Source organism: Pseudomonadota bacterium (assembly GCA_026388275.1).
GTDB lineage: Bacteria > Desulfobacterota > Syntrophorhabdia > Syntrophorhabdales > Syntrophorhabdaceae > JAPLKB01.
In genome coordinates this window covers 1-57671 of record JAPLKB010000026.1, presented here as the reverse complement: position 1 = coordinate 57671, position 57671 = coordinate 1, and the positions used below count along the sequence as shown (strand labels likewise).

Annotated in this window: 39 protein-coding genes and 1 tRNA gene (1 of these 40 running past the window's edge); 20 read left to right on the top strand and 20 right to left on the bottom strand. The window is 44.6% G+C overall.

Annotated features, from left to right (window positions below; translation table 11 throughout):
- The 4 genes from nadA to typA all read left to right on the top strand — a co-directional run.
- A protein-coding gene (nadA, locus tag NT010_07320; GenBank protein ID MCX5805861.1) for a quinolinate synthase NadA crosses the window boundary here: on the top strand, nucleotides 1-55 show its final stretch. The gene continues 986 nt to the left of window position 1, outside the view; only the last 55 of its 1041 coding nucleotides appear in the window; the start codon falls outside the window, past its left edge; the stop codon is at nucleotides 53-55.
- Nucleotide 56: 1 nt separating this feature from the next.
- Entirely contained in the window at nucleotides 57-1625 is a 1569-nt protein-coding gene (gene nadB, locus NT010_07315) for an L-aspartate oxidase (GenBank protein MCX5805860.1), read from the top strand.
- 301 nt (nucleotides 1626-1926) lie between these two features.
- On the top strand, nucleotides 1927-2994 hold the full coding sequence (locus NT010_07310; protein MCX5805859.1) for a trypsin-like serine protease: 1068 nt from the start codon (nucleotides 1927-1929) through the stop codon (nucleotides 2992-2994).
- Between the two features lie 194 nt (nucleotides 2995-3188).
- On the top strand, nucleotides 3189-5006 hold the full coding sequence (gene typA / locus NT010_07305) for a translational GTPase TypA (GenBank protein ID MCX5805858.1): 1818 nt from the start codon (nucleotides 3189-3191) through the stop codon (nucleotides 5004-5006).
- 24 nt (nucleotides 5007-5030) lie between these two features.
- Here the strand turns inward: typA and NT010_07300 are convergent, their stop codons facing one another.
- The 4 genes from NT010_07300 to NT010_07285 are packed head-to-tail and all read right to left on the bottom strand — an operon-like array spanning nucleotide 5031 to nucleotide 8885.
- Nucleotides 5031-5879, bottom strand: a complete 849-nt coding sequence (locus NT010_07300) for a class I SAM-dependent methyltransferase (GenBank protein MCX5805857.1) — start codon at nucleotides 5877-5879, stop codon at nucleotides 5031-5033.
- 15 nt (nucleotides 5880-5894) lie between these two features.
- The gene (locus NT010_07295) at nucleotides 5895-6266 is read right to left on the bottom strand and encodes an SET domain-containing protein (GenBank protein MCX5805856.1); all 372 of its coding nucleotides are present in this window, start codon (nucleotides 6264-6266) and stop codon (nucleotides 5895-5897) included.
- A gap of 21 nt (nucleotides 6267-6287) precedes the next feature.
- On the bottom strand, nucleotides 6288-6734 hold the full coding sequence (locus NT010_07290) for an SET domain-containing protein-lysine N-methyltransferase (GenBank protein ID MCX5805855.1): 447 nt from the start codon (nucleotides 6732-6734) through the stop codon (nucleotides 6288-6290).
- A gap of 21 nt (nucleotides 6735-6755) precedes the next feature.
- Entirely contained in the window at nucleotides 6756-8885 is a 2130-nt protein-coding gene (locus NT010_07285) for an ABC transporter transmembrane domain-containing protein (protein ID MCX5805854.1), read from the bottom strand.
- A gap of 497 nt (nucleotides 8886-9382) precedes the next feature.
- Here NT010_07285 and NT010_07280 point away from each other — a divergent pair, with 497 nt between their 5' ends.
- Genes NT010_07280 through NT010_07265 form a run of 4 tightly spaced genes read left to right on the top strand, consistent with a single transcriptional unit; the run spans nucleotide 9383 to nucleotide 15800 of the window.
- Nucleotides 9383-9937 (top strand): TetR/AcrR family transcriptional regulator, encoded by a 555-nt coding sequence (locus tag NT010_07280; GenBank protein ID MCX5805853.1) that lies wholly within the window; start codon nucleotides 9383-9385, stop codon nucleotides 9935-9937.
- Between the two features lie 38 nt (nucleotides 9938-9975).
- Nucleotides 9976-11175, top strand: a complete 1200-nt coding sequence (locus tag NT010_07275) for an efflux RND transporter periplasmic adaptor subunit (GenBank protein MCX5805852.1) — start codon at nucleotides 9976-9978, stop codon at nucleotides 11173-11175.
- Nucleotides 11176-11188: 13 nt separating this feature from the next.
- Entirely contained in the window at nucleotides 11189-14371 is a 3183-nt protein-coding gene (locus NT010_07270) for an efflux RND transporter permease subunit (protein ID MCX5805851.1), read from the top strand.
- Between the two features lies 1 nt (nucleotide 14372).
- Nucleotides 14373-15800, top strand: coding sequence for an efflux transporter outer membrane subunit (locus NT010_07265; GenBank protein MCX5805850.1), 1428 nt, complete (start codon nucleotides 14373-14375; stop codon nucleotides 15798-15800).
- A 137-nt stretch (nucleotides 15801-15937) separates the two neighbouring features.
- Here NT010_07265 and NT010_07260 read toward each other — a convergent pair whose 3' ends face one another.
- Nucleotides 15938-17161 carry a Tm-1-like ATP-binding domain-containing protein gene (locus NT010_07260; protein ID MCX5805849.1) on the bottom strand — a complete coding sequence of 408 codons (1224 nt, stop codon included), beginning with the start codon at nucleotides 17159-17161 and terminating at the stop codon, nucleotides 15938-15940.
- Nucleotides 17162-17428: 267 nt separating this feature from the next.
- Nucleotides 17429-18364: a PfkB family carbohydrate kinase gene (locus NT010_07255; GenBank protein ID MCX5805848.1), complete on the bottom strand. Its 936-nt coding sequence runs from the start codon at nucleotides 18362-18364 to the stop codon at nucleotides 17429-17431.
- A 91-nt stretch (nucleotides 18365-18455) separates the two neighbouring features.
- Between NT010_07255 and NT010_07250 the strand changes: the two genes are divergently transcribed.
- From NT010_07250 to NT010_07230, 5 genes are all read left to right on the top strand, one after another.
- Nucleotides 18456-19361, top strand: coding sequence for a LysR family transcriptional regulator (locus NT010_07250; GenBank protein MCX5805847.1), 906 nt, complete (start codon nucleotides 18456-18458; stop codon nucleotides 19359-19361).
- A gap of 829 nt (nucleotides 19362-20190) precedes the next feature.
- Nucleotides 20191-23190 (top strand): Eco57I restriction-modification methylase domain-containing protein, encoded by a 3000-nt coding sequence (locus NT010_07245; GenBank protein MCX5805846.1) that lies wholly within the window; start codon nucleotides 20191-20193, stop codon nucleotides 23188-23190.
- A gap of 78 nt (nucleotides 23191-23268) precedes the next feature.
- Complete coding sequence (locus tag NT010_07240; protein ID MCX5805845.1) at nucleotides 23269-23457, top strand: hypothetical protein; 189 nt, start codon at nucleotides 23269-23271, stop codon at nucleotides 23455-23457.
- Nucleotides 23442-23756: a type II toxin-antitoxin system RelE/ParE family toxin gene (locus NT010_07235; GenBank protein MCX5805844.1), complete on the top strand. Its 315-nt coding sequence runs from the start codon at nucleotides 23442-23444 to the stop codon at nucleotides 23754-23756. The genes NT010_07240 and NT010_07235 overlap by 16 nt, the downstream gene beginning before the upstream one ends.
- 454 nt (nucleotides 23757-24210) lie before the next feature.
- Nucleotides 24211-24714: an inorganic diphosphatase gene (locus NT010_07230; GenBank protein MCX5805843.1), complete on the top strand. Its 504-nt coding sequence runs from the start codon at nucleotides 24211-24213 to the stop codon at nucleotides 24712-24714.
- Nucleotides 24715-24850: 136 nt separating this feature from the next.
- Here NT010_07230 and NT010_07225 read toward each other — a convergent pair whose 3' ends face one another.
- The 7 genes from NT010_07225 to NT010_07195 all read right to left on the bottom strand — a co-directional run bounded on the left by NT010_07225 (nucleotide 24851) and on the right by NT010_07195 (nucleotide 35702).
- A complete protein-coding gene (locus NT010_07225) occupies nucleotides 24851-25264 on the bottom strand; it encodes a hypothetical protein (GenBank protein MCX5805842.1) in 414 nt (137 codons plus the stop codon).
- A gap of 22 nt (nucleotides 25265-25286) precedes the next feature.
- Nucleotides 25287-26438 (bottom strand): aminotransferase class I/II-fold pyridoxal phosphate-dependent enzyme, encoded by a 1152-nt coding sequence (locus tag NT010_07220; protein MCX5805841.1) that lies wholly within the window; start codon nucleotides 26436-26438, stop codon nucleotides 25287-25289.
- Nucleotides 26439-26524: 86 nt separating this feature from the next.
- A complete protein-coding gene (locus tag NT010_07215; GenBank protein MCX5805840.1) occupies nucleotides 26525-29047 on the bottom strand; it encodes a PAS domain S-box protein in 2523 nt (840 codons plus the stop codon).
- A gap of 231 nt (nucleotides 29048-29278) precedes the next feature.
- Complete coding sequence (locus tag NT010_07210; GenBank protein ID MCX5805839.1) at nucleotides 29279-31537, bottom strand: bifunctional dihydroorotate dehydrogenase B NAD binding subunit/NADPH-dependent glutamate synthase; 2259 nt, start codon at nucleotides 31535-31537, stop codon at nucleotides 29279-29281.
- A 29-nt stretch (nucleotides 31538-31566) separates the two neighbouring features.
- Entirely contained in the window at nucleotides 31567-33063 is a 1497-nt protein-coding gene (locus NT010_07205; protein ID MCX5805838.1) for a response regulator, read from the bottom strand.
- A gap of 102 nt (nucleotides 33064-33165) precedes the next feature.
- On the bottom strand, nucleotides 33166-33573 hold the full coding sequence (locus NT010_07200; GenBank protein ID MCX5805837.1) for a response regulator: 408 nt from the start codon (nucleotides 33571-33573) through the stop codon (nucleotides 33166-33168).
- A 71-nt stretch (nucleotides 33574-33644) separates the two neighbouring features.
- The gene (locus NT010_07195; GenBank protein MCX5805836.1) at nucleotides 33645-35702 is read right to left on the bottom strand and encodes an ATP-binding protein; all 2058 of its coding nucleotides are present in this window, start codon (nucleotides 35700-35702) and stop codon (nucleotides 33645-33647) included.
- Between the two features lie 195 nt (nucleotides 35703-35897).
- Between NT010_07195 and NT010_07190 the strand changes: the two genes are divergently transcribed.
- Complete coding sequence (locus NT010_07190; protein MCX5805835.1) at nucleotides 35898-36791, top strand: glycosyltransferase family 2 protein; 894 nt, start codon at nucleotides 35898-35900, stop codon at nucleotides 36789-36791.
- Between the two features lie 71 nt (nucleotides 36792-36862).
- Nucleotides 36863-36950: transfer RNA gene (locus NT010_07185), tRNA-Leu, on the top strand.
- A gap of 78 nt (nucleotides 36951-37028) precedes the next feature.
- On the opposite strand, the gene NT010_07180 is transcribed toward NT010_07185, so the two are convergent.
- Entirely contained in the window at nucleotides 37029-39377 is a 2349-nt protein-coding gene (locus NT010_07180; protein ID MCX5805834.1) for a PAS domain S-box protein, read from the bottom strand.
- Nucleotides 39378-39903: 526 nt separating this feature from the next.
- Here NT010_07180 and NT010_07175 point away from each other — a divergent pair.
- Nucleotides 39904-40833 carry a WYL domain-containing transcriptional regulator gene (locus NT010_07175; protein ID MCX5805833.1) on the top strand — a complete coding sequence of 310 codons (930 nt, stop codon included), beginning with the start codon at nucleotides 39904-39906 and terminating at the stop codon, nucleotides 40831-40833.
- Between the two features lie 112 nt (nucleotides 40834-40945).
- Here NT010_07175 and NT010_07170 read toward each other — a convergent pair whose 3' ends face one another.
- The 3 genes from NT010_07170 to ftsH all read right to left on the bottom strand — a co-directional run bounded on the left by NT010_07170 (nucleotide 40946) and on the right by ftsH (nucleotide 44933).
- On the bottom strand, nucleotides 40946-41359 hold the full coding sequence (locus NT010_07170) for a hypothetical protein (protein MCX5805832.1): 414 nt from the start codon (nucleotides 41357-41359) through the stop codon (nucleotides 40946-40948).
- Nucleotides 41360-41561: 202 nt separating this feature from the next.
- On the bottom strand, nucleotides 41562-42845 hold the full coding sequence (locus NT010_07165; protein MCX5805831.1) for a multidrug effflux MFS transporter: 1284 nt from the start codon (nucleotides 42843-42845) through the stop codon (nucleotides 41562-41564).
- 165 nt (nucleotides 42846-43010) lie between these two features.
- Nucleotides 43011-44933 carry an ATP-dependent zinc metalloprotease FtsH gene (ftsH, locus tag NT010_07160; protein ID MCX5805830.1) on the bottom strand — a complete coding sequence of 641 codons (1923 nt, stop codon included), beginning with the start codon at nucleotides 44931-44933 and terminating at the stop codon, nucleotides 43011-43013.
- A 470-nt stretch (nucleotides 44934-45403) separates the two neighbouring features.
- On the opposite strand from ftsH, the gene NT010_07155 reads away from it, so the two are divergent.
- From NT010_07155 to NT010_07140, 4 genes are all read left to right on the top strand, one after another.
- The gene (locus NT010_07155; GenBank protein ID MCX5805829.1) at nucleotides 45404-53977 is read left to right on the top strand and encodes a cyclic beta 1-2 glucan synthetase; all 8574 of its coding nucleotides are present in this window, start codon (nucleotides 45404-45406) and stop codon (nucleotides 53975-53977) included.
- Between the two features lie 73 nt (nucleotides 53978-54050).
- Complete coding sequence (locus NT010_07150) at nucleotides 54051-54254, top strand: hypothetical protein (protein ID MCX5805828.1); 204 nt, start codon at nucleotides 54051-54053, stop codon at nucleotides 54252-54254.
- Nucleotides 54255-54802: 548 nt separating this feature from the next.
- Nucleotides 54803-55453: a hypothetical protein gene (locus NT010_07145; protein ID MCX5805827.1), complete on the top strand. Its 651-nt coding sequence runs from the start codon at nucleotides 54803-54805 to the stop codon at nucleotides 55451-55453.
- A 63-nt stretch (nucleotides 55454-55516) separates the two neighbouring features.
- Nucleotides 55517-56059 (top strand): hypothetical protein, encoded by a 543-nt coding sequence (locus NT010_07140; protein ID MCX5805826.1) that lies wholly within the window; start codon nucleotides 55517-55519, stop codon nucleotides 56057-56059.
- 108 nt (nucleotides 56060-56167) lie between these two features.
- Here the strand turns inward: NT010_07140 and NT010_07135 are convergent, their stop codons facing one another.
- The 3 genes from NT010_07135 to NT010_07125 all read right to left on the bottom strand — a co-directional run.
- On the bottom strand, nucleotides 56168-56326 hold the full coding sequence (locus NT010_07135) for a hypothetical protein (protein MCX5805825.1): 159 nt from the start codon (nucleotides 56324-56326) through the stop codon (nucleotides 56168-56170).
- Nucleotides 56327-56502: 176 nt separating this feature from the next.
- A complete protein-coding gene (locus NT010_07130) occupies nucleotides 56503-57450 on the bottom strand; it encodes a ParB/RepB/Spo0J family partition protein (GenBank protein ID MCX5805824.1) in 948 nt (315 codons plus the stop codon).
- 30 nt (nucleotides 57451-57480) lie between these two features.
- Nucleotides 57481-57671 (bottom strand): hypothetical protein (locus tag NT010_07125; protein MCX5805823.1); only part of this gene is annotated, 191 nt, incomplete at its 5' end.

Here is a 57671-nt window from a genome sequence, read left to right as displayed (position 1 = left end):
ATCATACATTGAACTTGCCCGGACAGCCTTAAAAAGAATGCTGGAGATTGCCTGAAATGAACCGTGACAATATAAGTTACTGCGATGTTCTCATTATCGGCTCAGGTATAGCAGGTCTTTCTGCTGCTATTACTGCAGCCGAATCAGGGCTTGATGTAATTGTAGTTACAAAAGCGTCTGTTGAAGAATCGAATACATTTTATGCCCAGGGAGGTATTGTTTCTATGGGCAAGGATGATTCTCCTGAGTTCCTTATTAAAGACATTATGGAAGCCGGCGACGGAATCTCGAATCTTGATGCCGTGAAAATGATCGCCTGTGAAGGACCTGTGCTGGTACAAGAATTCCTGATCGATAAGATTGGTGTACCTTTTTCGCGTACTAAAAACACAGAATATGAATATGCCAGAGAAGCAAGTCATTCGAAACGCCGGATTCTCCACTGTATGGATTCCACAGGAAAAGCCATCGAGGAGAGCCTTGTAAAATATGCAATGAACACTAAAAACATCAGAATATTCGCCAGTTACACAGCTATAGACCTTATGACAATCCCGCACCATTCCACTAACCCTGTTGCTCTTTATCTCGAACCGCAGTGCATTGGGGCCTATGTACTGAATAATATGAGTGAAAATGTGGAAAGAATATTCTCTTCATATACGATATTGGCCACAGGAGGGCCTGGAGGGATATATCTCCATACCACCAACCCGCCCGGCGCAACAGGAGATGGATTTGCCATGGCGCACAGGACCGGCGCCAGAATGATCAATATGGAATACATACAGTTTCATCCCACAAGCCTTTTTCATAAGGATGCAGATGGTTTTCTCATTTCCGAAGCTGTAAGGGGTGAAGGTGCAAGATTGAAAACAAGAGACGGTGAAACCTTCATGGAGAATTATTCCCCGCTGGGCGATCTTGCACCAAGGGACGAGGTATCAAGGGCAATATACGAAGAAATGATAAAGAGGGGAGATGCCTATGTGTATCTCGATATTGCCTCTTATGCAAAGATTGACATAAAGAAGAGGTTCCCGGCTATTTATGAAAGATGCCTTTCGCTGGATATAGATATGCTTAAAGGACCTGTGCCCGTAGTTCCGGCAGCCCATTACGGCTGCGGCGGCATTCTGGTAAATAATGATGGAAAAACATCCTTAAAAAAACTTTACGCTGCAGGAGAAGTGACTGCAACAGGCATACATGGAGCAAACAGACTTGCCTCTACATCGCTGCTTGAAGGATTGGTCTGGGGAATAAGATCTGCCCGGCATATAACAAATAACTTTGACAATGCAAAACCTTACAAGGAATCGGAAATCCCGCCCTGGCGTTTTCCTGCGATAGAGGAAGAGGCTGACCCGGCGCTCATACAGCAGGATTGGCTGAGTATAAGGTCGACCATGTGGAATTATGTTGGTATCATACGTACTGTAAAAAGATTGGAAAGGGCTATAGAAGACCTTGGATACTTAAAAAACAGGATTGACGACTTCTACCGCAGGGCCCATCTTGAACCTATGGTAATAAACCTGAGGAACGGCATCAGGACCGCACTTATCGTAGCCGAAGCTGCCTTTACAAACCGCAGCAGCAGAGGCGCCCATTTTATAAAGTAGATATCACAGACTAATGTTTCGCAGTTCCTTGTGATATTTTCTGCTTATGATATCAAATTGTCCTTAATATTACGATGTCTGTCACAGGTGAATTATAACTGCAATCATGTAATCACCATGATTTAGAAATATTTGCCAATATCCTACACGATTTGTATTAAATATCCTACAGACAAAAAGCTAATATTGTTATACAAGATTATTCATATGGAATGATAGGATGTATATAAGTGTGGAGCGAAGTATTAAAATGCATCCCATTCATTCAGCCAGGATGTTGAGTAATAGGGAGGAAAGGCATATGATGAAAACCGGGTTTATTGTTATCAGGGTATTGGTTTTATTCTTGTTTGTTAGTTTTGTCCTGCCCGGATTTGTTTTGGCTGCAACAAATATACAGCTTGATACAGGATCTTTATCCCCCCTTCTTTCCACAGTTGAAAATCCCAATAACTACATAGTTAGCCCCGGGACCGGGCTTGATGGTGTAGCCAGACTATATGTGAGTTTTAATGGAAATCGCTATGGCGGTTCGGGAGTGCTTCTTGCAGGAGGGCAATATCTCCTTACTGCGGCACATATGGTGGATAACGGTACCAGCTTTGCCACTTCTTTTACCGCCGAATTCAAAGGCGGAACTGTAACCAGGACTGCTTCTCAATATTATTTACCGACAGGATGGACAACTACACGCAAATTTGATAATGGATATGATATTGCCATTGTCAAACTTACAGATTCTGTACCTGCAGCAAGTGTTACAGGCTATAACATATATAGCGGTAATGCCTTACACGAAAATATAAATCTGGCGGGCTACGGCATAGGTGGTACCGGTGCGCTTGGTACCAATTTTAACTCATACCCTTTTGGGCAATTAAGGACCGGACAGAATACTTATGAGGCTTATTGGAATATTATGGGCAGCTATGGACTTGTACCTGGATCCACATATGGATCAATATTTGCCTATGATTTCGACGATGGCAGCGATTATTATAACACTATTCAAAAAGGATTTGGCATTACAAGTACCACGGGCCTGAACATAAACGAGGTGCTTGCTACACCTGGAGATTCCGGAGGGCCAAGTTTTTTCAACGGCCAAATCGCCGGTATCCACTCTTTTTATGCCAGCTACGGTAAACCTTATGATCTTGACAGTAATCTGAATGCCACCTTCGGTGAGTTGGGAGGAGATACTAATGTTGCCTACTTTGCCAGTTGGATTAACCAGATCACTGCGACCCCTGTTCCGACCCCTGTTCCTGTTCCCGGTGCGATATGGCTTCTTACACCTGCGCTTGCCGGTATTTTTGGTGTGAAAAGAAGGATTGCAAAAGCAAAAGACATAGCGACCAGAGCTTAACATAAATCGAAAATATTCAAGACAAGGCTCTGTAATAGCAATTCATTAAGCGAATGCAGAACACCTTGCCTTTCTTTTAATCAGACCATAAAGTTCCGATAGGAAACTACTCTTGATTTATCACTGTTTTTGATGTATAATACAAATTCATTTCAAACCCGATCCGCTGTATCATCAGCACATTTAGAGGGAGTATGGAACAGAGCAGGATAAGAAATATTGCAATTATTGCACACGTTGACCACGGCAAGACTACACTTGTCGACCAACTATTCAGACAGAGCGGGCTTTTCCGGGACAACCAGGTAGTGGAAGAACGGCTTATGGACTCGATGGACCTTGAGCGAGAGAGGGGTATTACCATTGCTTCTAAAAACGGTTCTTTCCTCTATAAGGGACACCTTATCAATATTATAGATACCCCGGGTCATGCCGATTTCGGAGGTCAGGTAGAACGTGTACTGAAAATGGCGGACGGCGTTCTTCTGCTCGTAGATGCAGCCGAAGGACCTATGCCTCAGACCTATTTTGTGCTGAAAAAGGCACTTGCTTTAGATCTGCCCGTGATTGTGGTGGTGAATAAAGTTGACAAACCGGCAGCGCGTTGCGACTGGGTAGTGGACGAAGTCTTCGATTTGTTCGTAAAACTTGAAGCGCCGGACAATATCCTTGATTTCCCCGTCATTTTTACTTCAGCAAAAGATGGATTTGCTACACTCGACCATAATACAAAAAGCAAGACCATGATCCCGCTCTTTGACATGATCATCGACGCTATTCCGGCGCCTGTAGGTGACCCGGACGGTCCTCTTCAGATGCTTGTCAGCTCACTCAGCTACTCAACGTTCCTGGGAAGGCTTGCCATAGGTAAGATCACCTCAGGAACACTCCGCATCGACAAAGAGGTAGCAGTGGCGTCACCGTATGCATCCCCTTCTCCTGCCAGAATAAGAAAGATCTACTGTTTTAAAGGAACGCAGATGGTTGAGACAGAAGAAGCAGGCGTAGGTGAAATAGCGGCTGTAGCAGGCATGGAATCCATTGCTATCGGCGAAACCCTTACTGATCCGCTAAACCCTGTGCCTCTCGTTGGCATTGTGGTGGACCCGCCGACGGTATCAATGAGTTTTGTACCAAACGACTCACCGTTCTACGGAAAAGAAGGCAGATTTGTCACTTCCAGGCACTTAAGAGACAGGCTTTTTAAAGAAACCCTCTCCGATGTTGCCCTTGTTGTGGAAGAACTTGAAGATATACAGGGCTATAAGGTCTCAGGCAGGGGAGAACTTCATCTTTCCATCCTTATTGAAAAAATGAGGAGAGAAGGATACGAATTCCAGGTCACGAGGCCCCAGGTTATATTCAAAGAGCAAGACGGGAAGTTATTGGAGCCTTACGAAGAGTTAATGGTTGATGTGGATGAGAACTACATGGGCAGGGTAATCGAAAACCTTGGCGGCAGAAAGGGGATTATGCTTAGCATGCATCAGGAAAACGGAATGGCCAGACTAAGGTACAAAATACCCACCAGAGGGCTATTAGGGTTTCGTTCGGAATTCCTCACTGAAACGCGTGGTATGGGTGTGATGAACTATATCTTCCTCGGATTTGATGTCTATGCCGGAGAGATCAAAAATAGAACGAGAGGCGTACTCATTGCCATGGAACAATGCACAACTGTGGCATACGCACTTTTTAATCTGCAGGAAAGAGGGAGGCTCTTTCTTGGTCCGGGTGAAAAAGTCTATGCAGGCCAGATTATAGGAGAACATTCCAGAGAGGCAGACATTATAGTCAATCCTGCTAAAGGCAAGAAGCTTACCAATATGAGAGCTGCCGGCTCTGATGATGCCGTGGTGTTGACGCCTTATACAAATATGAGTCTTGAAGAGTGCATATCTTATATCAATGATGACGAACTTGTTGAGATAACGCCTGAATCAATAAGACTCCGCAAAATGATTCTTGACGGCCTTGAACGAAAAAGGGCCAAAACTGCAGCAGCCTGCTGACAGAATAATTAGGTTTAAATATTATCAGGGAGCTACAGCGGTTAGAAAAAAACGATGGGCCATCATGCCCAGATCCTGGTTGCGATCAGAACCTGTAGTGATAGTTCCGTTGCTTTTTATTGAAATAAAACCGGCTTGTTTCAGAAGATCGGTTATTTGACCATATGTATAAAGGCGCTCGGCATAGAACTGGTCGGCAATAACTCCTTTGCCCGCGTGTATGACAACTTCCCGGCATATCAGTCGGGTATTGTCTGAAGAAAGCGACCTCTCGCGGCAGACAAAATAATTCCGGTCTATCCATTCCCACGAACGCTGTGCATAGTTTGCCCTGAGCCACTCTCCGTCGGAAATATCCAAAAATAATTTTCCGTTTACACATAAAACGTCTTTTACAGACTCTAAAACTTTTAAATCATCTTCTTTACGTTCAAAATACCCATATGAGTTTCCTATGATAGAAACGCAGTCAAAAGATTTTTCAGGAAAACGTAACTTCCTGGTATCTCCTTTATGAAAAGCAATTGAAAATCCGGCTGAAGCAGCCCGTTTCCTGGCCAGTCGGATAAGGTACTGCGAAAGGTCAAGACCCGTTATATGAATGTATCCCCGCCTGGCAAGCTCAATACAGTGTCTTCCCTGGCCGCAGCACAGGTCCAAAAAACGGTTGTCAGGTTTAATGCCCGTCGCCTTAATTAAAATATTTACCTCAAGTTCCGTATTTTCCTTGTTTTCAACCACGTCACCGTCTGTCTTAAGATAAAGCGAATTAAATATCTTTTTCCACCAATCTGCAGGCAGATGCTTTTCAAGGTCTAATATTGGCCCACGGGTCCTGAGGTTCAAATTCTTATGAACAGTTTTCTTTGACAAACTAAGATGCCTCCGTCAATCAATAACCTCAAACCATAAAGGCTTTTTGTTATCGGGGTCCCGGTTATAATTTACGGTTATTTCCTCGCCTTCTTCAATATCCTTTAATGAAATAAATTCAATGGACATTTGGGGAAGATTGTTGATATACAAGGCATTGGGGTTATATGAATGATTATACAAAGAACCGAGACCTAAAGCGATTGCGGCATCTTCCATATCTTTGCCCCAACTGAAACAATAATTATATAAAACTGTTTTTTCAATGTACTCCCACTCCGCCGCTGGAATTACAATTATCGGACATTTCTCGATAATTTCTCCTTTGGCAAAATTTCTTCCAGCAAATATCCCCCGGCCTTTATTGCTTTTACCTGCATAAATCATTTCTCGGCTACCCAACCTTTGTCAGACCTTTTTATTGTTCGATGCTTTCACAATCATATAGCAATTAATAATCTCCTGGCATTTCCGGCTCCCGCACTGACACTTAAAAGACCATCTGTCATCCCAAAAAAAACATTCAGGGTCCTTTTCGAACTCTTCTAAAGTAATGGTATTATAGCTTATAGTTAATTCCTCGCCATCCTGGACCTTACAGGTAGTTACCACAGTAAGATCGTCTGTTATTATGCAGTTCGGCTCGCAGGAGTGATTGATATATCTCGCCGGGCCATAACAAATCAGCCACTTGTCTTTCCCTGTGAGCAAGACGTGGCAAATTTCATTTTCAGGCACATCTTTATACTCAACAACATCCCCCTCAAAGCGCGCCACTATAGTGCCTGGATCGAGATTATCTGCAGCTGTAAGACACTGCCCTAAGGAGTTTTTTGAGACCTTTGCAGGGTACAATTTTAATCCCTTTTTTTATCCTTAAAGATAACGGGCAATTTCCTTCTCCAAGGTTTCTTTTAAGTCAGGCGCTTTTTTAATAAGACTTAAAAATAAATCCCTTTGAAGTGCCAGTAATACAGAAGGCACAGTTGTTCGAACAGTTGCCGACCGGGGAATATTTTTGAGCAGGGCTATCTCTCCGAAATAATCGCCGTCCTCCAGGACATTAACCACCTGTTCCCTGTCTTCGGTAAGACTTTTTAGGACATGTACCCTGCCGCGGACAATTATATAAAATTTATCCCCATGATCTCCTTCCTGTACGACTACCCGATCCTTTGGATAATGTTCGGTAACAAAAAGGCCAGCGATCTCCTTTAGCAGTTCTTCACCAAGGTCTTTAAGAATTGGCAAAAGCCTTAACCTGTCTATCGTTACTTCGGCGATTTCACCATCACCGCTAAGAATAAAACCGCTTTGTTTTTGCCATAATCCACTATAGACACCTTTTTTTCGGAGCAATTCCTCGTGACTGCCTTGCTCCACTATCCGACCCCGATCAAGTACAAATATCCGGTTTGCATTGATGACCGATGAAAGGCGGTGGGTAACGGACAGGACAGTTCTCTCTCTGCCGACTTGACCAAGAGTGTTATTAATTGCGGCTTCAGAAGCCGGATCGAGAGCTGAAGTTGCTTCATCGAGAATCAGAATTTCGGGATTCCTTACAAGTGCCCGGGCAATTGCGACTCTCTGTCTCTGCCCGCCGGATAGCCTTCCTCCACGCTCACCTGCTTCTGTATCGTAGCCGCCAGGCATACTCATAATATAGTCATGAATTTCTGCTGCTTTTGCTGCCTCTTCAATGTCATGATCACTTGCCTCCTGCCTGCCCATTCTGATATTTTCCCGAATGGACATGTTAAAAAGAAAATTTTCCTGGAGGACTATGCCAATTTGGGAACGCAGGGAATCCTGGCTTACATCGCGCAGGTCAGTGCCGTCAAATGTGACTGACCCGCTATTAGGGTCATAGAACCTCATTACCAGATTAATTATTGTACTTTTACCGGAGCCGCTCGAACCAACAAAGGCAGCAGACCAACCTTTCGGAATGGTAATGCTCACATCCTTGAGGTTTAATTGTTCGCTTGTATAGCCGAAGGTAATGTTTTTCAGGGCGATTTCGCTGGAAAGGCGAGGGAGTTCGGAAGCCTCCGGCTTGTCGTCCACTCTTGGCTGCTCACTCAATATTTCCTCAATTCGTTGCAACCCTACGGAAGCTTGCATAATCTGAGGTATTACCCAGGTGATGCCATAAACAGACTGGCTCAGGCTAACGAAAATGGCGTGAAATGCTACCAGTGCCCCTATTGAAAGGTGTCCGTTGAATGCAAGGACAGCCCCGACACATATAACCATTAAATTGAAAATAAGTATGCCTATGTTGGGTGTTCTCTCCATCATATAGTTTAAAAAATTTGCATGAACGGATATCTTCATGTAATTGGCTATCTGATCAGTAAATCTTTTAGTAACAGATTTTTGCAACCCGAATGATTTTATTACTATTTGGGCGCTTACATTTTCCTGCACGGTGTTTGAAACCTTGGCCTGCTCTTCTTTGAAAACATAATTGGCTTTGTAAGTACTGCTCCCCAGCAGTTTTGGTCCTAAAAGGCATATCGGCAGACCTATAATTGAAAGCAAAGCAAGCTTCCATTGCAGGATAAACAAGAGAATCCCGCTGAAAATCAGCCCAAGAAAAGATAAAATACCTGCAGGTAACGCAAGGACAATGGCGTTTTCTACTGCGGCAAGATCAGTGGTAAAACGTGCTATAATTTCGCCAACACGCGTGCGCGAATAAAATTCTACTGAAAGCTGTTGAAGGTGACTAAAAGTCCTGACGCGTAATTCTTTCAGTACTTTCGAACCAAGCTGCGCATAGAGATAGTCCCTGCCTACAGCAATGATCGAAGCTACGATTCCTCCCGCTGCGAGCAATGCCAGGATAACTATCAGAAACTTCCGGTTTTTAGGCTCTATCGCATCGTCTATAAGGAATTTGAAACTAAGAGGCAAGATGGTGTCATAGGTCAGACCTGCAACCATACCCAGCATCAGTAAAAATACCTGAAGCTTGTAAGGACGCAAATATAACAGCATATGACTAAAAAAATCCTTCAATAAAAACACTCTCTATCTAAGATTGACAGAATTCTAAACTGTTGCTTTAATTTATTGCAATTTTTTTAAAACCCTTTAGAATCCCTATTTGAAACAAAAATTTAATAAGGTATGAACAAACATTCTTTCATCTTTTTGCATCAGGAAGCCGGTTCATACAGTTCCAGGTCGGTGAGATTTTACTATATTTTAGAGTAAATTTTAATCCATTGACACCCCATCTATTAAGTTCTATATCATATTTTCTGAGGGAATAACATTAATACTTATGCATTGAAATCAGGCATCTTCATCGCGCTTTACGATTTTTTAATAAGGAAGAACTTTGTACTTCAGATCAATAAAAAGTTTTTTGAAAAGATTTTTTTGTTTTTCTGTGTTTAAATTATAGAAATATTTTGACAATAATAACTTCCTATAGTATTTTGACTATACCGTCCAGCCGGTATAGTCAAAATATAAAAGGAGTGTGGTTTATGAGTCCACGACACAGTTCATATGATACTATTGTGGATGCTGCAGAGGCTGTTGTTATGGAAGAAGGTGCGGCGCATATGACACTGGATGCGGTTGCTGACAGGGCAGGCGTCAGCAAAGGGGGACTCCTGCATCACTTTCCAACAAAAATAGCGCTCCTTAAGGCGATGATCAGCCGACTTATCAAATCCCGGGAAGAATTCAGGAAAAAAATTTGGAATGAACTTCCAGACAGCAAGTCCCGGGGACTCAAGGCTCGTGTACTGTCATCCTTGCTTCGTGACGAGAAATCCCAACGTGTGGGTTCTTCTCTTCTTGCGGCACTTGCGTACAACCCCAAACTTGCTGAGCCTGTGCGCGAAGCTATTAAAGGTGGCTATGATGAAATCGTATCCGCAGGTGTCAAATTTGAAAGGGCCTCTGTGCTGGCCCTTGCATCGGATGGTCTCCTATTACAGGAAATCCTGTCTGTATCGCCGTTTACCGAAGAACAACGCAGCAGAATCGTAGAAGAATTGTTGAGGCTCGCTGACGTTGTGACGAGTGAGACATAAAGAGTGATTATTTAAATTTAATCAATAAAGAGGTGTATATGCAAGCAATTAGCAGAACCAGACTGATTGTAGTCATGGGAATTATCGTCCTCTGCCTGATGCTGACCTGTTGTGGAAAATCAAAGGGATCGCCTCAGGGCGGTATCCCCGAAGTTGCTGTAGTAGTAATGAAAACAGAGAGCTTTCCGATCATAACGGAAAATCCTGCACGAACCTCTGCTTTTCTTGTTGCAGAAGTAAGGCCCCAGGTGAGCGGCATCATTCAGAAGCGCCTGTTTACTGAAGGGAGCGATGTAAAGGCCGGTGAAATACTCTACCAGATCGATCCTGCCACCTATGAGGCAGCTTACGCCGGCGCCAAGGCAGCCCTTGCCAGGGCTGAAGCCAATGTCATATCCATCAGGAACAGGGCACAGCGTTATAAGGAACTGGTTACTATAAACGCAGTCAGCCAACAGGAATATGACGATGTGGTTGCTGCTCTAAAACAGGCGGAGGCTGAGATTGAGGCAAACAAAGCAACAACAGAGGCTGCAAGGATAAACCTCGCATATACCAGTGTTAAATCGCCAATATCCGGGCGTATAGGTAAATCCAATGTGACAGTGGGTGCCCTTGTGACTGCAAGCCAGCCTTCTGCACTTGCCGTTGTTCAACAGCTTGATCCGATCTATGTTGACGCGACAAAATCAAGCGTTAACCTGCTGCAACTCAAAGGTCACATAGCTGCCGGCAATATAAAAGGCATTGGTCCAGGACAGGCACAAGCGAAGTTGCTGCTTGAAGACGGCAAACCCTATCCGTTAGAAGGGACCCTGAAGTTTTCCGATGTCACCGTTGAACCAAGCACCGGATCATATATCCTCCGGACGGTCTTTCCGAACCCGAAACATATCCTTCTTCCTGGAATGTATGTGCGCGCCCTCATCCAGGAAGGTGTCGTTGACCGTGCTATTCTTGTCCCGCAGCAAGGGGTCTCACGCGACCCAAAAGGGAATCCCGTCGTGTTGATTGTTGACGCTGAAGGTAAGGTTCAGCAGCGAATGGTAACTGTTGCTCGTGCTATCGGCGACAAATGGAACGTACCCTCGGGCCTTGTACCTGGTGATCGCGTTATCGTCGAGGGTATTCAAAAAGTGCGCCCCGGCGTCTCTGTGAAGGTTGTCCCCTTTGATAACAGCAAGAAGGATAGCCCGGAGGCCGGGAAGACGATCAAGCCTGCTGCAAAAGCGAATTAAGGGGAGGTAACCAATGTTATCGAAATTCTTTCTGGACCGCCCTGTCTTCGCCTGGGTTATCGCCATAATCATAATGCTTGTAGGTGCACTTGCTATCTACAACCTGCCAATATCACAGTACCCTCCCATCGCACCTCCATCGATATACATTACGACATCCTACCCTGGAGCCTCGGCGGCAACTGTTGAAAACAGCGTGACCCAGATTATCGAGCAGAAGATGACAGGTCTCGACAAAATGCTCTATCTATCTTCTACCAGCGATTCGGCTGGGACCTCCCGTGTTGAATTGACATTTGCCCCTGGGACTGATCCGGACCTTGCCTGGTCCAAAGTGCAGAACAAGCTACAACTCGCCATGGCAAGTTTGCCCGAGGTGGTCCAGCGCCGGGGTGTCACTGTGGGCAAAGCCACCAGAAATTGGCTGATGATTGTGAACCTTATTTCAGAAGACAACAGCATGGACGGTAACGACTTAAGAGACTATGCCCAATCCAACCTGGAAAAGGTGCTGGCTCGCGTGCCGGGCGTGGGTGAGGTGGAAAACTTCGGATCCCAATATGCCATGCGTGTATGGCTCAATCCCGATAGACTGGTAGATTACCATCTGACCGTGGAGGATGTTGTTATGGCTCTAAAGGCCTATAACGTTGAGGTATCCGCCGGTCAGCTTGGCGGGTTGCCGGCAGTGGCAGGCCAGCGACTTAACGCTTCAATCATTGTCCAGAGCATGCTTAAAACCCCGGAAGAATTTGCCGCTATTCCCATCCGCATCAATCCGGACGGCTCCATCGTACGGATCAAGGATGTAGGAAGAACGGAGCTGGGGACCGACTCCTACGACATCGAGTCCTTTTACAACGACAAACCCTCAGCAGGCATGGGCATCAGGATGGCTTCAGGGGCGAATGCCCTGGATACGGCCGATGCGGTCAAAGCAAAAATGGCAGAGATGAGCCGGTTTTTCCCTCATGGGATGAAGATTACTTATCCCTATGATACTACCCCCTTTGTTAAGGTAGCCATAGAAGAGGTTGTCAAAACCCTCCTTGAGGCAATCCTGCTGGTTTTTCTGATTATGTGGCTTTTCATGGGAAACATCCGGGCGACTCTGATCCCGACCATCGCGGTGCCGGTGGTACTCCTCGGCACCTTTGCGACGCTTTCATTTTTCGGTTTTTCCATCAATATGCTGACCATGTTCGCAATGGTGCTCTCCATCGGCCTTCTGGTAGACGATGCCATCGTTGTGGTGGAGAATGTGGAGCGTATTATGAGTGAGGAAGGGCTTTCGCCCAGAGAAGCTACAGCTAAGTCTATGGAACAGATAACAAGCGCACTTATCGGCATCGGGCTTGTGCTCTCGGCTGTCTTCGGCCCAATGGCTTTCTTTGGTGGATCTACCGGGGTCATCTATCGTCAGTTTTCTATCACCATCATTGCTTCCATGCTCCTGTCTGTGCTTGTAGCCTTAATCCTGACACCGGTCCTCTGTGCCACCCTGCTCAAACCAGTAAAAGCAGGAAATGAGCAGGCGGAAAATGCAATTCGTTTCCTGCGTCCTTTTTTTGTGTGGTTTGACCGCATATTTTTCCGGATCAGAGAACGGTACGTGAAAATAGTCGGCAATTCTTTTTCAAAGAAAACGCGCTATGCGGTAATTTATGTCGTGATTGTGGCGGTTGTTGGGATTCTTCTCCTTCGCACACCTACATCCTATGTTCCTGATGAAGACCAGGGGATAATGCTTACTCAGATAATGTTGCCCACAGGCTCCACGATTGAACAGACACAGAAGATTGTAAACCAGGTACAAAACCATTTCCAGGAGAATGAAAAGGAGGCGGTGGAATCCTGTATGACGATTTCCGGTATTGGCTTTTCGGGAAGGGCACAGACCAATGGCCTGGTATTTGTCAAACTAAAGGATTGGAAGCTCCGCAACCGGTCAAGCTTGAGGGTGAAGGCTGTTGCCGAGCGGGCCATGAAGGCCTTTTCCGGTATACGCAACGCAATGGTATTCGCTTTCCCGCCGCCATCGGTGATCGAATTGGGTATGGCAACCGGATTTGACTTTCAGTTGCTGGACCGGGGTGGGCTCGGTCACCAGAAGCTCATGGAAGCCCGCAACCAGCTCCTCTTTATGGCTTCAAAAGATACACGTCTGACTAAGGTCCGGCCCAATGGCATGGAGGATATACCCGAATACAGGGTTGACGTGGACTGGGAAAAAGCCGGTGCTCTCGGGGTTCCTATCAGCTCAATTCACGCTACCATATCGCAGGCCTTCGGAAGCGCCTATGTAAACGACTTCATTCAGGCTGACCGGGTCAAGCGTGTTTTCCTTCAGGCGGACGCCCCTTACCGTATGCTGCCCAAAGACATAGAGAAGCTTTATGTACGCAATACCATGGGCAAGATGGTTCCCTTTGCTTCCCTTGCTTCCAGTCGCTGGACCACAGGTTCTCCCAGGCTCGAGCGTTTCAATGGTTTTCCTTCCATGAACATTCAGGGAGAACCTGCACAAGGAAGAAGCTCCGGTGAGTCAATGAAGGCAATGGAAGAGATCGCTGCAAAACTGCCCCAGGGGATCGGTTTTGAATGGACCGGCCTTTCTTACCAGGAAAAGATGTCAAGTGCCCAGGCGCCCATGTTGTATGCCTTTTCGATCATCGTAATCTTCCTGTGCGTGGCCGCTCTCTATGAGAGCTGGCCGATCCCGCTTGCCAATTTATTCATGCTGCCGCTCGGTGTTTTCGGCGCAACACTTTTTACCTGGGGACGGGGATTGCATAATGACGTCTATTTCCAGATAGGATTTCTTACTACTCTTGGTCTTACAACAAAGAATGCGATACTTATTATCCAGTTTGCAAAGGAGAGGATAGCACGAGGAGAAGGGCTGGTTGAAGCAACCCTTGGAGCTGTGAGGGTGAGATTCCGACCGGTCATTATGACCTCGCTGGCTTTCTTTTTCGGTGTTTTGCCTCTGGCCATCTCGACTGGTGCAGGAGCTGGTGCTATGAAGGCCATCGGTACTGCTGTAACCGGCGGAATGCTTTCTGCAACATTTATCGACCTTTTTTATATACCGCTGCTTTTTGTCGTCGTATCCCGTCTGTTCAAGGAGAAGCAACCAGCCCCGATACCTGAACAACACGACGCAGCCCCCATTACTCCTTCGGAGGGACATTAATATGATACGAAATGCATTATCTGTCATTATTGCAATCATATGTCTGGCCGGGTGTACAACCATGGCGCCGGACTATAAACGTCCTGCATCACCCGTCCCTGCCGAGTGGCCGAAAGGGCCTGCCTACAAGGAGACTATTGCCGGGGAAACCGGCCCGGTTGCTGTTGATATAGGATGGCGCGAGTTCTATGTTGATGAAAAATTACGGAATGTTATCGACCTTGCACTTAACAACAACAGAGATTTAAGGGTAGCAACATTAAATATCGAAAAGGCGAGGGCGCTTTACCGGATTCAGCGCGCCGAATTGTTTCCTGCAATAAATGCCTCCGGCAGTTGGACCGAACAGAGAATACCGGCTGACATCTCCACTGATTCAGGCGAAGCCATGAGTTTCAAACAATACAGTGTTAATGTGGGTGTAAGTTCATGGGAGCTGGACTTTTTCGGTCGTATTCGCAGCCTTAAAGATAAGGCTCTGGAGCAATATCTTGCTACCGAGCAGGCCCGCTGTAGTGCTCAGATTGCACTTGTGGCTGAGGTTGCTAACGTTTATCTGACACTTGCAGCCGACCGTGAGAACCTGAAGCTTGTTCAATCGACCCTGGAGACACAACAGGCCACTTACAACCTGATCCTGCGTCGCTATGAAGTTGGCGCATCCTCTGAATTGGATCTGCGTCAGGCACAAACCCGGTTGGATGCGGCACGCGTGGATATTGCCCGATATGTCCGCCAGGTGGCTCTGGATGAAAATGCATTGAACCTTCTCGTCGGTTCACCAGTCCCTGCTGAACTATTATCCGGGGAGCTGAATGCGGTTATGGCGCCAAAGGATATTTTACCCGGTCTGTCTTCCGATGTGCTTTTGCGCCGACCCGATATTCTTCAGGCAGAGCATGGGCTTAAGGCCGCTAATGCCAACATAGGAGCGGCTCGGGCAGCCCTCTTTCCCCGTATTACCCTGACCACCAGCATTGGAACTACGAGTAATGATCTTTCCAGATTGTTCATGGCAGGTTCCAATACCTGGACCTTCGTGCCGCAAGTTACTATGCCGATATTTGATGCCCGTTTATGGTCTGCGTTAGATGCAATTAAAGTTGAAAGAGAGATTGTTATTGCTCAATATGAGAAGGTTATTCAGGCAGCCTTCAGGGAAGTTGCCGATGCCCTTGCCCAGCGCGGAACCGTCGGGGATCAGATGGCGGCACAGGAATCACTTGTCCGGGCATCATCCGATGCCTACCGTCTTTCCAATGCCCGTTATACAAAGGGAATTGACAGTTACCTGCCGGCTCTGGATGCACAGCGTTCGATGTACAGTGCACAACAGGGACTCATAGCCATACGCCTGGCGAGACTTACAAATCTGGTGACGCTTTACAAGGTGCTGGGCGGGGGTGCGGGTGAAGCAAACCCCCGTTAAGTGTCAATCATGGTTGTGTTTCAATGATGGGAACATCCTTCGCTGTTCAAATCTTTTGTGATCCTGGGGAGGGGAGGATGAAGCTTTAATGATCGAAACGCTGAAGGATGCTCCCATCATTGATGTGTGCCTTGTATTTATTTTGTAGATTTCTTTTGTTTTATCATTCCATCCAGAACCTCTACAGCCCTTTGAGCGAAAGACAGATCATTTATGTGAGCATCAACCTCTTCGACCGGTATTTCAGGATTTAAAAGATTTTTAAGCATTTTTGTAAATACCCTGTCTGTTTCAAGATCAAAAAGCGGCATGCCTGCCTTATCTCCCTCAGACCAGCCTCTTGTTGGTATAAGGACATAGGTTGTTTTTGGTGCTTTGTTAAGCTTCGCTGCAATTATTGAGGCAAGTTTTTGCATTTCGGAACCGTCAAGACGCACGCAAATTCTTGTATCATGACCGTATATATTTCTTCCTGCCCAACTTTCCGGCATAGGATAGGAGGGACCAAAGGCGGCATTATCAAGGCCTCCGGGTGCAAATACTACAGGGATTCCCATTCTTCCGGCGGTTTCAAGGCGGCTTGGGCCTATCCCACTGCAGTAGCCTCCTATCATTTCATCTGCAATTTCATGGGGCGTGTAGTCCAAAACTCCTTTTATACGTCCTTCGGGTAAGACTTCTTCCATTGCCATTCCGCCGCAGCCGTTTGTATGAAAGCCTACCATTTCATACCCTTTTTCCAGCAATAAGTCCTCAGTCAGAGTAGCGCATTCAGAGGTTGGTCCGTACGCTGTCACTGCTACAAGAGGTCTGGATTGTTCAAAGTTCCATGGTTTTTCCATCATTCCGCATATAGCATGAGATGCCTGAGCAAGAATAAGGCGTATAAAATCATTGAATCCGAGAAGGTCTGCAACAGTATGAAACATTACAATGTCTTTAGTGCCCACATATTCCCTCACATCCCTTGATGCCATCGTAGAGGCTATTAGCTTTGGAAAACCGAACGGGAGAGACCGCATGATAAATGATACAACCGAAGTGCCGGTTCCGCCTCCAAGCCCGAAAATACCGTCCAGTTTCCCTTCCTGCATCAGACGGTTTGTTATTATACGTCCGCCATCTTGTATTGCTTCAATAGCACGGGGTCGATCATGCATCCTGATTAATTCTTCAAGCTCATATCCAGCTGCCCTTGCAAGCTCTTCCTTTGAAATATCCGGCTTAATCTGCGGATCACCTATAACCCCTATGTCCATGATAATAGGGTGAACGCCGAGACCAAGAACACAATCCCTTACGTATCCCGTTTCCCTGCCTTTTGTATCAAGCGTAGCGATAATAAGTAATTGTTTTTTCATGAAATTCTCCTTATAAATATGTTTGACTCAACTGCTGCCGGATATAACCAGCGACTTCCTTTTGGTTGTAAACACATCAAAAAAATTCACATTAACAATCCACTTAATATCACAAGCTTGGATGATTATAATTTAACTTAAGCAGTATCCGAACCTGCCGGTTTAAGTCAGAGAAAGGGGCTTCCATCTCCGTCTGTAAAAAGCCGTTAGAACAAAGCAAAATCAGTGTCGGATGCTAATCAAGCACTCAAACGCTGACTTGACAAATCAGGGCTTGCAATTAACAAACAGCCGATTTGCCTCCATTCTTGCCAATACGTCTTCAAGGGTGCCCATAAAAGGACCCTCAGATTCCATCTTAATCGATACAAGGGCTGCGGCAAATTTCAGGGAATCTTCAACGGTGTGATCTATCCTTCTTGCAAGATATGCCCCCATTGTTGTATCTCCGCGTCCGGTTCTTCCCTTAACACTTCTATTCGAGAATCGTTCAAAATAACTTTTACCCTCTTTGTATGCAAATACCCCGTCCGATGATGTTATAATAATTTCAGAGCATCCCCAATTGTCAATCATTGCTGCTGCTTTTTCAAGATCGTCTGTTCCGGTAAATGCTTTTGCCTCGGAAATATCCAATTTTACAGCTTCGACCATATGCAGTATCTCTTTTTTATCCGGCAGGTCTTTAAAATGAATTACATGTGTTGCATCATCTACCTTCCATAAAAAAGCTTGTATATCAATTGATAGTCGGAATCCTTTGTTTTTCAGTTCCTTCATAAATTCCAGGGTAAATTCCTGGTCGCTAAGGCCGCTCAGGTGAACCAAACAGGGTTTAATGGAGGGCATTTCATCCATCTGAAAGAACCCTGCGCTTCTTGCGTGATAGATTTGTCTTTCGTCGACATTCTCAGTTGGATAAACAACCTTCATGCGAGTGGTGTTAGGGGTGTGTTTGACATAGACATCAATGCCCATGTCTCTTAAAGGTTCAATAAAATGCACATATTCTTCAGACATTCTTGTTACTACTGCAATATTTTTATTACAGCATGAAGCTGCTGCTGCCCCATGGGTTGATGCACCCTCTACCCTGATAAAAGGGTTTCTTTCAAAATGAACAAATTTACATACTACTACATGTCCAACAAAAACAATATCATAGCTTTTCATTGCGATCCTTAGAGTTTCCTTATCTCTCATTAAACTTTATAGTCTTTAGGTATTGACAATTCAAGCAAAAAAGAATTAATAACAATTAAGCATAACTGAATAGTAAGAATGAGAGGTTAACATGATTCTTAATATGAATCAGTTAAGAGCATTTTATACTGCTGCAAAATTACAAAGTATTACTAAGGCAGCCCATGAGTTGATGGTCACGCCGCCCGCTATTACCATGCAGGTAAAACAACTTGAGGAAACAGTGGGCATAAGGCTCCTTGTCCGTGATGGCAACTCTATCCAGCTCACGCATGCCGGAGAATCTGTGTTCAAAAGGGCAGGAAAGATTTTTCAGGAGATTCATGACATGGAAGGTTTTTTCGAAGATTTATCTACCGGCAAGTCGGGAGAATTACGCATAGGGTGTCCCGAGACACCATTAAAACGACTGATGCCCTTGATTGCAGCTTTTAAGACAACTTATCCGGGCATAAGGATTGTCATAGACCAGGCATCCAATGCAGAAATGGTTAAAAGCATAGAAGACCATCGGAATGAACTGGCAGTTATCCGATATAAACCGAATAACAGCAGGCTGAAAGTCAAAATCATCTGGAAATATGAGGTAATTCTCGTTGCCTCGCCGAATAGTGTCCATCTGCCAGGCTCGGAAATTTCAGTGATGCAGTTATCGGGAATCCCTTTAATTATGAGACGAGAAGGTTCTGCTGTGAGAGAAGTCGTGCTTGAATATCTGCGAAAATTTAAGGTAAATCCGTTAATTGCAATGGAATCGGCAAGCCTTGTCCTTCTCAAGGAGTTTGTACAGCAGGATAACGGGGTAAGTTTTTTTGAAAGGGATGCAATTGAGGAGGAGCTTAGTAATGGTACTTTAAAACCAATCCATATCCTTGAAGGATCTCCAACATTGGGGTTCGGGATAGGATACAGAAATCGCAAGGATCTTTCTCCCCCTGCCTGGGCATTTCTAAGACTCTTTGATAAGCCTGAAGTGCTGTCAATGTTTTTTAAATAAAGCCGCTGAGGGGTTTGCGTGTATGCCTTGTCAAGTTATTCTCTTTGGACGGTCGGCGGCATGGAAGAAATATTCATCTGCGGCGATCTGCTTCGCCTTGCGATCCTACATCGTACATTCAGTACGATTGCGGCCTGCAAGGCTTACATCTCATCCACATCTGCTGCATTTCTTCCATGCCCCTGCCCACCCAAGCCGGATTCACATATATGATTATGTGAATCCGGCGGAAATGAAGAAATCATTCTTCATTTCCCATACTTCCTCCTCTCTCCTCCCGATATTTCCCTTTATAAGCCTGTTTATACTTATTCTAAGTGCCATTTTTTCATAAAAATAATGGCAATACCCTGCCGTCCCTATTGTTTTGGTTTGTTCAATCTTTCTAACAAACTTTCACGAAACTTTTTGATGACAATACCTTAAAATCCTATAAACAGGTTTTAAAAATGATATTGCGCAAAACATTGCCTGTATTGACTTAGCAGATGTTTTAGAAATCTGTGAAACTGTTTCACGGATTTTCTTAGTCATGCCTTCAGGTCTAATCTCGTGTTTTCTCAACCTGCTCATTATTTGATGTCTCTCAAAAAGCTAAATTATGTAGAACAGCCTCCATGTTTGATTTACGGGAATATTAATATTCTCCGACACTGTGTCGGAGAATATTAATTGGGAAGGCGGGATACTCAGACGAACAAAAACACCGGCAAATAGTTATTGGCATAAACCCCCTCTGCTGACGGCAAAAAATCAAGAAGAGAGAATGTCCATAAAAGCTTTTATTTTTTGTAAATTTTTAATATAATAGAAGAAAAACAGAGGAAATTTGTCGGAAACTATTCAACTCTCGGATTTGATTGAACGGTATAACCGGAATGCAGAGGCTTACAGGTCAAGTCAATACAATGAGACCCAGCTCAGGCGTGAATTCCTCGATCCTTTTTTTGACGCCCTCGGATGGGATGTGGAGAATAAGAATGGCTATGCCGAGGCGTACAAGGATGTTGTTCACGAAGATGCGATAAAAATAGGCGGTTTTACAAAAGCGCCTGATTACAGCTTCCGTATCGGCGGCACGAGGAAGTTTTTTGTGGAAGCGAAAAAGCCGTCAATTCGGATCAAGGATGACCCCGATCCTGCTTTTCAGCTTCGCCGTTATGCATGGTCAGCTAAGTTACCTCTTTCCATACTTACCAATTTTGAAGAATTTTCCGTCTATGACTGCCGTATAAAGCCCGACAAAACCGATAAGGCGGCAATCGGGCGTATCCTGTACTTTACCTGTGCCGAATATGAAAAACATTGGACGGAGATTGTGTCCATCTTCTCACGTGAGGCAGTGCTTAAGGGCTCCTTCGATAAATATGCCGAGTCAAGTAAAACAAAGAAAGGTACTGCTGAAGTGGATGCTGCCTTTCTGAAAGAAATAGAATCCTGGCGTGAGATGCTTGCCCGCATCTTAGCCCTTCGCAACCCGGACCTGTCACAGCGCAATCTCAATTTTGCAGTCCAAACAACAATTGACCGCATTATCTTTCTTCGCATCTGCGAAGACAGAGGGATCGAGGATTATGGGCGTCTGTTTTCTCTCCAGAACGGTACTAATGCATATGAAAGGCTCTGTCAGTTGTTCCGCCATGCTGATGAGCGTTATAATTCAGGGTTGTTCCATTTACGGGCAGAAAAAATGCGCCCTGAGCCGCCCGATGATTTGACTCTCAATCTTCTCATAGACGACAAGGTCATCAAAGAGATCATTAAAAATCTGTACTACCCTGACAGTCCCTATGAATTTTCAGTACTTTCGGCAGATATTCTGGGACAGGTCTATGAACAATTTCTCGGCAAGGTGATACATCTTACGGCCGGGCACAGGGCAGTAATTGAAGATAAGCCGGAGGTGAAAAAAGCAGGGGGCGTCTACTATACCCCGCGTTATATCGTAGACTATATTGTGAAAAACACCGTTGGAAAACTTCTTGAAGGCAAGACGCCGAAACAGGCGGCAAACATAAAGATACTCGATCCTGCCTGCGGTTCAGGCTCATTCCTTATCGGCGCTTATCAATCCCTTCTGGACTGGCACAGAGACTGGTATAGCTCTCATACGCCGGGGAAGTGGGCAAAGGGCAAATCGCTCGCCCTGTATCAGGCGTCAGGAGGTGGATGGAGACTTACAACAGGCGAGAGAAAACGTATACTCCTCAACAGCATCTTCGGTGTAGACATTGACACGCAGGCGGTAGAGGTTACAAAGCTTTCGCTGCTGCTGAAAGTCCTGGAGGGCGAGACTGAGCAATCCATATCACAACAGATGACGCTCTTTCATGAGCGTGCGCTGCCGGACCTCAGCAACAATATAAAATGCGGCAACTCTCTCATAGGGCCTGATTTTTACGACAACAGGCAAATGGGACTCTTTGATGATACAGAACGCTACCGGATCAATGTCTTTGATTGGAATGCAGAATTTTCAGACATCATGGAGGCAGGGGGTTTCGATGCGGTCATTGGCAACCCACCGTATGTCCGTCAGGAAATGCTCGGTGACTTAAAACAGTATTTCCAGAAGCATTATAGTGTCTATGATGGCTCTGCCGACCTTTACGCCTATTTTATTGAAAAAGGCGTTTCCCTCCTCAAAGATGGCGGTATTTTTTCATATATTGTGGCAAACAAATGGATGCGGGCAAGTTATGGAGAACCCTTACGGACATGGCTAAAAGGACAGTGTATTGAAGAGATTGTTGATTTCGGAGATTTGCCTGTGTTTGAGAAGGCTACTACATATCCATGTATTATACGTATTTCAAACACAGTGCCGAAATTGAGTTTTAATGCTGTTCAGGTCAAAACCTTAGATTTTGGAAGCCTGAAAGATTATGTAAGCTCGAATAGTTACAACATCGATCAAACAACCCTTGACGATAAAGGCTGGTCTCTCTCTGACAACCGGACACAGTTGCTTCTTTCGAAGATACTGAAACAGGGGGTGCCTCTCGGAGAATATGTGAAAGGCAAAATCTACCGTGGTGTGTTAACGGGTCTTAACGAAGCCTTTGTCATCGACTCACAGACACGTGAACAACTCATTGCTGAAGACCCGAAAAGTGCAGAGCTTATCAAACCCTTCCTGCTGGGGAGAGATGTTAAGCGATATCAGCCACCTGCAAGTAATAGATTTCTGATTTTTACAAGGAGAGGCATTAATATCAAAAATTATCCTGCTATCTACCATCATTTGCTGCAATTTAAAGAGAGACTAATGCCGAAACCAAGAGATTGGAAAGGTGAAAGCTGGAAGGGAAGGAAACCAGGCTCTTACCAGTGGTATGAAGTACAGGATGCAATAGATTACTGGGAAGAATTTGAAAAAGCAAAAATTATAATACCGTCTATCATAAAAAACGCATCATACACCTTTGATGCCAGTGGGTTTTACTCAAACGACAAAACATCAATCATTGCTTCTGATGACATGTATTTACTTGGTGTATTGAACTCAAGGGTAAGTGACTTTTTTATTCACTCAATCTCTTCTACTAAACAGGGTGGATACTTCGAATATAAACCGATGTATGTTCAACAAACTCCTATTCGCACCATCGACTTCTCCAACCTCGCCGATGTTGTCCTCCACTCCCGCATGGTCTCCCTTGTTGAGCAGATGCTTGGCCTCCATAAACAGTTTGCCGAGGCAAAGACGCCTCATGACAAAACCGCCATCCAGCGTCAGATTGACGCCATTGACCGGCAGATAGACCTGCTTGTGTATGAGTTATACGGGCTGACGGAAGAAGAAATTGCAATAGTGGAGCATCCGTGACACGTGACTTACGTTTTGCATTAAACGTTATGTAAATTTGGGTTTTAATTTAGTATAATTTATTCAGAAGGAGTGATTATGCAAACAGCAAAACAAGAGGTAAAAAATCTCCTCAAACGTTTGCCGGAAGATTGTACTCTTGAGGACATTCAGTACCATCTTTATGTTCTTCAGAAGATAGAACAAGGTATGCTGGATGCGGAAGAAGGCAGAATCCACACACAGGAAGAAGTTGAGAAGATTATGGCAAAATGGCTCGAAAAGTAGTTTGGTCTAATGAAGCTGTTGCCGACCTTGAATCCCTCGCAGAATACATATCAAGAGATTCATCTTTTTATGCTGCATCATTTGTTCGGGAAATATTAAGCGCAGGGCGCTCACTCAGTAAATATGCGGAAAGAGGAAGGGCTGTTCCCGAGCTGACCAACCCTGATATTCGCGAAATCCTTGTAAGAGAATATCGTCTTGTTTATATAATTGAAAAATTTCGTATTGTAATATTGGGCATTATTCATGGTAAAAGAAACCTGAAAACATTATGGGAAAAAGAACAAAGAGATAATTAACACCATGGCAGATATCTCTTTGAATATCGATTATAAGGCGCCTAACTTGCTTTTTAAAGCCCAGGGCAAGTTCGAAGGTTGAGTGGATGTGAACCGTTGCAAGGGTAGGGAAGTACAGTTGAGCAGGGAGCAAAACAGTGTTCCGGCCATGTCTAATAGAAAAACTCAGGAAATCCCGCGGTATCGGTTGGCAGATAGTAAGTTTTCCTATATTGATCGGGACTTTCTTTGGAGGACAGATTTTGGGCGGGTTATTCAAGCGAATAGCAGACAATTGGCAGTAGAAGCATGGGTGTCCTGTTTAAGGTATAGGGAATTAATTAAATACAGAAAAACAATATATTTCACCTAAATTTGAAGAATTATCCAACATGCAGTATTATAAAATACATAAGAAAAACCAATTTCAACGACATGAAGCTACATGGTTAAAAAGAAGCATAGGAGGCTGGATATGACCGAAGAGAAGAATGAAGAAATTGTTGAAGTATTAATAGAGATTCCGAAAGGAAGTCGGAATAAATATGAATATGATAGCGTGAGAAAAATAATCAGGTTTGACCGGATGTTATTTTCATCTGCGATATATCCTTGTGATTATGGCTTTATTCGAAATACTATCTCTCTTGACGGAGACCCGCTTGATGCATTGGTTCTTGTATGGGAGTCAACATTCCCCGGCTGTCTTATAGAAGTCATACCTATTGGTGTTTTTTTAATGAAAGATGAAAAAGGTCCGGATGAAAAGATTCTTTGTGTTCCCTTAAAGGATCCTTTCTGGAATTACATAAAAACAATGTCTGAAGTTCCTCCGCATCTATTAAAAGAAATAGAAAACTTTTTTACAATTTATAAAGAGCTTGAGAATAAAGAAGTTGAAATATTGGGTTGGCAGGATGAAACAGCGGCAATAAAAATCATTAAAGAATCAAAAGACAAATTTAAACAACTTTTTTAGGATGATACCGGAAGCATTCAAGGAGGGCGGCCGGTTCGTGGCGTTGGTTACGGTGGCTGGCTTCCTGCTGGCTTTTGTTGTTAGTCACTTAGCAGGAAGCAATTTGTAAGCATTTTGGCGACATGCCGTTAATTTTTTATTGTTTCTTCCCCTCTCCGAAATTGAAAACCCAACAGCTGTAACAACACGTGGAGCCTTCTAAATAATTATGCTCCTTGCATATATACTTTCCGCAATAGGTACATTGGGCTACTTCTATTGTTGAAGAACAGTGCTGCTCATCGCAAATCCTGTTTCCTTTTTCATCAAATTTCCTCTGGCTTAACCTTATCCATTCTTTGTTTTGCCTGTCCTTTTCAGCAATCAGTGCCTCCATGATATCTGGACGCATCTCATGAATGAATTCACCTATTGCCCCTTCGATAAGTGTATTTCTTACAAATTCATCCTTTATCTCTCTTGTGATATGATCGATAATATTTTTAATCTCGTCACTTTCAGATGCCTCAAGTTTTATGTCGAGATGTTTTATGTCATCCATTATGCTCATATTATTCTCCCATTTAATATAATTACAGTGTTTTCAGCCATGCATCTAATCGCTTACAGCCTTCTTTAAGCATTTCCAGGCTGTTTGCGTAAGAAAAGCGGATATGCGATGATGCTTTGAATAAGCCGAAATCATATCCGGGTGTGATGGCAACTTTTGCCTCATTTAATGCCCTTTCAACAAACTCCATGCTGTCAAGCCCCCATTTTTCAATACCTGCGTAGATATAAAAAGCACCTTCCGGGTCTATCGGTATATTGAAACCCATTTGTTTGAGCTCAGGAAGCATAAAATCCCTTCTTACCTCATAGGTTTTCCGCATCTCTTCCAGTTCGTTCTTTACATCAAATGCGCACAATGCGGCATACTGTGATATAGTCGGAGGGGATATAAAAACATTCTGAGCTACTTTCTGGATAGGCCTTACGAGTTCCTGAGGCACAACCATCCATCCGAGTCTCCACCCTGTCATAGCGAAGGCTTTTGAAAATCCGTTAATAACTACAATATCTTCCGATAAGGTAAGTGCTGTCCTTGGCTTTTTCCCGTATGTCAGCCCTTTGTAAAGTTCATCTGCAACAATGACTTTACCTTTTCCGGAAAGAAACGTGTAGAGATCGTAAATGGTTTCTTCACGATAAACAATGCCTGTCGGATTTGATGGTGTAGAGATAATAAGTGCACCGGGAAGCTTTTTTAAATGATGCAGGTGATCAACTGTGACTTCGAATCCTGTTTCTTCAGTTACGGGAATTGAAATTACCGGCGAATCAACTAGGAGTGCAAAATTTTTGTAACACGGGTATCCCGGATCAGAAACACCAAGAGGATTCCATCTGTCGAGAAGCACTGCCGACAAAAGTAAAAAGGCCCCTGATGTGCCGCTGGTAATTATGATCCTCTCAGGAGGTATATTTATATTTTCTGATTCATAATAGTGTTCCGATATTTTATTCCTCAGTTCAGGTATACCGAGGCTGTGGGTATAAAATGTCCTGTTCTCTTTTACCGCCTCTATGGCCATTTCCTTTACTGCCTGTGGAGTGGCGAAATCTGGTTCGCCCACTTCCATGTGCACAATATTTTCACCCAGTGCTTCCATGCCTCTGGCTTTTTCAAGCAGCTCCATGACATAAAAAGGGGTAATTTTTTCTGATCTTTTTGTGATTTTCATTGTTATACCTGTTAATCAGGTGCAAATTTAACAAAATAGCAGGGGCCTGTCAATGCAGTTATTGATTGATACTGATCGAAAGCATTTTATCGGGGTATCGTGAAATAGAAAGTAGCTCCTTTACCAACTTCTGCCTCAGCCCATACCCGTCCTCCATGCTGTTTGACAATACGCTTCACAATTGCCAATCCGAGACCTGTACCTTCAATTTCTTCTTTTGTATGCAGACGTTCAAATATTTCAAAAATTTTATCAGCATATTTCATTGAAAAACCGATGCCGTTATCTTTTACATAATAAACATTTTCTTCATTTTCAACCAATCCTGCCACCTCGATTACAATAATTCCATTTGGCTTGGCATACTTGACAGCATTGGTCATGAGGTTGACCAGAACTTGCTTCAGCATGTTTCCGTCGCCTCTTGCATCGGGAATATTTTTAGTGTTCAATTCGATTACCCGGTCATGGTATATTGCTTTGAGTTGATTAAATATCTCCTGTACCATGAGATTCATTTTAACCTGTGAATGCTGTGTTGGTTTGCCTCCAAGCTTGAAAAAGGTTAGCAGGTCGCTGATGAGTTCTTCCATATGCATAATGTTCGTGTTGATAATTTTCAGATATTGCTGACCCCTTTCATCAATGCAATCATCATATTTCTCCAGCAGTCTTCGGGAAAAACCCCCTATGGCAACAAGAGGTGTTCTTAAGTCGTGTGCAAGAGAAAAAGTAAAGATTTCTAAACTTGCGTTAATGGTTTTAAGTTCCATAACATGCTGTTCAAGTTCCTGATTCAGGATATGAACCCTTTCCTCAGCTCGTTTACGTTCTGTAATATCCATTAAAACTGTTATGCTGTATTCTTTCAGGTATGTTGTTCTGAACTCAATATCCTTAGTTTGTCCATCTTTACACTGTATTGTAAATTCTTCGTCTGCGCTTCTTCCTCCCTCTGGTAATCTGCCCCTTTCCCAGGCATCGATAACCTTCTTTCTGTATTCCGGGTCAGGATAAGCTTTCTGAAACCATTCTCTTCCAGTAGGAACATCCTGAAGAGTATAACCTGTGATGTTCGTGAATTCAGGATTTATGTATTGATAAATTCCATTCCTATTGACCAAAGCTATACCCATAGGGTCGTTTTCAAGGATAGCAAAAAGCTTTTCCTTTTCCGATTGAAGAGATTCCTCCGCTTTCTTACGTTCGGAAATATCCTCAGTAGTACCTTCATAACAGATGATTTTCCCATCCGCATCTCTGACAGCACGGGCATTCAGGGAAATCCACAGAATACTTTTATCCTTGCGGTACAGTCTGGCCTCGAAACGTGATACCGCGTCATGTTTTTCATAAAGTTCTTTCAGCATTTTCCTGTCGTCAGGATTAACATATAACTGATTTTCTATATCTGTAACAGCTTCTATAAACTCCTGAGGAGATTGAAAACCGAACATTTCGGCAAGGGCCGGGTTAGCATTGAGGAAACGGCCATCCGGGGTATTCTGGAATATACCTTCAACTGCATTTTCAAAGATACTGCGATACTTTTCTTCCGATAACAGTAATTCCTCTCTTCTGTTTTCTAATTCTTCAGCCATTTCATCGAAGGTTTTTGCAAGTTGAGAAAGTTCTCCTCCTTCATGGTTCATGCCTGTACGGGCTTTCAAATCTCCAAGCCCTAAACGTTTTGCAGCATAAGCAAGCTTGTCTACTTTTTTAGTAATCAGCATATCTCCGATAAACCAGAAAAAGAACAGCGCAATAATTGAAATTGCACTGACGGAAATGAGATTTTGAATTAATATCTGTCGTGCTGCTGCAAGAGCTGTTTTTTCAGGTATACCTATGCGAATATTAAGATATGGAAGCTCACCTTCCTTAAGGCGTAATTTTTTATATGCATAGAGACGTTTTGCGCTTTTGATATCCGAATCAATAAAAGTGCCTGCGTCATTCTGGTTTTGCATCTGTTTTATAATTTTTGGGGTATCAGGCTTTCCAATATATTCTTCGCGGTCTGGATAATGATAAATAACCACATCTTTATAGTCAGTTAAGACAAGTTGTGAACCTTCCGGTAATCGTGAAAGCGAGAAAACATTGCTGTAGCGGGTAAGATTGAGCGTAACTCCAACAATTGCCCTGATTTTGCCATTGGCGCTTAACACAGGATAGGCAAAGGAAAGTATCTGGTGTTTTGATATGCCTCCAATACCGAATTCACCGATTGAGAAGGCTTTTGTCATTATTGCATCTCTATAGAATTTTCTTTGAGTTACTGTTTGAGATTTATAAGGTAAGGCAGATGAAAAAATTATGCCGTCGCCGGTAACGGCAAATATATTTGCATATAATTGCCGTTCCTTTAGTAATGCACTGAATAATTGATTACACTTATCAATATTTTTGTTCTGTACCTCAGGCAGCTTGGCAAGTGTCATCAGAAACACACGTGTATTTTCCACAATCTGTCCCTGTTGAAATGCTATATCATAGACAATATTAAGGGCATTTGATTTTGCCTTCTCTATCTCATATTTCTGTCTGTGCAAACCGGAATATAGGATAAAACCGAGTGAAGGAAGAGCCAGTATCAGTATTAACAATACCAAATGCGTCCTGATTGAATAAAGAAATGAATATTTCACAATAGTTCCCTGAATATATTTAAATACCTTGTTTCCGTTCAGAAGATATTCTACTAGATTTTATCAGATAAATGTTTATTCAGACAACAATAAAACAGGAGATTGGAAATATTCCCCAATCCCCTGTTTTATTGTTGTAGTTATAAAGGCAAAAACCGCAGTCCCGCAACTTTGCGGGACTGCCGCTGCCTACCATTGTCCGGTTTTTAGATATTCGTCCATTGCTGCTGCTGCCTTTCTGCCTGCACCCATTGCAAGGATAACTGTTGCGGCGCCGGTTACAATGTCGCCGCCGGCAAATACGCCCTTCTTACTGGTTTTGCCTGTTTCCGGATCAGCTTCTATGTTTCCTGTTTTACGCAGTTTCAAATCTTTTGTTGTTGATGTCAATATCGGGTTAGGACCCTGTCCTATTGCCACAATAATTACATCCACATCAATGATATGCTCGGAGCCTTTAATCTCAACAGGTCTTCTCCTGCCTGATGCATCAGGTTCACCGAGTTCCATCTTCACACATTCGATGCCTTTGACCCATCCGTTCTCATCGCCTATAACCCTGATAGGAGCGGTGAGCAGTCTGAAATCAATACCTTCTTCTTCTGCATGGTGCGCCTCTTCTGCTCTTGCCGGCATCTCTGCACGTGAGCGGCGATAAATAAGGTAAACATCGTCAGCCCCCATTCTCTTTGAAATCCTTGCTCCGTCCATTGCCACATTACCGCCGCCGATAACGGCCACCTTGCTTCCAACCCTTACCGGTGTATCATATTCAGGGAAAAGGTATGCCTTCATTAAGTTGGCGCGGGTAAGAAATTCATTGGCTGAATATACACCGTTTAAGTTTTCACCCGGTACTTCCATGAAATAAGGCAAGCCTGCGCCGGTGCCGACAAAAATCGCATCATAACCCTTTGCAAAAAGCTCGTCAACTGTTGTGGTCTGACCTATAATCATATCAACTTTTATTTTTGCCCCGAGTTTTCCTACATAATCCACTTCCCTCTGGACTATTGCCTTTGGGAGACGAAATTCTGGAATTCCATAAACAAGAACGCCACCGGCCTTATGGAGCGCCTCAAAGACTGTTACCTCATGGCCCTTTTTCGCAAGCTCACCGGCAACAGTCAATCCTGCAGGCCCTGCGCCGACTACGGCAACCTTTTTGCCTGTCGGTTTTTCAGGCTCAGGTGCACGGACATCGCCCTGACTGAGTTCATAGTCAGCGGCAAAACGCTCAAGCCGGCCTATGGCAATAGGTTGACCTTTTTTACCAAGTATACATTTTTCTTCGCATTGTGTTTCCTGCGGGCAGACGCGTCCACACACAGCCGGTAGACTGTTGGTTTCTTTTATCGTATGGATTGCGCCCATAAAATCGCCATCCTTAATCTTTTTTATAAATTCGGGTATTTTAACATTAACAGGACATCCTTCAACACAGGGCATATTCTTGCAGTTCAGACAGCGTGCTGCCTCACGGAGCGCGTTTTCTCTGGCATATCCAAGGGCGACTTCATTAAAGTTCTGCATCCTGACCTTCGGATTCTGCTCAGGCATGGGTTCACGCTTCTTTGATTTTTTCAATGCCTTTTCTTTTTCCTCGAGCTTACATTTGTGATCCCACATAGCACGGCGCTCTTCCCTGTTATACATCTTTCCACGGAGCATCAGTTCGCTGAATTCAACCTGGTGGCCGTCGAATTCAGGGCCGTCAACGCAGACAAACTTTGTTTCCCCGCCAATAGTGGCGCGGCAGCAACCGCACATACCGGTACCGTCAACCATAATTGTATTCAGGCTTACGACAGTTTTTAAATTGTGAGGACGGGTTACGTCACATACCGCTTTCATCATGATAACCGGTCCAATGCCTATTACAAGATCAATCTTTCCTTTCTCTGCGATGAGTTTTTTCAGCACATCTGTAACGAATCCATGATGACCGTATGTTCCATCATCTGTTGTCACGTATAATTCGCTGCTTATCGCCTTCATTTCTTCTTCAAGGATCAGCATCTCTTTTGTACGCGCGCCTATAATGTTGATAACTTTATTCCCTTTTTCAAAGAGGGCTTTTGCAATCGGATATACAGGAGCAACGCCGACGCCGCCGCCCACGCAGACAACTGTTCCAAACTTCTCAATGTGACTTGGTTTTCCCAATGGTCCTACTACATCAAGAATTGTCTGTCCCTGTTCATACTTTTCCATTTTTTGCGTTGAAGAGCCGACTGCCTGGAATATAACCGTAAGCAAACCTGTTGCCCGGTCAAAATCGGCTATGGTTAATGGTATACGCTCTGCGTAATCGTCTACTCTTAAGACCACGAATTGCCCCGGTCTGGCCTTGTCAACAATATCAGGCACATAGAGCTTAAAAAGCACGATTGAGGGCGCCAATGTCCGTTTTTCAACAATTTCATTTAGTTTTGGTTCATTTGCCATATCTTCTCCTTTTTTATATGTAATTTACTTTATTTTGATTCCTTAATATGTTGAATCGGCAACATAACGGTAAATGCCGTACCCTTGCCTATCTTGCTGTCTATTGTAATATGGCCGAAGTGTGATTCAACAATCTTTTTTACTATAGACAATCCGAGGCCGGTGCCCGTTACGTACCTCGTTTCAGGTCCGCATACGCGATAAAACTCATCAAAAATACAGGGTAGGTTCTCCTCGTCGATCCCTATTCCTGTATCAGCTACTGCAATATGCAAAAAATTGCCGTCCGGCCTTACATTTATCATTACCTTTCCGTTCTTAACATTGTATTTAATTGCGTTAGAAACGAGATTAGTGAACAGTTGTTCCATCTCAGTCCGGTCTGCCTCGATAAGAGGTAAATGCTCGGGTATATCCATTTCGAACTTAAGATTTTTTGCCGTACCCTGTACTTTAAGCAAATCAACAGTGCCAATAATAATTTCAGAAATATCGAGATGTTCCTTTTTCCTTGCAATAGATTTTACCTCAAGGCGGCTATACTGCAAAAGGTCATCAATAAGCTCCAGCAATGAATGAGCACGTTGTTTTGCCCGCCCCATCATCTGGTTGTACATCTGCGGGTCGCTTCCTGCTGCCTGGCTTAAATATGCTGAAAGATATCCTTCAATAGCGGCAAGCGGGGCACGTAATTCATGAGTTACCATTGCTACAAACTGGGATTTTATCTGATTTATTTCTTTCAAGCTTGTTATATCACGTAAAGTGCTGACAACCCCGAAGTCCTGACCTGCCTCATCTCTCACTCTTGAAACATTTACCATCAGCGTCTTGTTTATGGGGGACGGCAGTTCTATTTCTTCCGACAATATTGTATATTGGGATGATTCAGAACTGAATCCTTTTTCAATAATATGGATTAAATCCTTGTTCAGTATGAGGTCGTTAATATCCTTACCAGTTTCAAGCTTTCTGCTTAATGCAAGCATCTTTATTGCAGCAGGATTAAACAGTACAAGCTGCTTCTCTCTGTTGATCACCAGTATGCCGTCGGCAATGGAGTTTACTATCGTGTGGAGTTTTGAACGCTCATTTGCGACTTCGAGCAGTTTCTGATCTCTTTCTTCCATAAGCAGCTTTGTTTGTATGCTCAGGCGGCGTTTCTCCAGACCTCTGTTTACAAAAGCAAGCAGCTGATCAGGCGTAAACGGTTTCGGAATATAGTCGTAGGCGCCGCGTTTCATGGCATCAACGGCAGTTTCAATAGTGGCAAAACCGGTAATAACAATCATGATGATTTCAGGATCAATCTGGCTTACCTGCTCCATCATCTCCAGACCGCCCATGCCGGGCATCATCAAATCAACAAGCATAAGATCATAGATTCTAGCCTTTACCATTTCCAGGCCTTCTTTACCGTTAGTTGCCACATTAACGGCAAAACCTTCGCCCGTAAGGATTCTCCGGCAGCCCTCGCGGATACCCTTCTCATCATCAACGACTAAAATCGTTACCTTGTCATCCATTTAACCACCACTTTTTTCATGGTTTACTGCCTTGGCGCTTATGCTGTCAGCCTTGTTCGTCAGCATAAATTGTTTAAGTTGCCTTTCATTCCAAAATCCATATTATTTGTCTGCTTTTGACCTTGCAAGTAACTCATTTATCTTATTTATCAATTCTTCAGGTGTAAGCGGTTTACTTGCATAGGCATCAGTCTTCATCCAATAGCCGTCAAGATCCTGGTTAAAATCCATACCGGTTTCGCCAAGAACTGCTGTGAGCATTAATATGGGGATATCTCTATATACAGGATCAGCCTTCAGTGCTTTTGCAACACCAAAACCGGTGTCATGTTTCTCCATCATCAGATCAAGTACTATTAATTCCGGCTGCTCAAATCTTACCTTGTCCATTACTTCCCGGCCTGCAAATGCCACTGCTACCTCGAATCCGCTGTTTTCGAGAACAGCTTTATTCAGGTCGATAAAATCCACATCGTTGTCAACAAGCAATATTTTTGGTTTTTTAGCCATAGTTTTTTCTCCCTGTTTTTTATTTTTGAAACGGCGATTTATATAAATCCGTTTCTTCCTTTATTATATCATTATACTATATCTTCGCATTTTGTTATCGGGAGGATTATGGTAAAGGTGCTTCCTCTTCCAAGCTCTGAATAAACATCAATCTTCCCTTTATGCCGCTCAATTATCCCGTAAGAGATGGCAAGTCCAAGCCCCGTCCCCTTTTCTTTTGTAGTAAAAAACGGGGAAAAGAGTTTGTCCATATTTTCAGGGGGAATACCTGGGCCTGTATCCTGAATCTTGATTTTGATCTGCCTTTTATCCGTAGTTGTGCTGATTGTAAGTTTTCCGTTCCCCTCCATAGCTTGAGCGGCATTTAAAATAATATTTAAAAAAACCTGTTTAAGTTTAGTCTCGTCGGCAGTGATTGTAGGAATGTCCTGATAAAAGGATTTTTCAATCTTGATGTTATAAAACAAAGACTGATTGCCGATAAGGGCGAGGACATCTTCAAGCAGGTCATTCACGTTCATCTCGGACTCCCGGAGCTTTGTTTCCCTTGCAAAACTCAAAAGTCCCTGAACAATCTCTTTAGCACGGTTTGCTTCGCTTATGATCAATGCTACATCATCTTTTCTTGGATCTTCTTCTTCCAGACTTTTCAACAAAAGATGGGAATAAATAGTAATTGTTCCAAGCGGATTGTTGATTTCATGGGCAACGCCTGCTGCAAGCTGCCCCAGGGCAGCAAATTTTTCCGTTTTTATGAGTTGTGCATGCGCCTGTTCCAGTTCCTGATGCGACTGCTGTAACTGCTTATGAGATTTTTTTAATTGCTGATATATTTTTTTACTCTGTTCAAGAAGGTAGTGCAGGCAATATTCTGTCTCAGCAATTCCCTGAGCTACTGCAATTGCCTTATCGCGGCAGCTTTCATGTCCGCACGCTCTGCAATCAAGATTATGGTTAGGCGGGGTTTTGCCGATCTTTTTAAGTATTGTCATTATCTGTTCTTCTGTCGGCACCGGTAATTTTTGTTCCATATTGTCGAATCGCCTGCTCAAATCAACATTTTTATATAAATCAAGTTCGGCATTAATATTCCCAATATCCTGGCCGCTTATTTTGGCTTTTGCGTACCGTACAACTACCTGCCGCCTTCCGAGTACAGACAAATCGCTATCGACAAAAGGTCCATTCACACAGCCGAAACAGTAAACAAAATCGAGAAATTTTGCCTCAATATAATCTGTCGCCAACTGATTTAATGCACCTATGACACGTTTTGGTCCATAGATAACGCTTATATCGTCCATCAGAGTATCATAGTTTACGTCAATGGTCCTGTAAAGTCCCGGTGTTACAGAAATTGTCCTTCCGAGATAGGGTTTTGGACCATCAGCCCCGGTCTCCTCTTGCTGCTCACAATCAATACCCTTACTGCTAATCAATCGTCTTATATCGCGGAAGGTAATAACTTCGTCAATAACTCCGGCTACCTCCGGGGCATTCATCTCCCTTACCTGAGCCATGCAGGGCGTTATATAGATAATTTTCCAGTCTGTCCCTTTTATTGCACGGGCAACCCTGCCTATGGCAATCATTGGAGACACGATAGGCGCTATGTTAGGAATCAGTTGTGGAAGGTATTTTTGTATGTAAAAGACAATTACAGGACAAAAGGAGGAGATTACAGGTTTGCCGGTTTCTTCGGAAAGCAGTTTTTTGTAAGCCCGGGATATCAATTCAGCACCAAAGGCGCCCTCCCAGACCTCTGTAAAACCTATCTTTTTCAAAGTTGTAGCAAGTTGTCCGGGAGTGCACATATTAAGGTCCGCCGGAAAAGCCGGATCAAGGCAGGCTATTGTCTTTTCGTTGTCTGTTAGCAGTTTGACCACATGGCCAAGACCGCTTTTATAATCCAATGCCTGCCGGGGACATGCTGTTACGCAGCTGCCGCACAGAATGCACCGTTCAGGAATAATTTTAATGCTGTTTTTTTCTACTCTGATGGCTTTTGCAGGACATATCTGTATACAGTAAAAGCACCTGCGGCATTTATTGTTATTTATGCTTATATCGCTGTAAGTTCCGCTATCGGGAGACAGAAAGCTCTGTTTATTTAACGTTTCAGGTTCCATTAAAATTCAATTTACCCAATAAATATTATATATTGTATGAATTACTGGTTCTTATTGTTAACCAGAGAAAAAATTACCCATTATAGCTTTGTGATAATATGTGCAATCAAGCATTGATTGTCAAGACAAAATTTTTGATACCTCAATTATTATAGACAAATATAAATGGACATTGTATAAGACAAATTGGATATTATGACGGCAAAAACTGAATTCCCTTTGGTTTCTATTATCATACCAACTTACAATTATGCTGATTTTTTACCTAAGGCCATACAATCATGTCTTGATCAATCCTATAAAAACGTTGAAGTTCTCGTTATCGATGACGGCTCAACGGATAACACCAAAAATATTGCAGAGAGTTATGGCAGCAGGATTGTTTATATCCGGCAGGAAAATTCAGGAGTGTCTTCTGCCAGAAACAAGGGACTGGAACAGGCTGCCGGCGATTTTATTGCTTTTCTCGATGCAGACGACTACCTTACGGAAAATGCAATTAAAATAAGGCTCAATGCGTTTTTGAAAAAACCATCTGCCGGTGCTGTAATCACCGAGACATATTCACAAAAGGGCAATAGCATGTTATGCAAACCCTGGGTTAAAACAGATATTATGTCGGATAAATTTTATGAAGACCTGCTGATGGGAAGATTTCCATTCGGAACTTGTGCGGCGTTGATTCGCAGTAATATTGCAAAGCAATTCATATTTCCGTCAGGTATATCAAACGGGGAGGATGTTGTTTATTTTTTAAAAATATTTTTTAGTGCACCTGTTTATTATTTAAAAGAACCGACTGCTGTTACGCTATGGCACGGCGACAGCCTCCGGCATAATATCGAAGAACTGAAAAGACAGGGGGTTAGCCTTGCACAGGCTATCTTTGATGACCCCTTTTATGGTGCAGCAATCGAGCATCTCAGAAAGGATTTCACTGCTAACAGACATTTGGAACTTTTTAGAAAACTTTATCTAAACAATGAAAAGAAGATTGCCAGAGGGCATTACAGGAAAGCCATTTCTCTTAAACCCGACCGTATTTTGAAGATAGACTATCTGATAAAATTTATTAAGGCTTGCTTTTAGGATAGGGCAACCTGTTGACATATAATAATGGTTTTGATATGCTCTAATTTCATTAAAGCAGTGAATAACAAGCCGGAGTGGTGGAATTGGCAGACGCGCCGGACTCAAAATCCGGTGTCCCTTGCGGACATGGGGGTTCAAGCCCCCCCTTCGGCACCAATAAAATCAAGGGTCTCTGAAAGAATCGTTAAACATTTTCCAATGTATCACGCTAATGCATTCATGTAAAAATGATTGCTACCTGTCAAGGACCTCGCGGACCTTCTGAAGAAACTCGTTGAGTGATAGCGGCTTGGCAATGAAGTCAAATTCTTTGTCCTCAATTCCTTTGTCGAGGACAACTTCTTTGGTATGGCCGCTGGTAAAGAGTACTTTGATATGAGGGTTTATTTTGTGTATCTCCTCGTAGGCTTCACGTCCGTTCTTTTTCGGCATTACCAGGTCAAGGATGACGAGGTCTACGTTAAGGTTCTGCTTAAATTTATATATCCCATCTTCACCGTCTACCGCTTCTATGGTCTTATAACCGGAGTACTGAAGTGCTTCCCGTATAAAACATCTTGCCTCTTTATTGTCTTCGACGATAAGGACTGTTTCATCTCCCATCGTGATGGCGGTTGTCTTACCTTCTTCCGGATCGGCCTTCTTCATTACTACAGGGATATAGATATGAAAGGTAGTACCCATATTTGGTGTGCTCTCTAAAGTGATGTATCCGTTATGCTGTTTAACAATGCCATAGACGGTAGCAAGGCCAAGCCCGGTTCCTTTCCCGACCTCCTTTGTGGTAAAGAAGGGATCGAAGATCTTCTCACGTGTGACTTCATCCATTCCTATTCCTGTGTCGGAGACGTTTATCAGCACATACCTTCCCGGCTCTCTGATCCCGTGAAACCTGATGAACCTGTTGTCTATATCAGCAATAAATGTCTCTATGGCTATCGTTCCTCCTTTCGGCATGGCATCCCTTGCATTGGTAACAAGGTTGAAAAGGATCTGATCTATTTGTGACTTATCTGCCATTACGGTCGTATCATCATTTGTGAGTGATGTGTGCAGCTCAATATCCTCGGTAAGCAGCCTCTTGAGAAGTTTCTTTGTAGTTTTTATTGTGCTGTTTATATCAAGAGGAACAAGATTAGTGGGTTGTTGTCTGCTGAAAGCCAAAAGACTATGTGTAAGATCGGCTGCCTTCTTGGAAGCGGAGATTATCTGATCCGCGTATGTTTTTAAGGGGTTCGACTTTTCCATCTTTATCTGTATGAGGGCGGCATATCCCATAAGGGCCGTGAGAATATTATTGAAATCACGGGCTATACCTCCTGCGAGAGTACCAAGGGATTCCATTTTCTGGGCCTGGCGAAGCTGGGATTCGAGGTTTCTTTTTTCGGTGATGTCTTCGCATATCATCAGATAATCACCAGAAACAAGTATCGAAGTGATAAGGTTTGCTATCTTTTGAGTTCCATCCTTACATGTAATGGTAAAAACCCTCGGTTTCCGTTCACCTGGTCTGGCATCCCCTAAATCTTCTACCCAGGTTGAGATGACTGTATGTCTGTATTCAATATCTGGATAGGCCATTCTAAACCATGTTCTGCCATCGGGGATATCAGACGGATCAAACCCGAACAGGTCTGTGAACTTGGTGTTAATATACGTAAAACGACCATCCTTATTAATGAGAACCATCCCGAAAGGGGCATTGTCCGAAAGAGTTTTTAGTTTTTCTCTCTCATTGGCGATTGCTTCTTCGGCTTTTTTGCGCGTGGTAATGTCCGTGTTCGTGCCTTCGAAGTACAGAATATTTCCTGCAGTATCACGAACCGTATGGATGTTGATGGATATCCAGAACCGGCTTCTGTCCTTGCGATACACCTCCACCTCATACCCTTTGACCTTGTCGTGTTCAATGAGCATGCGCACCATCTTTTCACGGTCTTCCGGGTTCACATAGAGATGCTGGCCCATATTGCTGACGGAATCGATCATCTCTTCCGGTGATGCAAAGCCGAACATTTTTGCAAAAGCCGGATTCATGCTAAGACACCTGCCCTCGGGGGTCGTCTGGCAGATGCCCTCGGTGGCTCCTTCAAAAATCTTCCGGTATTTCTCCTCGCTGGCCTTCAGCGCCTCCTCTGTCCGCTTGCGTTCAGTGATGTCCTGGTTTGCCCCGTAGTATCTGATTACACGGCCCTCGGCATCTTTAATGACACGTATACGGGCCAGGATATAACGAACTTCGCCGTCTCTGCGTATTATACGGTGTTCCATATCGTTAAGGAACTCATTCTCTTTGATCTGTCTGTGTTTTTCCGATGCCTCGGCAAAGCGCCACATATCGTCCTGATGCACAAATCTTTTTCCATACTCCTCTCTTGCCATCCGGTATCCCCCTTCACGTTCAGCAGTAGTTGCGTAAAGGGTATAGAAAGGATCATTAAAGATAAAATCTCCCGTTGCAATATCGACTTCCCAGCAAACGATGTGAGCAAGGTCCATTGCATCCGATAGTTGAAGTTGGCTGGCGACCAGGGCTTCTTCTACCTTCTTGCGGGAGGCGGTATCATCGTGTATTGATGCCATTTCGCCTGCCCCACAAAGATCGTTGTTTTACTTGACCGGAATTATCCGGTCCGTTAAGCATGTTAACAAATTTTAGGTATTTACAATGAAGTGAACTTGTTATGCTGATATAAGGTTGATGAGATAAATCTAGTTTATTGTTTATATTCATATACATGAATTGATTATATCATGGACAGAACAAAATACAAGGGATATTTATTGCCAAATGAACCTCCCCGCAGCTTGCTGCGGGGTATCACTGGAAAGAGGCTCATATCCCCCTCACCCCGCCCTCTCCCCCGGAGGGGCGAGAGGAAGCAGTAACCCTGCAGCGAGCTGCAGAGCAAGCAGTAACCCTGCAGCGAGCTGCAGGGAATTATTTGGATTGAAAAAGAGTACTCAAAATCCGGTGTTCCTTGCGGACATGGTGGTTCAAGCCTCCTCAATAAAAATAATCAATTGTAGTTATAAACTGACATGATGTTGTCAGCAATGTGTGGTATAAATTAATTAACGATAGAGAAAAAAGGGAAGGGAAGGTGTTATGTCCTATAAATTTGATTCTTTAATGATTATTCTGAACAAGCTTGACAGCATGGAAAAGGTTACGGTTTCGAGTCTCAGTACCGAACTTGAGGTGAGCGAGAGATCAATCCACCGCTACATGAATACCCTTCTCGTTGCGGGTTTCCCCATCATTTATGATAGAAACAAAAACAGTTACATCTTTGAAGAGGGATATTCCATGAAAAAACCTGACCTTTCCATTGAAGAGACCCTTGCTTTTGCTCTGGCAGGGAAGTTTCTTGTAAACTACGGCTCCGGAATGGAAAAGAGTCTGCAGAACATAAAGATGAAACTCTCGTCCCGCACATCAGGCGATATGAAGCACATTATTTTATCCGATGAATCCTTGCCTTCACTGTCTGCCCAGTACCTGAGTCTCATTCACAATGCTATTATTAATTACCGGAAGATTAAAATCTTATACAAATCACTCAATGCCGACAAACCCGCAGAGAGCAAGGTTGATCCCTATTATCTTTTCTTCAGAGAAGGCATCTGGTATCTAAGGGGATGGTACTATATATACAGTGCCGCAAGAACCTTTGCTCTCGATAGAATCCTTTCTTTATCTGTACTGAATGAACACTATGTACCCCAGCATGTTTCCCCGGAAGATGAGCTGTCATCTGCCTTCGGGGCATTTATTGACGGTAAGCCTGTAACTGTGGTATTGAGATTTGCTGCAGAGAGAAGGCCCTTCATCCTCAGGAAAAAGTGGCATAAAAGCCAGAAGATAGTGGAAATGGAAGATGGACAGATTGAAATGACTCTCACCGTGAACGGACTCCTTGGTATTAAAAACTGGCTTTACCAGTGGATACCCTATGTGAAGGTCATTGCACCGGAAGAACTGAAAGATACTTTAAAGGCTGATCTTCTTGCAGAACTTGCTTTTATTGATAGTTAATCTTCTTAAAAAATTTATCAGGGATTAATTCAAATGTCAAAAGGCAGACCCCTTTTATACTCCTTCATTTACTTCTCTGGAAGCACTGGCAGCCATGCTTTCCATGCATAGTTTAATGGTTAACGAACCACACGCTATAATCATCAAGCAGCGTATAGTTTTTTGATGTTTCATCTGTTGCTTTCAGTGATGCAAGGTCAAGAATGAATCGTTTATTATCATTTACCCGTTTCACCTTAACCAGTATTCCTGTATTTTCATCAACGAGGTCTTCAAAGCGCTTCAGTTCATAGATGTCGGTATAGGAAGGCTGTTCCTTTTTCAGAGCCTCATACTCTGTTTTATCACCATAACCAAAAACATATCTTTCCTCCCAGGGAAAGTCTTCTATGCCGGTCATGATACAGGGCGTATCGAGATTTATCCTGAGATAGTCCCGGTACAATGTCAGTGATTTTAAAGTAACTTCGAGATTAGCTTCCAAAATTTCTGCAATACGCTGATCCTGTTCAATGCATTTATCCATTTATATCTCCTGTAAACTTTTATTATCTATTTTACCTGTAAATCATATTCTATTTATTGCCCGATATGGTAATGTTTTTTTAAGAGGAGTTTCAAACCTGGCGTTATAATGGAGATATGTTTCACTCGCTGCTCCAAAGACTGCCGATATGCTAAAGTGCAATACTTTATCATATCCATTATTTGCCTTCTGACATTCCATCTCAGCGATGTTTAACAACCCGGATTTTCTTGATAAATAGTGCGTCTCCAAGCAATACTGCCAGACTGATGCTCGTGCAACCAGACATCACCCATATCATCGGCATGGCTGTTCCGTTGTACAGGTAGCTTACCAGCGCAGATGCCAGAGCACCTGTGATCATCTGAAGGCTTCCTATCAGTGCGGATGCGCTGCCCACATTTCTTGTAAACGGCTGTAACGCCACCGCCATCGCATTCGGATTGACAAACCCGAAACAGAACACATAGCAGAAGATGAGGACAATAGTTCCTATTTTTATACTGATATCATCGAAAGGCACGGTCAGCAGCAACATGACTACACAGAATTGAGCTGCGGTAACTATAAGCAATACTTCAGTACTGCTGTGTTTATTCAGCCATATCCTGTTGATCTGGCTGGCAGCAATCAAGCCAACTGCATTTGCACTGAATATCCACCCGAATTGTGTAACCGTAAAACCGAGCATCTTCATGTAGATAAAGGGGGACCCGGAGATGTAGGAGAAAAATCCTCCTATCGCAACGGAGCTTGCGCATGTGTATGTGATGAATGCGGGTTCTTTAAACACATTGAGATATTCAAGAACAACGTTTTTCGGGTGCAAAGAGATGGAAATATCAGGGCCTTTGCTCTCCCTGAGGAACCGGCATATCGCAATAAGGACAAATATGGCAATTGCCGCAAGGATGAGAAAAATAAATCGCCAGCCAAGTGCAGCTACCACCAGACCCCCTATAGTTGGGGCAATGATGGGTGAAACGCCAAAGACCATGACCAGTGCGGAGAGTACCCTGGCTACTTCACTCCCGGAAAACAGATCGCGCACAACCGCTCTGCTGCCGGCCATACCGACACAGCCGCCGAGGGCGAGAAACAAGCGCATGGTTATCAGAAAGTTTATGGACGGTGCCAAGGCACAGCTCAGAGCAGCGGCGATGTAAACGATGAGGCCGACTATCAGCGGCTTCTTCCGCCCATAGCGATCCATTGCGGGACCATAAGCTATCTGTCCGATTGAGATCCCGATGAAATAGCTCGTAAGTGAAAATCCCACATGGGCAATATCTGTATGCAGGTCCGCTGCTATTGCAGGAAAACCCGGCAAATACATGTCGATTGAAAATGGTCCTATGGCTGATAATGCCCCAAGAACGAGTATTAAGATGTTGTATTGTTTTCGCTCGATTGCCGGTTTTGTCTCTGACGATGCAGAGAGAGGAACAGAGTGATGCCCTTTCTTCTGATGTTTCTTTTCAGACAATGTGCAGTAATCTCCTTTTTCATATTGTAATAATCGGCAAACTGCTTCATCGAATATTAACCGGAACCGGCGCCATTCGCAAGGGAATTATGACAACTTGTAAGTAAGAAAAGCTGAATACTCCGTAAAGCGAACAAGAGGCGGCAGCGATAAAGGTACTTGGGATCAAGCTCCGGATGTCTTAGGTGTTTCTCTGGCCGTGAATTCGGACAGCATTTTTCTCAGCTCCTCTCCCTGCACAATTTCATTCTGCGACAGGAGATGAGCCAGGTTATCCAGGACCTCTCTACGCTCCATGAGGATTTTTTGTACTCTCTCGTGAGCCTGTTCCATTACCTGGGAGATCTCTTCATCAATCTGGGTAGCCTTTGTTTCGCTGTAAGACTTGTTTTGGGAATAGCTTTCCGGCATGAAAAAAGGTTGATGGGGGCGCTCATATGTTACAAGTCCGAGGCGATCGCTCATGCCGTATTCTGTAACCATAGACCTTACTATATCGGTGGCCCGTTGCAGGTCGTTCTGGGCTCCTGTAGAGATCTCTCCAAAAACCAGTTCCTCTGCTACTCTCCCTCCTAACAGGACTGCCAACCTATCAAGTAACTCGGAGCGGGTCATCAGGTAACGGTCCTCTATGGGTCGTTGCTGGGTATATCCGAGAGCTGCAATCCCGCGGGCGATAATGGATATCTTATGCACAGGGTCTGCAAATTTGACGGATTCGGCCACAATTGCATGTCCGGATTCGTGAAAAGCAACAATTTCCTTTTCCCGTGGATTCATCACCCGGTTCTTCTTCTCCAGCCCACCCACAATACGATCCACAGCCTCATCGAATTCTGCTGATCCGACTGTTTCCTTGTCTTTCCGGGCAGCCAACAGGGCTGCCTCATTAATAAGATTGGCCAGGTCAGCGCCTACAAATCCCGGGGTAAGCGCGGCTATTTTGCGGAGGTCCACATCGGGACCCAGAAGAACTTTTCTTGAATGAATTTTCAAGATAGCCTCCCGGCCGTTTATATCCGGCCGGTCAATCAGTACCTGCCGATCGAATCGCCCTGGGCGTAATAAAGCAGGATCAAGGATTTCAGGCCTATTGGTGGCAGCCATGATAATGACCCCTTTATTTGATTCAAATCCATCCATTTCCACTAAAAGCTGGTTTAGTGTTTGCTCGCGTTCGTCGTTGCCGCCAAAGGCATTCATACCCCGGGCTTTCCCCAACGCGTCCAGTTCATCGATGAAGATGATGCAGGGAGCCTGGCCGGTCGCTTGAGAAAAGAGATCACGGACACGAGATGCACCTACTCCGACAAACATTTCCACAAACTCGGACCCACTTATACTGAAGAAAGGTACCCTTGCTTCTCCAGCTACTGCCTTGGCCAGGAGAGTTTTCCCGGTTCCAGGCGGACCAACCAGGAGAACCCCTTTAGGAATCCTCCCGCCCAGCTTCTGGAATTTTTCCGGGCTCATCAAAAACTCCACCACTTCCTGAAGCTCTTGTTTGGCCTCATCGATTCCCTCCACATCGGCGAAGGTAACCTTAGTCTCACTCTCTGCAAAAAGTTTTGCTTTGCTTTTGCCAAAAGACATGACTCCCATACCTGGCCCCATCTTTTTCATGGCGTACTGCCAGATGAGGAGCATGATGGCGATGGGGAGAACCCAGGAGAGAATTCCACTCAGCAATTTACTGTCATAGTGTCCCTGGTAGCCGACTTTTCTTTCATCGAGTTCCTTAACCAGGCCTGGGTCGTCGACCCGGACAGTGGTAAACACCTTTTCAGATTTTTGTTCTTTTCCCTTCAGTGTCCCCGTGATATGTTCCGGGCCTATGGTTAATTTACTTACTGTACCTTCGGCCAGACTCTGCTTGAACTGACCGTAAGGAATTGTCTCCACCTTGGGGGCAAAAAAATATTGCTGAAAGTAGGTAATTAAGAGTATGGCAAGCAGGAAATACCAGATACTGAAATGGGTCCTGGGAGGCAAGCCGGTCTGCTTTTTCTGGGGATCGCGCGGACCGAAAAATGAACTTAATTTATTCTTTAAATCTTCCAGTGGTTCCTTTTTGTTACTGGATGCCATATCTCCTCCACAGGATTATTTCGGATAGTATAAGTATGCATAGACAATATATAGTACCATGTTTTTAGTTGGACGTGTTGGCAAATTGCATTTCGATGTTTTATCTTATAAATATAATGTTGGTATTTTTCTCACTCGCATCGGCAAGCCGTGGAGACTGTCAAGTAATAATAAAGCTGGTAACTTACGCATTAAAGGTGTAAAATACAGATATTCAATATCTGTCCCCACTTCAATAAATGCTATCAACAATATCCGGAGAAGTGGGAGTCCAAAATGCTGCCATATTCACAATCCGGTTGGTTTAAGCTTTAATTACAAGCAAGGAGATCATCAATTTGTCATTCCTAAGAACAACAATTATCGGGAACTTGCCTCATTTGTGGGCACGTTTTCGTAGAAACAGTCTATCGCAAAAGCGCCCCGGTGATGAGCTGCCGCTGCGATCTGAGTTATTCAGCGCCTCCCAGATGGAGCAGCATGGTAAGATACTTGCCGGTACACATACCTTAAGCACAGACCATATCCCCGAAAAACTCCTAACGCGGCTTGGTGAGAACGAAAATGTCCTTCTTAATGTTCGTGAACTGCAGACAGATGCTGTAAAGGGAAACAGGAGGATTACGCCTGCAGGGGAATGGCTTCTTGACAATTTTTATCTGATCGAGGAACAGATTCGCACGGCAAAGAAACACCTGCCAAAGGGCTACAGTAAGGGGTTGCCGCGCTTGAAAAATGGTCCGTCATCGGGTCTTCCGCGCGTGTATGACATTGCACTGGAAACAATCTCTCACGGCGATGGCCGGGTGGACCCGGAGAGTCTCACAGGCTTTGTAGCAGCCTATCAGACAGTCACCGTGCTGAAGCTGGGCGAATTATGGGCAATTCCCATCATGCTGCGGCTGGCTCTGATTGAGAATCTCCGGCGTGTTGCAATGCGGATTGCTGCCGATAGAATCGACAGGAATCTTGCCGATTATTGGGCAGACCTGATTACTGAGACAGCCGAGCACAATCCAAAAGGTTTAATTCTTGTTATTGCCGATATGGCACGCTCAAATCCGCCCATTGTCAGTTCCTTTGTTGCAGAACTTACACGCAGACTGAAAGGTCAGGGTCCAACTCTCGCATTGCCCCTTACATGGATTGAGCAGCAGCTCTCCGAGTCAAGCCTGACGATTGACCAGTTAATACAGTCAGAGAACCAGCAGCAAGCAGCAGATCAGCTTTCCATAAGCAACAGCATCGGCAGTCTCCGTTTTCTGAGCGCCATGGATTGGCGCAATTTTGTCGAAACTATGAGTGTTGTCGAAGAGACCCTCTGCAAGGACCCTGCCGGCGTGTATGAAAGGATGGATTTTGCCACCCGCGATCAATACCGTCATATAGTAGAGAAGATAGCTAAGAGCAGCGCATTATCCGAAAACGAGGTAGCACAAATTGCCATCAAACTTGCCGGAGAGGGCCAGAAACTCATAAATAGCGATGAACGGAAAAATCATGTCGGTTTCTACCTCATCAACAAGGGACTTGCTCAACTTGAAGCGTTAGCAGAAGTTAACTTATCTTCAACTGATGAAGTTAGAAAGATAATTCACCGATTTCCCTTGATCTTCTATCTTGGCACGATCTTTGTTATTACCGCCGTCTTCACAGGGTGTTTACTTGCAAAGGCTTTTTCCTCGGGACTACATGGTCCCTGGATGTGGCTTATCGGCGCACTTTCGCTTTTGGGTGTAAGCCAGTTAGCAATTGCACTGGTTAACTGGCTTACAACGCGACTTGTGGCCCCCCATCCCTTGCCCAAAATGGACTTCTCCAAAGGAATTCCAAAGGAATCATCTGCTCTGGTCATAGTCCCTACTATGCTCACAGGCCCTGAAAACATCGAACATCTTATGGATGCTCTGGAGGTCAGATTCCTTGCAAATAGGGATGATAATCTTCTATTCGGCCTCCTCACTGATTTCCGTGACGCTGAAGTGGAAAGCCTACCCAGCGACGAATCGTTGTTATCACTGGCCAAACAGAAAATTGAGGAGTTAAATAGAAAATACATAAACCCGAAAGCCGACTCATTCCTCCTCTTTCACCGTCCGCGACTGTGGAATCCTGATGAACATATCTGGATGGGTTACGAACGTAAGCGGGGAAAACTTGCAGCGTTGAATTCGCTTATCCTCGAAGGCTCAAAGACCGAATTTTCCCTCATCGTGGGAGATTTGAAATCATTGCCGAATGTGAAATATGTTATTACACTTGACACAGATACGCAACTGCCGCGAGATGCAGCGCGACAGCTTGTGGAGGCTATGGCGCACCCGCTGAATCGTCCGCAATATGATGAAAAAAAACAGCGTATCAATGCCGGATACGGCATCCTCCAGCCACGGGTTGCCGTGAGTCTGCCCGGCACAAACCGGTCAAAATATGCACGCATGTGGGGAAGCGATGCAGGGATAGATCCCTATACTCGCGTTATCTCAGATGTGTACCAGGATCTCTTTGGAGAAGGCTCCTTTATCGGCAAAGGCGTCTACGACGTTAATGCCTTTGAGCAGGTACTTAAGGGGCGTTTTCCTGAGAACAGGATTTTGAGCCATGATCTCATCGAAGGATGTTATGTGCGGGCAGGTCTTTTGAGTGATGTGCAGCTATATGAAGAATACCCTTCGCGCTACAGCGCAGACGTGAGTCGCAGACACCGCTGGATTCGCGGAGACTGGCAGCTTTGCAGATGGCTTCTGCCGGGAGTTCCTGGTCTTGATGTGAGCTTTAAGAAAAATCCTCTCTCAGCTCTTTCCCGATGGAAGATTTTCGATAACCTCAGGCGCAGCATTTCGCCTCTGGTTTTGACGTTAATGCTTATTTTGGGCTGGACAGCAATGCCCGTGCCCTGGTTCTGGACTCTGTCGGTAATAGGGATTATCATAATTCCTTCTTTGATTACCGCACTTATGGATCTGCTTCAAAAGCCCGTTGATGTCCTTCACGGTCAGCATATTCTTGCTGTTTTGCAGGGAACTGCCAGGAGCCTTGGTCAGACTGCATTTACACTCCTTTGTCTACCCTACGAGGCATTTTTCAGCATTGATGCTGTTTTTCGCACCATCTGGCGAATGTTGGTTGTAAAAAAGCGTCTTCTCGAATGGAACCCTTCAGGCGACTCTGATCGTTCAAACCGAAAAGACCTGACCGGTGCTTATCTGACTATGTGGATATCTCCTGTCATTTCCATTACTGTACTGATCGGTCTCGTATTTTCAAGGCCGGCTGCTATCGCTTACGCCATACCTGTTCTGTTGCTCTGGTTTATCTCTCCTGTAATCACCTGGTGGATAAGCAAACCCATTGACCGTCGCGAGGCAAAGCTCACATCTGACCAGATTATCTTTCTGAGAAAGATCTCCCGAAAAACCTGGAGTTACTTTGAGACCTTTGTTGGTCCGGAGGATAATTGGCTTCCACCTGATAATTATCAGGAACATCCCCTTGAAAAAGTTGCCCATCGTACATCACCTACCAATATGGGGATTGCACTTCTTGCCAATTTGTCTGCCTGGGATTTCGGTTATATTTCCACAGGTCAACTCATACATCGCACGACTAATGCCTTCCGCACAATGGATGTAATGGAACGCTTCAGGGGACACTTCTACAACTGGTATGACACAGAATCTCTAAACCCCTTGCTGCCCATGTATATTTCCACTGTTGACAGCGGAAATCTTGCTGCTTATCTGTTAACATTAAGGGCGGGACTCAACGCACTCCCTGATGAGATAATAATGGGATCAAAGGTGTTTGACGGACTGCTTGATACGCTGAAGATTCTTATGGATGTTGCCGGTGAAAAAGCACCGGCCCGGCTCATTCAAATCGAGGACAAATTGAAGTCATTGTGCGCAGTCCATCCGGATAAGCTCGATGCTGTATGGGAGAGCCTTGATAAGCTTTCCGTCTCTGCCCTGAAAGTAGTCAATGACTTTGATGCTGACCCAGGGAGTCAGTCAGCATGGTGGGCACAGGCTTTTTCCAGCCAATGCCATGCTGCTCTTGATGATTTTGAATTTCTTATAGCATGGACAACACTTCCCCTTTCTCCAAAGGTTCTCATCGGATTTCCGTTTCTCAACGAGATTCCCACACTGCGCAGATTAGCCGTCCTTGACAAAAAGATACTGTCAACAATGATAGATCAACAGGACTGGACACAAGAGGAGCGCAAGCAACTTGACGATCTTCAAGAAGCTGTCAATGAAGCAAGCAGAAGAGCCAGAGAGAGAATCGGGATTATCGAAGAACTTGTATCACAATCCGGTGAACTTGCCCGTATTGATTATGAATTCCTTTATGACAAGAATCGCCATTTGTCGGCTATCGGCTATAATGTCAGCGAAAATAGGTGTGACGTAAGTTACTATGATTTGCTGGCTTCAGAAGCAAGACTTGCAAGCTTTGTAGGCATCTCACAGGGACAATTACCGCAAGAGAGCTGGTTTGCCCTTGGAAGGCTTCTTACTACTGCCGCAGGAGAGCCGGTCCTTCTTTCCTGGAGCGGGTCCATGTTTGAATATCTAATGCCGCTCCTTATAATGCCCACATATGATCAAACGCTCCTCGACGAGACCTATAAGGCAGTTGTGGCAAGACAAATCGAGTATGGAAAAAAACGCGGCGTACCCTGGGGTGTTTCCGAATCCGGATTTAATACAATTGACGGGCATCTTAATTACCAGTACAGCGCATTTGGCGTACCAGGCCTGGGGCTTAAACGCGGTCTTGCCGGGGAGATGGTTGTTGCTCCGTATGCCTCAGCTTTAGCGCTTATGGTGGCGCCGGAAGATGCCTGCATTAATCTTGAGGAACTTACTGCTAAGGGTTTTGAGGGAAGATATGGATTTTATGAAGCTATTGACTATACCCCGACTCACCTGCCCCACGGGCAATTGAGCGCAGTGGTCCGGTCCTTCATGGCCCATCATCAGGGCATGAGCCTCCTTTCCCTGGCCTATCTGCTGCTGAACCGGCCTATGCAGAGGCGATTTGAGTCCGACCCCTCGTTTCAGGCAATTATACTTTTACTTCAGGAGCGGGTGCCAAAGGCAACGGCATTTTATTCACACACCACTGAGCTTGTCGAGGCACATGCAGCCTCACATGGTGCAGAAGAAATGCCGATACGTGTCTACACAAGCCCCGACACACCAGTACCGGAAGTGCAGTTGTTGTCGAACGGCAGATATCACGTGATGATTACAAATGCAGGCGGCGGTTACAGCCGCTGGAAAGACCTTGCAGTGACAAGGTGGCGCGAAGACAGTACCTGTGATAACTGGGGTGCATTCTGTTATATTCGTGATACAATAACGGGGGCTTTCTGGTCAGCTACATATCAGCCTGCGCTTAAAGCTTCTAAACAGTATGAAGCAATATTCTCGGAAGGGCGGGCAGAGTTTCGCCGCCGGGATCAGGACTTTGACACACATACTGAGATTGCAGTTTCACCTGAGGATGATATTGAATTACGCAGGATTACCATCACCAACCGGGCACGGACACGTAGAACTATCGAAGTAACGAGTTATGAGGAAGTAGTTCTTGCATCGCCCGCTCAGGATTCGCTGCACCCGGCCTTCAGCAATCTTTTTGTCATGACCGAAATTATACGCGAGCAAAGTGCAATACTCTGCACGCGTAGGCCGCGCTCAATTGAAGAACAGTCCCCATGGATGTTCCATCTCATGGCTGTGCACGGGGCCAGTACCAATAAAGTATCCTTTGAAACCGACCGCATGCGATTTATCGGCCGCGGTAACACTATTGCCGATCCCCAAGCGATGAGAGGTTTATCCAGGCTCTCAGACAGCGACGGTTCAGTGCTTGATCCGATTGTATCGATCCGGCATCAAATAATTCTCGATCCGGAAAAATCAGCAACTATCATTATTGTCACTGGTATTGCCGAAACCCGTGAAGCCTGCATGGGCCTTATAGGGAAATATCAGGATTTGCATCTCGCAGATCGTGTCTTTGATCTGGCATGGACACATAGCCAGGTGCTGCTGCGGCAGATCAATGCCACGGAAGCCGATGCGCAGCTTTATGGACGTCTTGCCGCCTCTGTCATATACGCTAATTCTTCACTAAGAGCCAGTCCGGGCGCCCTTATGAAAAATAACCGCGGCCAATCCGGTCTCTGGGGTTACTCTATTTCCGGCGATCTTCCCATTGTACTTCTGCAGATTGAGGACCCGGCCAATATCAACCTGGTGCGGCAACTCGTTCAGGCCCACGCATACTGGCGTCTCAAAGGACTGTTGGTGGACCTGGTAATCTGGAACGAAGATCACGCAGGCTACCGGCAAATTCTTCACGAGCAGATCATGGGGCTCATTGCTGCAGGTATAGAACCCAACTTGACTGATCGGCCGGGCGGTATTTTTGTAAGACCTTCCGACCAGATATCGAAGGAAGACCGCATCCTTTTTCAGACGGTTGCCCGAATAATCATTACTGACCACAAGGGAATGCTCGCTGACCAGTTCAAGGGCCGGGGCTTTTCGGAAGGAATATTGCCGGCTTCTATTTTAATCCGAACCGCAAAAGGCGATGCCCCGTCATCAACAGCAGAACCTCGCCAGGATCTGATGTTTGGTAACGGGCTGGGAGGTTTTACTCCTGATGGCCGGGAATACGTTATTTCAACTGCCCGTGGGCAGGTAACACCGGCGCCGTGGGTAAATGTGCTGGCAAATCCGCTTTTCGGAACTGTTGTTTCAGAGAACGGTCTTGCCTATACCTGGAGCGAAAATGCGCATGAGTTCCGCCTCACCCCATGGCACAATGACCCTGTAAGCGATTCGAGCGGGGAAGCTTTTTATATACGCGACGAAGAGCGCGGACACTTCTGGTCCCCAATGCCGCTGCCAAGCCGTGGAGCTACGCCTTACGTGACCAGGCACGGGTTCGGATACAGCGTCTTTGAGCACACTGAGCGTGGAATCAGTACTGAGGTGTGGGTGTATGTTGCCATTGACGCTGCCGTTAAGTTTACGGTGCTGAAGGTGCGCAATCAATCAGGCCGGTCACGGCGGCTTTCTGCAACAGGATATGTGGAATGGGTGCTGGGAGATTTAAGACCCAAATCAGTCATGCATGTAATTACAGGGATCAACTCTCAAAGCGGCGCTCTATTTGCGCATAACCCATATAACACTGAATTCGGCAACAGAACGGCTTTTTTCAACGTGGACAATGTAATACGGACCATGACTGGTGACCGTAAAGAATTCATCGGTCGCAACGGAACACTTGCAAATCCTGCTGCCATGGCTCGGTCACGTCTTTCCGGCAGGGTAGGAGCTGCTTTTGATCCATGCGGTGCAATACAGGTGGCCTTTGAGCTGGCGGACGGTGAAGAACGCGAGATCGTCTTCACCTTGGGCGCAGGCCAGGATGCTGATGACGCCGGTAATCTGGCATATAATTCCCGTGGATCGGTGGCGGCCCGTGAGGCCCTTGAAAGAATATGGCAGTACTGGAACCATACACTCGGTGCAGTTCAGGTGGAAACAAGAGATCCCTCTATTAATGTCCTGGCCAACGGCTGGCTCTTATACCAGACCATTTCATGCCGTCTTTGGGGGCGCAGCGGTTACTATCAGTCAGGAGGGGCTTTCGGCTTTCGTGACCAGTTGCAGGACATAATGGCTCTTATCCATGCTGAACCGCAACTTGTACGTAAACATCTCCTTCTGAGTGCAAGCCGTCAGTTTGTAGAGGGAGATGTACAGCACTGGTGGCATCCACCTTCAGGCCGAGGGGTACGCACCCGATGCTCCGATGATTTTCTCTGGCTGCCTTTGGCGACATGCCGCTATGTGCTGACTACCGGGGATACCGGTGTGCTGGATGAACGCATCCGCTATATTAAAGGGCGTCCGGTCAACGCAGAAGAGGATTCCTATTATGATCTGCCCGGTAAGTCTGAAGAAAAGACCAATCTCTACGATCACTGTTTCCGGGCAATCTTGAGAGGCCTAACATTCGGCGAACACGGACTGCCGCTCATTGGCTCCGGTGACTGGAACGATGGTATGAACATGGTAGGCAATGCCGGCAAAGGAGAAAGTGTCTGGCTCGCTTTTTTCCTCTATAAAGTGCTCATTAGTTTCTCTGAGATTGCAAAAATGCACGGGGATTTGCCTTTTGCAGAACGTTGTGAGAAAGAAGCCGGCACGCTTAGCCTGAATATCGAACAAAACGGCTGGGATGGTGAGTGGTATTTACGCGCTTTTTTTGACGACGGCACACCGCTGGGTTCATCAATCAATCCCGAATGCCGGATAGATTCTGTTGCACAAAGCTGGTCTGTTTTGTCCGGGGCAGGGAGTGCCACACGGTCTCGCATGGCAATGGAAGCAGTGGATAAGTATCTTGTACGCCCTGACCACGGGTTAATTCAGCTTCTCGATCCGCCCTTCGACAAGTCGGATTTAAATCCCGGCTATATCAAGGGATACGTCCCTGGGGTAAGGGAAAATGGCGGGCAGTACACACACGGAGCCGTCTGGGCTGCTATGGCCTTTGCTGCCTTGGGTGACAGCAGGAGGGCCTGGGAACTCCTTACTATGATCAATCCTGTGAATCACGGGGGGTCGGCTAAGGATATTGAAGTGTACAAAGTGGAGCCCTATGTTGTTGCCGCTGACGTATATGCAGTTCCGCCCCATACGGGCCGCGGCGGATGGACGTGGTACACGGGATCAGCCGGATGGATGTACCGCCTGATCGTAGAATCACTCCTGGGGCTGAGACTCGAAGTAGACAAATTGTATATCCAGCCCTGCATTCCTGATGATTGGGAGGGCTTTACAGTGCACTACCGGTACCGGGAAACTATCTATCATATAAAGGTCGTGCAGGGACGCGTGGGCGAAGGTGAGGGGGGCGTGACTGTTGACGGGGTTGTACAACATGACAAATTTGTTCTCCTTGTTGATGATCATGTGGGGCATGTGGTAAAAGTGGTTATTGTATAGGCCCGGCCTTTTTTTGCGGCAATCATCAAGAAAACGCTTCGGTATTAAAAAGCTCATCACTTTGCAGACAGATATGATACAATGTACGGAACATATGATGGACGCTAAAAATAACAGAATTAATGAACCGGACAATCAAAAGAAATCCAGGAAGATTACCCCTGTTGATATTGCCAGGGCAATTTCTTCCATCATTGTTTTCGGAATACCCTTAATAGCCGGCACGGCAGCCGTAATTGGTTACGGCATATCCAGGATATATAAAAAGCTGAAATGATAAAGGTCTATTTTACAGGTAAGCTATAGGAGCTTTTGCCTGAAGCAGAGCTGCGTGGTTTTTGCATAAGATGCAAAGCTGCTTCCTGAATTCGACACTGCGTGGTTTTTGTCTGAAGACAAATCTTTCTTCCCGAAAGTCATGCTGCGCGGTTTTTGCCTGAGGTACAAGAAACTTCCTGTAGTTCATGCTACGCGGTTTTGGCCATAAGCACTGCTTTCTTCCCGAAATGCACACTGCGTGGTTTTTGACTGTGGTACTACTGCCTTCCTGTTATCGAGTTTTTCAATGATTCGGTTTTCAGCCTATATTACAGACGGTAATATTGTTTAGAATAGTGTTAATAAAGACCCGTGATGCCGGGACTTGTATTGTATTATCCAAATACTTATATATAAATTGTGGCGTAGCACAAATTAAAAAACAATTAAATATCAACCACATTTGATTATTGCCTTTTTGTATCGGGAGCGTTATGATGTTTAAATAAAACGAATGCCAAATACCATATATTGATTATTAAAGATAAATAAAGAGGGATTTTGTCCATGACCGATTTTTATGCCTTGATAAAATGCCAGCACGAGCACGTATCAACAAAACCAGAATTTATTTATGCACGTTGCAACGCCGAGCAAGAAGCACGCAATATGTTAGATAATAGGGTTGGTCGATTTACACAGGATGATTTTATATCGTTTTTCCAATACTGCAACACAGAGCGCGTGCCCCTAAATAACAAAACGACAGAGCTGAAAGGTCATGCTACTTATAGACGGTTTAATCCCGCTTTTATGGGTAACAACCGTAAATTATTACTTTCCTCAATTGAAGAGCTGAATTTAAGGACAGAGCGTTTGTGGAAAAGCAATGGCGCACTTCCAGAAGCCCTTTCACGTTTCTGGTCACATCCGCAAGTCAAGGGTGCCGGCATTGGCTTTCCATCGATGATCGTGTATCTAAAGGATCAGGAGAAATACAACGTTTGGTTACCTTCGTTGGCCAAAGCCCTTGGATATTTTAAAGATGGGGATAAGTTCAGCACAACCAGTCGGAATATTGAGAATTACCTGAAGTTCAACAATGCAATAAATGATGATCTTCGTCGTCCGTTCGGGTTGAAACCACAAGAAGTCGACTATTTATTATATTTTATTGGAAAAAGCTTTTCTGACGATAACGGCATAGTAAGCGGTTGAGCAGCATATTAAACCGCAAGCGTAATGCGGATTATGAAGAACAACAGAAAGGAGATGTAACTTATGCAAAAAGCTGTTTTCGGGTTTATAATTGTTTTGGTTGTTTTTGTTCTGGGGGCTCCTATGTCTTTCGGTGCAAGCGCTGATGAAGCCCTAACTGCACTCAAGAAGCTTAGATCAAGGTGCGAGGTCGGTATTTCTTACAGGGATTATAGTGGGGCAATTGCCGATGCCAACTATGAAGTTAAGGAATACCTCGGCAGCAGTCAGGCGAAACAGTATCCTGAAGTAGCCAAATACATCAACGGTGCATTATTGGATTATGTTTACGCCGTAGCATTATGGCATTCTAAGTTTGCTACGCGGTGGGGAGAATTTGTTGATCCCGATGACTATAGATGGAAGTCATTCATAGAGATGTATCCTGACGCAGGTTACTTGATGAAAACTGAGTATAGTGATGTTCTTAAGGAAAATATTACAAACGTATACTTACCTGTAATGCTCTCCTACATTTGGGAGCAGGCAGGAAATAAAATCGATAAAGCATGTGATTTGAAGGTTAGTATACCGCCCAGGGAGTCAAAGAAAAAAATAAATCAGTAGCCTGAATTCTCATATTTCATTTGGTAATTCTCGATAACTCATTTATTTGAAATCACTCAGTTGTAGGTGACAAAAATAATCATCCCATTAAGGGCAAAGAGGTACGTTTTAACTGGTAATCTTTGCCTCTGCGAAACCACGCAGTTGCAGCTGTGTAGGTGAAAGAAAAATCATCCCGTTAAGGGTAGAAGATGCACATTTCAATCCGTAATCTTTGCCTCTGGAAAACCACGCAGTTGCTGCTTCGTACGCGTTAAAAATAGTCATCAAGGAACATGCTGAGGGGCATATTTCTACCCGAAGACTTTGCCTCTGGGAAAACACGCAGTGTGTGCATTTTTACGTGTTATAAAAAACCGTACCAATAATGATATAAGAGACATATTTCTACTGATAATCCCTGCCTTTCACGGAACAGCAAAGCTGCTTGCACACATTAATCCTCACACCTGCGGAACTGGCTTTTTATCTGTTTGTTTCACCGGTACATTTTCCGGGGCAGTCTTAATCTGCTTTTCTATCGAAGCAAGGAAAGTCTTAAGTTCTTCAGCAAGTGTTTGAAGATCATTTTTAGTGTACATACCGGCCTTTTCTTCAAAATATGTCTTTGCGGCCTCTATGCTTGCAACCTTTATTTTCATTGGTATTGGTTTCGGGTCTGTTGATTCTGGTTTTCTTCTTTTGTAAGCAGTAAGCATCTTCTCTAATTTAACATTGGTTACAGGCGTCTCCATTATTTCATCAAATATAGTAAAAAAGTCAGGACTTCCAAGGTTAGCAGCAAAGAGATATCCCTGCGAAACAGGAAGTTTTCCATTGGCAATTACGTACTGAATTTTAGGAACCAGTTTTAAAAGTGAAATTACGTTAAGCATTGTCCTTGTTGACTTCCCAGCGATTTTTGAAATTGCGGAAATAGTTTCCGCAATTTCTTTGGATACATCTTCTTGCCTTCGATTGTACATCACCAACTCACTCATGACCCCATCCAAATTGTACCCCTTGTCAGGATGTTTTGCCTGAATATATGCAAGTATGCCATTAGCCTGATCTATGGGATTCAAGTCTTCTCTCTGGAGATTTTCTGTTAATTGGATGGCCAGTATTTCATCCTTTTGGGTGACTGTATTAACAATCCTTGCCGGGATTGTTTCCATATCTAATTTTTGGGCTGCCAAATAACGGCGTTCCCCACAGAGGAGCAGGTACTTGTCGTCTTTTTGAGTTACAAGTACAGGCTCTAATACACCCTTGTCTTTAATTGATGACATAAGAGCTTTAAATGATTCGCTTGTTGTGTCAACGGCTGAACGAATCTGTTCTTCCACTATAATGCTTCCAAGAGGCAGGTACAGAAATTCCGGACTTTCCACTGCTTTCTTTGTTGCCATAATTACCCCCCTTATTTTATTTAGGTTATGTCAAAAGTTTTCATAATATTGTTTTATTTCTTGAGTATTTTTAGCTCTTTTCTCCTGGTCGGTCACCGGCATGATTGCAATGTCCATCTGCGGCGATCTGCTTCGCCTTGCGATCCTCCGACGTACGTTCAGTACGTCTCCGGCCTGCAAAGCTAACAGCTCATCCACATCTGAAACATTGCTGCCATGCC

Excerpts from the sequence above, each read along its gene's own strand:
- NT010_07260 (MCX5805849.1), bottom strand. The coding sequence starts at position 17,161 with ATGAAAAAACAATTACTTATTATCGCTACGCTTGATACAAAAGGCAGG.
- NT010_07280 (MCX5805853.1), top strand. The coding sequence starts at position 9,383 with ATGAGTCCACGACACAGTTCATATGATACTATTGTGGATGCTGCAGAG.
- NT010_07225 (MCX5805842.1), bottom strand. The coding sequence starts at position 25,264 with ATGAGCATAATGGATGACATAAAACATCTCGACATAAAACTTGAGGCA.
- NT010_07255 (MCX5805848.1), bottom strand. The coding sequence starts at position 18,364 with ATGAGAGATAAGGAAACTCTAAGGATCGCAATGAAAAGCTATGATATT.
- NT010_07135 (MCX5805825.1), bottom strand. The coding sequence starts at position 56,326 with ATGACTATTTTTAACGCGTACGAAGCAGCAACTGCGTGGTTTTCCAGA.
- NT010_07130 (MCX5805824.1), bottom strand. The coding sequence starts at position 57,450 with ATGGCAACAAAGAAAGCAGTGGAAAGTCCGGAATTTCTGTACCTGCCT.
- NT010_07265 (MCX5805850.1), top strand. The coding sequence starts at position 14,373 with ATGATACGAAATGCATTATCTGTCATTATTGCAATCATATGTCTGGCC.
- NT010_07220 (MCX5805841.1), bottom strand. The coding sequence starts at position 26,438 with ATGAAAATCACAAAAAGATCAGAAAAAATTACCCCTTTTTATGTCATG.
- NT010_07235 (MCX5805844.1), top strand. The coding sequence starts at position 23,442 with ATGGCTCGAAAAGTAGTTTGGTCTAATGAAGCTGTTGCCGACCTTGAA.
- NT010_07200 (MCX5805837.1), bottom strand. The coding sequence starts at position 33,573 with ATGGCTAAAAAACCAAAAATATTGCTTGTTGACAACGATGTGGATTTT.
- NT010_07145 (MCX5805827.1), top strand. The coding sequence starts at position 54,803 with ATGACCGATTTTTATGCCTTGATAAAATGCCAGCACGAGCACGTATCA.
- NT010_07205 (MCX5805838.1), bottom strand. The coding sequence starts at position 33,063 with ATGGATGACAAGGTAACGATTTTAGTCGTTGATGATGAGAAGGGTATC.
- NT010_07250 (MCX5805847.1), top strand. The coding sequence starts at position 18,456 with ATGATTCTTAATATGAATCAGTTAAGAGCATTTTATACTGCTGCAAAA.
- NT010_07310 (MCX5805859.1), top strand. The coding sequence starts at position 1,927 with ATGATGAAAACCGGGTTTATTGTTATCAGGGTATTGGTTTTATTCTTG.
- NT010_07240 (MCX5805845.1), top strand. The coding sequence starts at position 23,269 with ATGCAAACAGCAAAACAAGAGGTAAAAAATCTCCTCAAACGTTTGCCG.
- NT010_07175 (MCX5805833.1), top strand. The coding sequence starts at position 39,904 with ATGTCCTATAAATTTGATTCTTTAATGATTATTCTGAACAAGCTTGAC.
- NT010_07140 (MCX5805826.1), top strand. The coding sequence starts at position 55,517 with ATGCAAAAAGCTGTTTTCGGGTTTATAATTGTTTTGGTTGTTTTTGTT.
- NT010_07270 (MCX5805851.1), top strand. The coding sequence starts at position 11,189 with ATGTTATCGAAATTCTTTCTGGACCGCCCTGTCTTCGCCTGGGTTATC.
- NT010_07230 (MCX5805843.1), top strand. The coding sequence starts at position 24,211 with ATGACCGAAGAGAAGAATGAAGAAATTGTTGAAGTATTAATAGAGATT.
- NT010_07195 (MCX5805836.1), bottom strand. The coding sequence starts at position 35,702 with ATGGAACCTGAAACGTTAAATAAACAGAGCTTTCTGTCTCCCGATAGC.
- NT010_07210 (MCX5805839.1), bottom strand. The coding sequence starts at position 31,537 with ATGGCAAATGAACCAAAACTAAATGAAATTGTTGAAAAACGGACATTG.
- ftsH (MCX5805830.1), bottom strand. The coding sequence starts at position 44,933 with ATGGCATCCAGTAACAAAAAGGAACCACTGGAAGATTTAAAGAATAAA.
- typA (MCX5805858.1), top strand. The coding sequence starts at position 3,189 with ATGGAACAGAGCAGGATAAGAAATATTGCAATTATTGCACACGTTGAC.
- NT010_07285 (MCX5805854.1), bottom strand. The coding sequence starts at position 8,885 with ATGCTGTTATATTTGCGTCCTTACAAGCTTCAGGTATTTTTACTGATG.
- nadB (MCX5805860.1), top strand. The coding sequence starts at position 57 with ATGAACCGTGACAATATAAGTTACTGCGATGTTCTCATTATCGGCTCA.
- NT010_07190 (MCX5805835.1), top strand. The coding sequence starts at position 35,898 with ATGACGGCAAAAACTGAATTCCCTTTGGTTTCTATTATCATACCAACT.
- NT010_07150 (MCX5805828.1), top strand. The coding sequence starts at position 54,051 with ATGATACAATGTACGGAACATATGATGGACGCTAAAAATAACAGAATT.
- NT010_07170 (MCX5805832.1), bottom strand. The coding sequence starts at position 41,359 with ATGGATAAATGCATTGAACAGGATCAGCGTATTGCAGAAATTTTGGAA.
- NT010_07155 (MCX5805829.1), top strand. The coding sequence starts at position 45,404 with ATGGAGCAGCATGGTAAGATACTTGCCGGTACACATACCTTAAGCACA.
- NT010_07295 (MCX5805856.1), bottom strand. The coding sequence starts at position 6,266 with ATGATTTATGCAGGTAAAAGCAATAAAGGCCGGGGGATATTTGCTGGA.
- NT010_07275 (MCX5805852.1), top strand. The coding sequence starts at position 9,976 with ATGCAAGCAATTAGCAGAACCAGACTGATTGTAGTCATGGGAATTATC.
- NT010_07180 (MCX5805834.1), bottom strand. The coding sequence starts at position 39,377 with ATGGCATCAATACACGATGATACCGCCTCCCGCAAGAAGGTAGAAGAA.